The following is a 56,755-nucleotide window of genomic DNA, read 5'->3' on the forward strand; positions in this document are numbered from 1 at the left end:
AAGCCTCCCTGCCAGGGCCGTGGCCAATCGGGTGGCCTCTTGCGTCGTCACCGCCTGCATCGGTGGGCTTTGCAGGATGGCGCGCCGGAACAATCCTTCGGTTCGAGGCGAGGCCAGCAGGATGCCGACGCTCTCAGCGCCTGCCGACTGGCCGAACAGCGTGACATTCGCGGGATCGCCCCCGAACGCCGCGATATTATCGCGCACCCATTCGAGCGCGGCGATCTGGTCGAGGATGCCACGATTCGCCGGCGCGCCCTCGATGGCCATGAACCCATCGACCCCGACCCGGTAATTCACCGTCACGCAGACGAATGCCGTCCGCCGCGAACCGGGTGCCGTCATAGGCGGCTTCGCCCGCGTCGGCGCGGATGAAGGCGCCACCCGGAAGCCAGACCATGACCGGCAGCCCGCTCGCCTCGGGATCGGGGGTCCAGATGTTGAGCGTGAGGTCGTCCGGGCCGCCGAACAACGTCGGCGGCGTGTCACGGCCGGGCTGGGGAGGCGGGAGGCCGAACCCGGTCGCGTCACGAACCCCGGTCCATGCCATGACGGGCTGTGGCGCCCTGAACCGGGTCTGTGCCGTGAAAGGATTGGCCGCATACGGCACGCGCTTGAACGACACGACACCGGGCAGGCGCGAGCCGCGAAGCTTCCCCGCGGGGAGCTTGACCACCGGCCCGTCTTCCGCCGCCAAGATGGGCAGCGTCGGCGCCGTCATTGCGAGCAGCGCTCCCACGCCACCATGGCAGAAGGCGCGACGGGATGCGAGACAGACCCTTTCGACCTCTTTCCGATGGTCACGTAGCATCTCACTGCCTGTCTGCACCGGCTAACGCTTCGGCTTTGAGAAGGTTCTGAACGCATCAGCAAGGCTGGAGCCTTTAGCAGCGCATCGCTCTGCGTGACCCCAACTCACCGATGCTCTCGCAGTTCGTCCGGCCACAATCACCTCGCGCTGAGCTTCATCCAAATCCGTCCGCAAGGCGTAGTGCCTGGCGCTTTCGCAACCTGATCCTCATGGGGCAAACGAGCACTGTCTGGGAAACCGACGCGAGTCCCAAGTTGGCGCAGCTGACAGAGGGTACCGGCGCGGGATATCGCAGTGCGAGCCGCCCTTCAGGTTGGTGCGGGGATCGACGCGTCACTCCCGAGCGGCGATCTCCTGGCGGGCGGCCATAAGCGAATAGTGGATGGGCTCCCCTCCTTGAAGCCTCCGCGCGAGGCGGGCTCCAGCTTCACCGCGACGTGGTAGGTCTCAATCCAATCGACCGTGTTCACGAGCGAGCAGGGCCGCACGAGAGACGGCCCGAGCCGCAGGTCGACATGCGTGCCAGGCCGGAACGGCTCGAAGCTCGTTCCGGCGCATCCTCCCGCTGCACACCTCGCTCCGATTTCCGGGCGAACCCGACCACAGGTCTCGCCGCGCCACACGCCCGACACAGGCCCATGCCACGGGCCGCGCTCCCCCTGAATTTTGCTCATGCCGCGCTGACGATTGCTCGTTTGCCGAACTTTGGCGTCCGCGACATTGCTCGCCGCAGATCCGGTCAGAGGACAGGAATGCCCGAGCTATTCGTTGCAAGATCCGAAGATCTTCCAGAAGGCGCACGAGCCTTCGTTACGGCAAATGGAAGTCAGATCGGCGTCATCCGCGCCAAAGGTCAGCTTCACGCCTACCTGAATATGTGCCCGCACCAGGGTGGTCCGGTCTGCGAAGGGCTGATGGTCCATCGCGTCGAGGAGATCATCGCGGAAGATAAGACCTACCAGGGAATGCGCTTCTGCGAGGACGACCTTCATATCGTCTGCCCCTGGCACGGCTGGGAATTCAACATCGAGACGGGGCGCTGCGCCGGCGACGGCAAGCACGGCCTCAAGCGCTTTCAGACCGTCGAGAGGGAGGATGGGATCTATGTCGTTGTCTGAGGTCGTCGGCTCCGGACAGGCGCCCCTCCCCCTCCCTTCTCCCGACGACGTCGCGTCACGCGCTTCCGATCTCGCCCGCGACCTCCAGGCGCTCGCGGCGAGCGGCCTGGCCGTCGACCTCCCGGATGGCACGATCCAGGACCTGATGGCCGCGCTCGTCGCTACCTACGGCGCCCGTTTCGACGCGGGCCTCCGCCAGCCGCCGATCGAGGAGAACCCGACGATGGGCGCGACGGCCGTCCTCGTCACCGCCTCCGCCCTCCTGAAGGCCGCCAATCTCGAGATATTCGAACTCGGCATGTGGCAGTCCTGGTCCGGCACCCGCTGATTTTCTGAGGTTCCTTCTGATGCTGTACCGTTCCAGCACGCCCGCCTTCGACATGAACATCGAAGGCTTCCATACCGGCCAGCACCTCGCCAATGCGCGCAAGCAGGCAGATCTGCGCGGGCTGGACGACGTCCTTGTCGTGGACGTGGATTGCCACCATTACGAGACCGACAACTTCGCCGAGATCCTCGAATACATCGAGGACCCGTCGCTGAAGCAGGTCGCGATCAACACCTACGCCTACAAGGGCCCGAGCGCGGTTCTCTACGACCAGCCCGGCTACCAGGACCTCGGCGGGCGCGTGACGCGCTATCTCGAGCGCAAGCATGAGAAGATCCCGCAGGACGGGCGCCCGCGCGAGGTCGCCCAGACGCTGCGCTGGATGGATGCGCTCAGCGTCGACTATGCCTGCCTGTTCCCGACCCCGATGCTCTTCCTCGGGCTGCACCCGCAGCCGGAGGTCGAGGTCAACATGGCCCGCGCCTACAACCGCTGGATCACGGACAACATCCTGCCGGCGAACAAGCGCCTGCGCTCGATGCTGTACCTCCCGTTCAACGATCCCGACGCGACCTACAAGATGGTCCAGGAATACGGGAAGAAGGACGGCGTCATCGGCTTCATGGTGGTGTCGACCCGCTACAAGCCGGTCTACGACAACGCCTACATGAAGACCTACGCGCTGCTGGAGGAGATGGGCCTGCCGCTCTCCTTCCACGCGTCCTATCACTGGAACGACCAGCTCGTTTCGCTGACGAACCGCTTCATCACCGCCCATGCGGTCGGCTTCACCTTCTTCAATGCCGTCCATTGCGCGAACTGGGTAGTGAACGGCCTGCCGGAACGCTTTCCGGAGCTCAAGGTGATCTGGATCGAATCCGGCCTCGCCTGGATTCCCTGGCTGATGCAGCGGCTCGACAACGACTACCGCATGCGCACCTCGGAAGCGCCGGCGCTGAAGAAGCTGCCGAGCGAGTACATGCGCGACATGTACTACACGACCCAGCCCATGGAGATGGTGAACAACCACAAGGCGCTCGAACTCACCTTCGAGATGATCAATGCGGACACCCAGCTCCTCTACTCGTCCGACTACCCGCACTGGGACATGGACCTGCCCTCCACGATCTGGGATCTGCCGTTCCTGAGCGAGCAGTCGAAGCGGAACATCCTCGGCCTCAACGCGAAGCGCATCTTCGGGCTCGACGTCTCCGATCGCTTTCCCGACGGCAAGGGCGACCTGGCCGCGCCGCGTGCCGACACCTGGAAGCAGGAGGTGGTGACGGCCAAGTAGGCCGACACCACGCCCCACCAGCACCCATCAAGACAAGGGGAGACGCCGATGCCCGACGCTGCCGCCGGTCCGGACACGCTCGAACGCTATGCCATGTTCATCGACGGCCAGGAGGTGCAGGACGCCGCCGGCCGCACCATCGAGAGCCTCAATCCCTATAACGGGCAGCCCTGGGCCGTCGTGCCCGACGGCTCCGAAGCGGATGTCGACCGGGCAGTAGCGGCCGCAAGGCACGCGTTCGACAAGGGCCCGTGGGGCCAGATGACCGCGACGCAGCGCGGCGCGTTGCTGCGCAAGCTCGGCGACATCATCGCCCGCGACGCCGAGGAACTCGCCAGGATCGAGTCCCGCGACAACGGCAAGCTGTACCGGGAGATGCTCGGGCAGTGGAAGTACATCCCGGAATGGTACTACTACTACGCGGGTATGGCCGATAAGCTGCAGGGCGACACGATCCCCTCCGACCGGCCGAACTTCTTCATCTATACGCGGCGCGAGCCGATCGGCGTCGTGGGTGCGATCACGCCGTGGAACAGCCCGATGCTGCTCCTGACCTTCAAGCTTGCGCCCGGTCTGGCGGCGGGCTGCACCTTCGTGGTGAAGCCGTCCGAGCACACGCCGGTGTCGACGCTGGAACTCGCCAAGCGGATGGAGGAGGCGGGCTTTCCGAAAGGTGTCTTCAACGTGGTCACCGGCATGGGGCGCATCGGCGCCGCGCTCGTGAACCATCCCGGCGTCGACAAGATCGCCTTCACGGGCGCGACGGAGACCGGCAAGGTCATCGCGGCGGCTGCGGCCAAGAACCTGACGCGCGTCTCGCTCGAACTCGGCGGCAAGTCTCCGAACATCGTCTTCGACGACGCCGACATCGACGTCGCGGCGAACGGCGCCATTGCGGGCATCTTCGGCGCGACGGGTCAGACCTGCATGGCGGGCTCGCGGCTCCTCGTGCAGGAGAGCATTCACGATCGCCTCCTCGAGAAGATCGTCGCCAGGACGAAGGAGATCCGTCTCGGCGATCCGATGCACGAGGAGACCGAGATGGGGCCGGTCTCGAACGAGCCACAGCTGCGCAAGGTGCTCGAGTACATCGACGTCGCACGCCAGGACGGCGCGACCTGCGCCTGTGGCGGCGGGGTCGATCCGACCCTCGGCGGCTACTTCGTCCAGCCGACGATCTTCTCGGGCGTCACCAACGACATGCGCATCGCGCAGGAGGAGGTGTTCGGCCCGATCCTCAGCGTCATCAAGTTCAAGGACGAGGACGAGGCGGTCGAGATCGCGAACGACACCCGGTTCGGCCTCGCGGCCGCCGTCTGGACCCAGAATGTGCACCGCGCCCATCGCGTCGCCCATCGCCTGCGTGCCGGCACGGTTTGGATCAACGCCTACCGGGTCGTCTCCTTCGCGACTCCCTTCGGCGGCTTCAAGGAGAGCGGTCTCGGGCGGGAAAACGGCGTCGACTCGATCCGCGAGTTCACGGAAACGAAGTCGGTCTATGTCGAACTGACCGGGGCGCCACGAGACCCGTTCAAGCTCGGCTGAACCTGCCGGGACTTGCCACCGGGCGCCGGCCTCAGGCGCGAGCCTTTGCGCGCGGCTGCCGGGCTGGCGCCTCCAAAGCCTCCACCGAACCCAGTTGCTCCAGCAGCCAGCTTCGGAAGAGCTGCGCCTTGCGGAGCTTGGCGGCGCGGAGGGGTGTGACGAGATAGTAGCCGAAATTGGAGCGGGCGCGGATCGAGAAGGGCTCGATAAGGCGCCCGCTTGCCAGATCCGGGCCCACGACGCCGGAGCGCCCGAGCACGACACCGAGCCCGTCCACGGCCGCCTGCATCGACGTTATGAGATAGTCACAGGTGAGCTCCGAGGCCGCCCTCAGGTCTCGCATTCCGGCCGTTTCCAGCCAGAAGGGCCACTCATCGCGCAGGATCAGCGAGGCCGTGCGGATCATCGTGTGATGCGTCAGGTCCGGCAGGCTGTTGAGGGGTCCACGTTCGGCGATGAGCCTCGGCGAGCACACGGGAAAGACCTCCTCCTCGCCAAGCCTGTCCACGGTCACGCCGGGCCATTCGCCGGACCCGTGCCACACCGCCAAGTCGAAATCGTGCGGCATGTTGCTCTCGAAGGATTGCACGGTGCGCAGCCTCAGCGAGATCGAGGGGTAGCGCGTCTGAAAGAGATGCAGCACGGGAACGAGGCGCTTGATGGCGAAGGTGCCGAGGCATTGCAGCGTGAGCACGTTCTCGTCGTTGCGGTCGGCCGCGCGGTCTGTTGCGACGGAAATCTCCACCAGGGCGGCGCGAACCGACTGTAGGTAGCCGTTCGCGACCTCTGTCAGCGTGACTGCGTTGCCGTTCCGCACGAACAGCTTGGTGCCGAGCAACTCCTCGAGATTTCTGATCTGATGGCTGATCGCCGTCTGAGTGAGGTTCAACTCAGTTGCGGCGCGCGTGAAGCTCAAATGCCGGGCGGCAGCCTCGAAAGCCCGCAAGCTCGTCATCGAGGGAAGACGGGTTCGCATCGTTCATCGTTTATGGAGGCCTTCGGATTGATGCAATTCCAATCTGATGCCTCGGCTCCGATGTCCTGCGACAGAGAATTTCATGTTTCCATGCAGAATTGTCATTGGCGAAGGTTGCGGGGACCGGAGATCAACGCAGCAGCAGAACGCGATAACCTACGGAAGGCACAGATGCTGCAATGCGGCTCCCTGCGCTAACGCTGCTCCTGGGCATCGTCATTGGCCAAGGGAAAAGCCGAGCGGCGTTTCTGAGGAGGTGGTGAAGGTCCGCGTTCTCGGGCGCGGGCCGATCAAGATCGTGTCAGCCGACCATCAGAAGAAGCCCGACGTCCCGAGAGCATTGCACGGGAATGGCGGCGGCGAATCGTGTCCGGCAACCCAACGCGGCGACTATCGTGATCGCCGAGAAGGCTTCCGACATACTCGCGGAGCGGCGCAGATCGATCCAGTAGGCCGCTCGGCGGAGCCCTGATCTCCCGTTCCCCCGGGGAATTAGCGTCCTTGATGACCGGATGAGTGGATTTTGCTTGTCTGGTTCCCTGTCCCCACTAGTTTGCCCCCGAAGCTCTCAATCTGGGCGCTGCCCAGAGCGAAGCGGTTCGCCCGGTCCTCACGCCTGGGCGGGTGCGCAAAAAACCTAATGAGGGGACACCCGATGAGAAGCCTGGCCGCGCTTGCCTGCGCCGCGCTGATGACACTGACCCTGCCGGCCGCAGCGCAGGATTATCCGACCAAGCCGATACGCGTTCTGGTTCCATTCGCGCCCGGCGGGGTCGTCGACGTGACGGCACGGCTCCTCACGCAGAAGATGACCGAGCGCCTGGGCTGGTCGTTCGTTGTCGAGAATCGCCCCGGCGGAAACGGCTTCATCGCCGTCACGGCGGCCGCCAAGGCCGCGCCCGACGGCTACACGCTTCTCATGGCGCATACGGGGGAGTTCGCGGGCAACCCGGCCGTGTTCCCGGACGCACCCTACGAGCTCGAGCGCGACTTCAAGCCGATCACGATGGTCAGCGACACGCCCATGCTGCTCGTCGCCAGCAAGGACGCGCCATTCAACACCTTCGCCGAGGTCCTTGCCGCCGCGAAGGCGAAGCCGGGTACCGTCGCATTCTCGTCGCCCGGCAACGGGAGCATCAACCACCTGGCCGGGGAGTGGCTGGCGCTGCAGGGCAACGTCAAGCTCCTCCACATTCCCTACAAGGGTGGAGCGCCGGCGGCCGCCGCCGTCGCGTCGGGCGAGGTGCCGCTCGGCGTGGTCGCGGTTCCGGCCGTGCAGACCCACCTGCGCACCGGACGCATGAAGGTGATCGGTCTCACGACCGCTGCCCGCACCCCCTACGACAAGAGCTGGGTCACGGCTGCCGAGGGCGGAATCCCGGGCGTCGACAGCTCCAACTGGGTCGGTCTCTTCGCCCCGAAGGGCGTCCCGGACGCGATCGTGCAGAAGCTCTACGACGAGGTGAAGACGACGCTCGACACCCCCGAAGTGCGCGAGCGCTTCGCCCAGGCCGGCGCCGTCACGGGCGGCATGCCTCCTGCCGAGTTCCTGGCCCGCATCAAGACCGATGCGGCCCGCTACAAGGAAGTCGTCCAGAAGGCCGCGGTGAAGCCGGAATAGGCTCGAACCGGATCTCTTATCGCCGTGCCAGTTCTTTCTCGCGACGTCCTCGCCGGCCTCCTGTTTGCGGGGGCCGGCCTCGGATTCGTCCTTGTTTCCCGCAACTACACCTTTGGTGCCGGCACCCGCATGGGACCCGGCATGTTCCCGACCTTCGTCGGCTCGATCCTGGCGGTTCTCGGCATCGTCATCGCCGTGTTCGGCCTGCGGAAGGGTGCCGGTACCCCGGACCGCTTCCACCTGCGGCCGTTCTGCCTCGTGCTCATCGCCCTCGCCGTTTTCGCGCTCGGGGTTGAGCCGCTGGGGCTGTTCGCAAGCGTCATCCTCTCGGTCCTGGTCGCCGGAATGGCCGACAAGGAGCTCTCCTGGCTCGCGACCGCCACCACCGCCATCGTGCTCGCGATCGGATCCTGCGTCGTGTTCGTGACCCTGCTGGGCCTCCAGATGGAGATCTGGCCCTCGTTCTTCAGGTAAGGCCGGATGGAGCTTTTCTCGGATTTCGGTCTCGGGCTCGCAACGGCCCTGACCTGGCAGAACCTTCTCTACTGCTTCATCGGCGTATTCCTCGGAACACTGGTCGGCGTGCTGCCCGGGCTGGGGCCGGTGGCCACGATCGCGATGCTGCTGCCCGTGACGTTCACGCTCGGGCCGGCACCCGCCATGATCATGCTGGCCGGGATCTACTACGGCGCGCAGTACGGCGGCTCGACCACGGCGATCCTGGTGAACCTGCCGGGGGAATCGTCGTCCGTCGTCACAGCGCTCGACGGGTACCAGATGGCCCGCCAGGGCCGCGCCGGGCCGGCGCTCGGAATGGCGGCGATCGGGTCGTTCCTCGCTGGCTGCGTCGCCACGCTGATCCTCGCGCTCTTCGCCCCGCCGCTCGCCGAACTGGCCCTCAAGTTCGGCCCGGCGGAATACTTCTCCATGATGGCGCTGGGCCTCGTCGCGGCCGTCGTCCTTGCCAGCGGCTCGGTCCTGAAGGCCGTCGCGATGGTGCTGCTGGGCATCCTGCTCGGCCTCGTCGGAACGGACGTCAATTCCGGGCAGCAGCGCTTCACCTTCGGCGTCGCGGGCCTGTCGGACGGCATCAGCTTCGTCGCCCTCGCGATGGGCCTGTTCGGGCTCGCCGACGTGATCCTCAACCTCGAGCAGAGCGAGAAGCGCGGCGTCTTCGGCCGGATCGGCAGCCTTCTGCCGAGCATGGCGGACCTGCGCCTTTGCGCCGGTTCGATCACGCGCGGGACGGTACTCGGCTCGATCCTGGGCATCCTGCCGGGAGGCGGTGCGCTGCTCGCTTCCTTTGCGGCCTATACGCTCGAGAAGCGGGTGGCCAAGCCGCCGCGCAACTTCGGCCAGGGGGACATCCGGGGCGTCGCGGCGCCGGAATCGGCAAACAATGCGGGCGCACAGACCTCCTTCATCCCGCTGCTCACGCTCGGCATTCCGTCCAACCCCACGATGGCGCTGCTGATCGGCGCGCTGATGATCCAGGGGATCCAGCCCGGCCCGCAGGTGATGACGGAGCGGCCCGAACTGTTCTGGGGCCTGATCGCCAGCATGCTGATCGGCAACCTGATGCTGCTGGTGCTGAACCTGCCGCTGATCGGGCTGTGGGTGCGGCTCCTCACGATTCCCTACAAGTACCTGTTCAACGCCATCCTGATCTTCTGCGCGATCGGCACCTACTCGGTGAACAACACCGCCATGGACATCTGGCTGCTCATGGCCTTCACGGCGATCGGCTATGTGTTCATCAAGCTGCATTGCGAGCCCGCGCCGCTCATTCTCGGCTTCATCCTGGGGCCGATGATGGAGGAGAACCTGCGGCGCGCCCTGCGCATCTCGCTGGGTGATCCGAGCGTGCTCGTCACGCGGCCGCTCAGCGCGGCGTTCCTCGTGCTCTCCGTCCTGCTTCTGATCATGATGATCGCGCCGTCGGTCCGGGCGAAGCGCGAGGTCGCCCTTCAGGAATAGGGCAGGACGCGTAACAGCATCCGCACGTCCCCCCTCCCCTGATACCGGCGAAAGCCGGTGCCGTGAGGGGGCTGGATCCCGGCTTCCGCCGGGATGGGCGGGTGGCGAGCACGCGCCGTCCTTCCCCGGCCCGGGGTCTGGTGCATCGGCACTGTCAAAGAGCTGGCCCGAATTCCTCGAGGGGAGCGGGATGCCGGTTCTCCGGCCTAAATTTGTATAGCGCTTGGATTGGGGTGGGTGCTCAGGTCCCTCCCGGCGAACCCGGCCGTTGCCGCCTTCGGCAACATTCCGGATCCGCAAGCCGGGTTACTCCGACCTGCATCCCGCGACGGTCTTTTCGGCCCCATGGGCAAACGCCCGGTCAGCCGCCCGGACGCCCCGGCTACCGAACCGAGACCCCGGGACCCGTCCTCCCCTCCGCCAGACGTGACCGGTGCGCACGCGGCTCCCTCGCGAGAGGGGAGTGCGGAGGATATAGGAATAAATGCTAGGTTTGTCAACTCGGCATTCCGCTCACACCGGCGAAAGCCGGTGCCCAGGGACTAGACCCCGGCCTGCGCCGGGGTGAGCGGGGACGAGGCGGAAGCTCTGGATTGCTTCGCTGCGCTTCAAACCGGGCGATCGATCCGGCTGACCCCCCGCCCTCACCCGGTCGGCTGCCGCCGACTCGACCTCTCCCACGAGGGAGAGGTGCTGCGGAGACGCGGCCCTTCGAACCCTCAGGCCGCCGCGGCGGTCGTCATCCGGGCGGCCGCGCTTTTCACGGCCCGGACGATTTCCGGGTAGGCGGCGCACCGGCAGAGATTTCCTGCCAGGTAGTCCTTGATCTCGTCGTCGCTCGGATTGGGGTTCTGGTCGAGCAGCTGGTGCGTCATCATCACGAAACCGGGCGTGCAGAAGCCGCACTGGAACGCCCCCGCCTCGATGAAGGCCTGCTGGACCACGCTCAGGGTGCCGCTCTCGTCGAGGCTCTCGACGGTCGTCACGGATTTTCCGTCGACGAGTTGAGCAAGGGTGAGGCAGCCGGACACGGCGACGCCGTCGACGAGCACCGTGCAGCAGCCGCACAATCCCTGCCCGCAGCTCTCGCGCGCACCGAACAGATCGAAGCTGCGCAGCAGGTCCACGAGATCGAGATGGCTCTCGACGCGGGCCGAGACCGGCCGGCCGTTGAGCGTGAACCGGATCAGGCGGGACGTGTCGTCCATCTCAATCATCCCTGCTGGGCGCGGATCGCGCGGAAGACGGCTTCCGGCGTGAGCGGCATCTCGGTCAGGCGCACGCCGACCGCATCGTGGATCGCGCTGGCGATCGCGGGCGAGACCCCGAAGGTCGCGCTTTCCCCGACGCCCTTGGCGCCGTAGGGGCCGGAGACCTGCTCCGCCTCGACGATGTCGTTCTCCATGCGGAGCGGCACGTCGTGGATGCCCGGAATCTTGTAATCGGCGAAGGACGCGTTCGTGACCTGGCCGTTGTCGTATTCCATGTTCTCGAAGAGCGTGAAGCCGAGCTGCATCAGGGCCGCTCCCGAGAGCTGCGTCTCCACGACCCTGGGATTCAGCGGGCGGCCGCAATCAACCGCGTTGATCATGCGGAGAATCCGGATGTGGCCGGTCTCGCTGTCGACCTCGATCTCCACGCCGGTGCCGCCGATCATCCAGAACGGCGTGACGTTCTCCGACAAGCCGGTCGCCGGATCGGGCGACTTGTATTCGGGGATGTAGGTGCCCACGCCGACGATATTGCCGGCCTGCATGCCGTACTTCTTCTTGAACAGATCCTTCGGGCCGTAATTCGTGCCCGGCGGCAGACCGAGACTTTCCGAGAGGGCGGAGAGCTGGTCCCGCGCGTGCTGCGCGGCGAGCTTCACCGCGTGACCCATGTGAAACGTGGACCGCGAGCCGAGGGTCGCCATGTCGTAGGGCGTGACGTCGGTATCCGGGTGGATGACCTTGACGTTCTCCGTATCGATCCCGAGCGTTTCCGCCACGATCTGCGCCATGGCCGTGTCCGAGCCCTGGCCCATGTCGACGGTCGATAGGTACAGGCTGCACGAACCGTCGCCATAGACGTTGACGATGGCGACCGATGTCGTCGGCGAGATGGAGGCCTTGAAGCCGATCGCGATCCCGCGTCCGCGCTTCACCGGCCCGGTGCCGCGGTCGAACGGCTTCGACCACTCCATCTTGGCCGCGATGTCTTCCAGCACGGCCTCGATCGCCGCGTCCTTCATGGCGGTCCCGGTCGCCTGCTCGCGCCCTTCCCGCAGGATGTTGTTGCGGCGGAACTCGACGGGATCGATCCCGAGCTCCCGTGCGATCAGGTCCGTGTGGCCCTCGTAGGCCCAGACGAGCTGCGGGATGCCGAAGCCGCGCAGCGCGCCCGCGGGCGGACGGTTGGTATAGAGCGCGTAGGAATCGATCGAGACGTTCTCGATGTCGTACGGGCCCGGCGCCGTGAAGCCGGATTTCTGCGTCACGCGCGGCCCGATATCCGCGTAGGCCCCGCCGTTCCAGAACACCTCGCAGCGCCGGCCGGTGACCTTGCCGTCCTTGACCGAGCTCTTGATGCGGAACGTGCTGGCGTGTTTCGAGATCGTGTAGAACTGCTCCTCCATGGTGAGGGACAGCTTCACGGGCCGGCGCACCATGAGGGCCAGGCAGGCAACGAGTGCCTCCAGCTTGATGTAGAGCTTCGCGCCGAAGCCACCCCCGAGATGGGGCACCACGACCCGCACGCGGTTCTCCGGCCAGCCGAGCAGCCGCGCGATCTCGATCCGGACGAAGGACGGGCTCTGCGAGGCCGTGTGGATGGTCAGCGACTCATGGCCGGGGATCGCGAGCGACACCATCGGCTCGAGCGGCGTGTGCATCGTCTGCTGCGTGCGGAACTCGTGCTCGAACACGCGGTCCGCCTCGGCGAAGGCCGCATCCACGTCGCCGCGACGAAGCTGGTAGTCGAGCGCGACGTTGGTGTCGCGGCGGCCGACGAGGTGCTTCAGGTCCGGGAAGGTTCCGGCGGGCCGCAGCACGTCGTGCACGACGGCCTTGGAGGTGACCGCCTCGACCTCGTCGAAGACGGGCTCCAGTTCCTCGTACTCCGCAGTGATCAGCTGGACGGCCTCGGCGGCGATGTAGGGATCCTCTGCAAGGACGACCGCGACCGGCTCGCCGACGTAGCGGACCTTCTCCAGCGCCAGCACGGGCTGATCGTGGAAGGCGGGCCCGTAATAGGGTTCGGAAACGAGCGTCTTCACGTCCTCGCCGGTGATGACGCGGAACACGCCATCCACGGCCTCGGCCGCCGAGGTGTCGATCGACAGGATCCGCCCATGCGGCACCGTCGAGCGGAACACTTTCACGTGCAGCATGCCCGGGACGGTGAGGTTGTGGACGTATTCGGCCCGCCCGGTGACTTTCTGGCGTGCCTCGAGGCGCGGCACGGAGCGGCCCACCTGGCCGCCCGGCATTGGTCTCATGACGTTCATTGGACTGCCCCGTTCCGGACGGCCTGCGCGAGCGCCCGCCTGACATGGACGCGCAAGAGCTCGGTCTTGTATTCGGCCGAGCCGCGCGCATCGTCGATCGTCTCGGCCTCCTCGGCCGCGGCATCTGCCGCCTGCGCGAAAGCGCGCTCCCCGGCCTCCGCGCCCTGCAATGCGCTCTCGGCCGTGGCGAGCCGCGTCAGCTTCTCGGTCGCGGCCGAAACCATCACCCGCGACTGGGCGATGACGCCGCCTTCGACCTTCAGCGAGACCGCGACGCCGAGCGCCGGCCAGTCGTCGGCCGAGCGTGTCGTGCATTTGAGGTAGGCCGATGCCCAACCGCGCTGCGACGGCAGCGCGACCTGGGTGATCAGCTCGCCCTGGGTCAGGACGGTCTCGTAGTAGCCGGAAAACAGGCTCTCGATCGCGACCCGCCGCACGCCGGCCGGTCCGGTGATCACCACCTCGCCGCCGAGCGCGGAGAGAACCGGCGGCAGGTCCATGTGGGGATCGCCATGGGCAAGATTGCCTCCCACGCGCGCCACGTTGCGGACCCGGACATTCGCCAGGCGCTTCATGGCCCGCGGGATCACAGGCGCGATCCTGATGACCTCCGCGGAATGCTCGACCTTCGACAGCGTCGCGAGCGCACCGATCGCAAGGCCGCCATCGGCCGTGGCCGCGATCTCCGCATGCTCTGCCTCGACGCCCGCGAGCGTGACGAGGCGGGTCGGTTGGAACACCCCGGTCTTCATCATCAGCATGAGGGCCGTGCCGCCGGAGAACGGCCGCACGGTCGGATCATCCGTATCAAGAAGTTTGATGGCCTCGCCGAGCGAGGTCGGATGCACGAGTTCGAAGCCTCTCATGCCCTCGCCTCCGAGCCGGCGTTTTCGAACGCCGCGTTGATGTTCCGCACGAACGAGCGCTCCATCTCCTTCGCCTTCGACTTGAGCACGGGCTGGCCGATGCTGCCGAGCTTGCCCGCCAAGGCCACGTCCATGTCGTAGGCGACGACGGTCCTGTCGGCGCCGTCCTCCCGCAGGGTGGCGGACGCCATGGAGGTCAGGCGCCCGACGACCCCGAGCGGCGTGCCTTCCGCCTTGGCGACGATCTTCTCCGGCGCGACCTTCTCGACGAACTCGACCGCGACCGCGAACTTGAACTTGATGTAGGCGATGCGGGTCTCGAGCGTGGCCGTGTAGCGCGTCTCGTCGACCTGGGTCAGCTCGCCGACCCCCTCGAGGCAGGACGCGAAGAACGGCGCGTCGTTGAGGCGCTCGTAGACGACGTCGCGCGGCGCCGCGACGGTGAATTCACCGGTGAACTTCATCGGGCAGCCTCGATGAGCTGGCTCAGCTCCGCGGCGATCACGTCCGGCACTTCGAGCGGCGTGAGGTGGCGTCCGCCGGGGATGATCTTCAGTGTCGAGCCGCCGATCGCGGCATGCAGCGCCTCCGCCATGGCGGGCGGCGTCGCGTAATCCTCTTCTCCGACGGCGATCCGGGTCGGGACCTTGATGCCGCCGAGCACGGAGCGGAGATCGGCCGCACCGAGCATGCGGCAGCTTTCCGCGTAGGCCGCGACGTCGTTGTTCAGGAAGACGTCGACGCTCTCCTTCACGACCTCCGGATTGGCGGCCCGGAAGGCGTCGCCGAACCAGCGGGTCTGCTGGAACCCGACGAGCGCCTTCAGGCCCTCCTGGACGCCCTTGTCGGCGCGCTCCGCCCATTGCTGCGGCGCCTCCGGGCCGTACCAGGCGGTCGTGTCGAAGAGGCCGAGGCCCTGCACCTTCTCGGCATGCCTCCCGGCGAAGGCCAGGGTGACGCAGCCGCCCATGGACGCCCCGCCCACGATGGCCTTCGTCCAGCCGAGATCCGCGAAGATCGCCGCTAGATCGTCGGCGAAGAGCTCGACCGTGTAGGGACCGGCCGGTTTGTCGGATGCACCATGCCCCCGGCAATCCCACGCCAGCACGGTCGCCACCTCGGCGAGCCGTGCCGCGACCGGGCTCCAGAACGAGCCGTCCATGGCGAGCGAATGGGTGAGCGCGACCCGCGCGGGCCCCGATCCGATCAGGCGATAGTGGAGGCGCGTGCCATCACTGGCAGCGGCTTGTCCGGTTCGCGATGAGTGCACGAGTCCTCCCTGCCGAATGCCCGCCCGGCCCGGAACGCGGCCGGACGCGGCGGTTCGCATAGGCGCCGCAGCGCGGCGGTGTTCAGTTTGGAAGCGTTCTCGTCACCGGAGGCTCGCAGTTCAAACGAAAGCTTTTCAGATAGGGATTAGTTTTTGTAATTGAGTCGGCGCGCTGGCGGAGAGAGCAGGTGAGACGCTTACCTTCCATGTCGGGACTGCGCGCCTTCGAGGCGACGGCACGCCATCTGAGCTTCACCCGGGCAGCGACCGAGCTGAACCTGACGCAAGGCGCCGTGAGCCATCAGATCAAGAATCTGGAGGACCTGCTCGGCCTCAAGCTGTTCATCCGCGACGGGAACACGATCCGGCTCACAGAGGCCGGGTTCGAGTATCTGGCCTCCGCCCGCGCGGCCCTGACCGAGGTGCTGGTCGCGACGGACCGGGCGATCGATCGCCAGCGGGGGGACGTGCTCACGATCGCATGCCTCGGCACGTTCTCGATCAAGTGCCTCCTGCCGAATCTCGGCGATTTCACGAAGCGCCACCCGAGCATCGGGCTCCGGATACGCACCCTTGTCCCGTCCACCCACATGGCCCCGCAGGACTACGACGTCTCGATACAATACGGGTCCAGCGAGGATTGGCCGGACATGGTCGCCCGGAAGATCATGCGCGAGGAGCTGTTCCCGGTCTGCTCCCCTGCGCTCCTGCAGGCCGACGGCGGCCTGCGGGTGCCGCGCGACCTGACCCACCATACGATCATCCGGACGGCTTCGCCGTTCATCCTGCGGGACGACTGGCCGCTCTGGCTGGAACGGGCGGGCACGCCCGGGATCACGTTTGCCGGCGAGATCAGCTGCGACCTCCTCTATCCCTCCTACCAGGCCGCCATGGAGGGCCTCGGCGTCGCGATGGGCCGCAGCGCCGTCGTCGCCGCGGACATCAGGGCCGGGCGGCTGGTCGAGCCCTTCTCCGTCCGGCTCCCGTCCTCGCTCGGCTATCACCTGGTCGCGGGAACCGAGCGCGCGAAGCTTGCGAAGGTGCAGCTCTTCTGCGACTGGGCGCTGGAGCGCCTCGGCGCGGCCGCCCCCCTGGCGGCGCCTTCCAGCCGACAGAATCCCCGGACAGACGCAGCATGAACTTCATCACGACGGCCGATGCACCTCCCGCCGGCGGACATTACAGCCAGGCGGTCGCGGCGAACGGCTTCCTGTTCGTGGCGGGCCAGCTGCCGATCCGGCTCGAGGGCGGCATCCCGGACGGGATCGAGGCCCAGACCCGGCAGGCGCTCGCCAATGCCGAGGCCATCCTGAAAGCCGCCGGCTCGGGCCTCGACAAGGTCGTCAGCGCCACGGTCTACGTCAGCAACATCGAGCTCTGGCCCGACGTGAACCGGGTCTATGCCGAGATCTTCGGCACGCATCGCCCTGCCCGCACCGTCGCGGTCTCGCCGCAACTGCACTACGGCGCCCTTGTCGAGGTGCAGGTGATCGCGCTGGCGTAGCGGCTCCGCGGCGCGCCGCCCGGAGGGCCCGGGCGGCGGGACCGCGGCGCTCGCCCTATTGGGGCTCGATGCCGGCGTCCTTGATCGCCGTCGTCCACTTCACGAGTTCGTCGGCGACATAGGCCTTGAACTCCGTCGGAGGCAGGTAGAACGCCTCGATCCCGTTTGCCTCGAGCTTCGCGCGATTTTCCGGATTGGCGACGAAGTTCTTGACCTCTCTCGAGAGGGTTTGCACCACGTCCGGCGGCAGACCCGCCGGCCCGAACAGCCCCGCCCAGGCAATCAGGTCGAAATCCGGCGTGACCGTTTCGTGCAGCGTGACGATGTCCGGCACGATCGCGCTTCGGGACTTCGTGAGCACCGCCAGCGCCCGCACCTTCCCGTCCCGCACCTGCGGCAGGGCCGTCGTGAAATCAGCCACCATCGCGGAGACCCGGCCGGTGGCGACGTCCAGGACGGCGGGCGGATTGCTCCGATACGGCACCCGGACCATGTCGATCCCGGCGCGCCGCTTCAGCGTTTCCCCCGCGACCTGCCCGGTGCTGTTGCCGTGCGCGTACTCGACCTTGCCCGGGTTCGCCTTCGCGTAGGTGACCAGTTCCTGGATCGTCTTGAACGGCGCGTTCGGGTTCGCGATCACCATCGAGGGAAAGCTGCCGACCCGCGAGACTGCCGTGAAGTCCTTCAGCGGGTCGTAGGAGACGTTCTTGAAGAGCGCCTGCGCGGCGGAATGGGTCGTGTTCGTCGTCAGGATGAGCGTGTAGCCGTCGGGCTCCGCGCGGGCGACGAAGCTCGCGGCCAGCGTGCCTCCGGCGCCCGCCTTGTTCTCGACCACGAAGCGCTGGTTCAGGGCCGCATCGAGATGGGCCGCGAGCAGACGCGCCGCGGAGTCGGTCGCGCTGCCCGCGGTGAACGGCACCACGATCGTCACAGGCCGGCTTGGATAGGTCTGCCCCAACACCGGCCCTGCACAAGCGCAAGCCATCGCGCCCGCAAGCACGAGCGCAAGTTTGCCAACCTTCAAGACGTGATCTCCCCAGACCTTTACCGTTCAACCCTCACGGGGCTGGTGCAATCAATCGGAGCCGGGGAGATTTTTGAAACGGAAGTTTCGATGGCACCATGACGAAGGTTCATGAGTCCTTAGGAGGTTCGCGGGTCACCGGGCCTGCCCCAAGGCCGGTACCCGGTCGGCGCGCCATCGGCCATGCTCAGCCGTGATCGTGGCGCGCGCGTGTGCGGCTTGCCCCCCTCAATGAGCGTCCGAGTCGAAGCGGATTCCGAAGGGCGCTGCCAACTCGCCTCAAGATCCGGAACGACTGACCGGGCAACGGGCGAACCCTGACCGACGCGAAGGACGCTCCTTTCCAGGGAAGCTCACCCTCCCGCAGGACGTCGCCCCCCCCCCCCGACCTGACCGTTCGACGCCGCAACCTCGTCGAAGCCGCGGCCGGTTTGCCCATCGCCTCATCGGGAGACCAAGGAAGGGGCCGCCGCTGCCCCAACTTTGTCCGCCCGGACGCTCGGGGCCGCTTCACACATGGAAATTTCTGTGCTTTTTTTTCACTTATGGAAACCGTCTCGCCGGTGACGCTGTCTCTGAACGGTATCGAGGCCGGCTACGTGGCCGACGTTCCCGTTCTCTCGGGCGTCGGAATCGAGGTGCGCCAGGGCGAGGTCGTCACGCTTCTCGGCCGGAATGGCGCCGGCAAGTCGACCTTGATCCGGGTGATCTGCGGCCTCCTCAAGCCCTCGGCCGGGCAGGTCAGGCTGTACGGGGACAGGATCGACGCGCTCGAGCCCGCGGCGATCGTTCAGCGCGGGGTCGCGGTCGTGCCCGAAGGACGTCGCGTCTTCGGCACGCTGACTGTCGAGGAGAACCTCCGGATGGGGGGCTTCACCCACCGCAGCGGCCTCGTTCCGAAGCTCGACCTGGAGCCGATCTACGCCACGTTCCCGCGTCTCGTGGAGCGCAGAAAACAGCTCGCCGGGACCCTCTCGGGCGGCGAACAGCAGATGGTCGCCATGGGGCGCGCCCTCATGGCGAAGCCCAGGATCCTCCTCCTCGACGAACCGTCGATGGGCCTTGCCCCAATGCTGATCGACGCCGTCTTCGAGATGATCAGCGACCTGGCCCGGCAGGGACTGACGATCCTGCTGGTCGAGCAGAATGCCAGCGAGGCGCTCGATGTCGCCGACCGCGCCTACGTCCTGGAACGTGGTCGGATCAGACGTGAGGGGGAGGCTGGCCATCTCCTCTCAGATCCCGAGATCCGCTCCAGCTATCTCGGCGTCGGCTGAGGCTGCCGCTTCAAACTTTCAGAGAGGGGAACGCCATGTTTCGAGGAACGAAGGCACGACGCGCGGTCTTTGCATTGCCCCTCTCTCTGGCGGCCGCGGCGACGTTCGCCACTGCGCCGGTCGCAGCGAAGGAAATAAAGATCGGGTTCTTCTGCCCGCTCTCCGGAGCCGTCGCAGTCTACGGCAACGATTCGCTGGAAGCCGCGAAGGTCGCCCTCGACGAGATCGCCAAGTCGAAGATGTTGGGGCCCCACACGATCAAGCTCGTGACCGCCGATACCGGCGGCAATCCCGGCCAATCCGCACAGGCCGTGCAGCGGATGATCGACGCGGACGAGGTGTCGGCGATCTTCGGCGGCTGCACTAGCCCCGAGACGGCGGCCGCCCTCGAAATCACCGAGGCCGCGAAGGTCCCTCTCCTGTCTCACCTCGCCCAGGACACTTCGCTGACCCAGAAGGGCAACAAGTACTTCGCCCGCATCGCCCAGACGGCCAAGACCTTCTCCTCGAGCGCGGCCCAGTGGGTGCTGGAGAGCCGCAAGGCGAAGTCAGTCTATATTCTCGCCCGGAACGACAATTACGGCCAGTCGCTGGCCGACGCTTTCGAAGCCAAGTCGAAGGAGCTCGGTGTCACCGTCGCGGGCCGCGTCGCCTACGAGCCGAACGGCCGCGAGTTCAAGCCGATCCTGGCGAAGATGGCGGAGGCGAAGCCCGACTTCGTCTCCATCCTCGGCTTCTACACCGATACCGGCCTGATCATGAAGCAGATGGGCGAGCTCCAGATCGCGATCCCGACCTTCGCGAACACCTCGCCGGCCATCAAGCAGTTCCGCGAAATCGCAGGCCCGGCGGCGAACGGCGCCTACGGCGCGCTCTACTACTTCGCAGGCTCGATCGACACGGCTCGCGGCAAGGATTTCGTGGCGAACTGGGAAGCCAAGTACAAGCGGCAACCGACGCAGTACGAAGGCATGGGCTACGACGGCATCTACGTCCTCGCCGACGCAATCAAGCGCGCTTCCGAAGGCGGGAAGCTCACATCGGACGGGATCCGCGACGCCCTCCTCACGACCAAGGACTTTCCCGGCGCGACCGGCATGATCACCATCCAGCCGAACGGCGACGTCGTGCGGCCGATGCCCTTCGTGCAGCTGACGGGGGACGACCTGAAACTCGACTTCCTGGTGAAATGACGCGGGCGTGAGCGTGACCAAGCGGCGGGCGGCAGCGTGACTTTCGTCATCCAACTCATGAGCGGCCTCGCCGTCGGCTGTATCTACGGACTCGTGGCGATCGGCTTCAGTATGATCTTCCGGGCGATGGGCCTCGTGAACTTCGCCCAGGCCGACATCATGATGATCGGCGCCTTCATGGGCTACGCGATCCTCGTCGCGGCGCCCGGGATCCCGTTCTGGCTCGCGATCCTCGGTGCCATGATGGGCGCGGCGCTGCTCGGTCTCGTCATCGAGCGGGTCGCGATCCGGCCGAGCGTGGCCCGCCGGGCCGACCAGGTCTACCTCGTGCTCCTCACGCTCGGGGTCGGCATCGTCCTGTCGAACGGGGCGCGGCTGATCTGGGGCGCCGATCCCGTCGTGTACCCGACGGCGCTCACGCACCAGACGCTGGTCTTCGCCGGCTACCCGCTGCCTGCGGTCTACCTGTACATCGCGGTCGTCATGCCGGCGCTGCTGGTGGGCCTCCACCTCTTCTTCACGCGGACGTGGCTCGGTCTCGCCCTGCGGGCCGCCGCGGACGATCCCGATACCGCCGCCACGATGGGGGTGCGCCCCGCCCTCGCGACCTCGCTGTCCTTCGCGCTCGCGTCCGCGATCGGGGCGGCTGCGGGCGTCCTGTACGCTCCGATCTCCTACGTCTCGTTCGACATGGGCGTCGTCGGCGTCAAAGCCTTCGCGGCGGCCGTCGTCGGAACGCTCGGCAGCATCCCCGGCGCCGTGCTCGGCGGCTTCATCATAGGGCTCGGCGAGACCTTCGGTGCTCAGCTCATCGCGACGGAGTACCAGGACAGCATCGCCTTCGCGATCATGATCGCGATCCTGCTCCTCAAGCCCAAGGGCCTTCTCGCAGGATCGCACCGGTGAGCGCCGTTCCGGAGAACCCGGCCCTCGTGGCTCAATCCCCCGCCCTGCCGGGCCGGCACGGGCGGGTGCACCGCGACTGGATCGTGTTCACGGTCCTGATGGCGACCGCCTGGCTGCTTCCGATCTGGCTCGGCGGCTTCGCCCTTTATCTCGGCTGCATCGTCGCCTTCCACGCCATCGCGGCGCTCGGCCTGCAGGTCATGGTGGGGCTGGCGGGCCAGCTTTCGCTGGGCCACGCCGCCTTCCTGGGCATTGGCGCCTACACGACCGTGCTGCTCGAGAAGAATCTCGGTCTGTCCTTTCCGGCGGCGGGCGTGGGAGCAGTCCTCGCCTCGGCGCTCGCCGGTCTCCTCATGGCGCAGCTCGTCCGGCTGTCGGGGATCTACTTCAAGATCGCGACGTTCGGCTTCGGCATCATCGTGCACCAGATCATCTCGAACTGGGTCTCGCTGACGGGCGGGACGGCCGGCATCAAGGGCGTGCCGCCGATCGGGTTCCTGGGTTGGACGGCATCGAGTCGGCTCGATCTCTTCGTGACCGAGATGGTGGTGCTGACGGTGGTCTACGCGCTCCTGATCCGCCTCACGCACGGGCGCATCGGCCGGGCCTTCCGGGCGATCGGCCAGAACGAAGTCGCAGCCCGAAGCGTCGGCGTTCCGACCCACCGCTACCAGATCGTCGCAATCACGCTCGGCTGCGCGATCGCGGGGCTCGGGGGAGCCTTCGTCCCCCACGTCTTCCGGTTCGTCAGCCCGGAGACCTTCACCTGGCACGAATCGCTCCTGATCCTGATCATGATCACGGTCGGTGGGCTCGGCAGCCTTGCGGGCGCGGTGATCGGCGCCGCGCTTCTCGTGGTGCTGCCCGAGTACCTGCGCGACTTCGCGCAGTACAAGATGCTTGCGTACGGGGTCTTCCTGATCCTGGCGCTCGTCTTCATGCCGCGCGGGATCGCGGGTGCCGCCTCCAACCTGGCCGGGCGGTTCGGGCGCGGGCCGCGCGCATGATGGCTCCGATCCTATCCCTCCGCGGGGTGACCCGCCGGTTCGGCGGCCTCGTCGCCGTGCGCGAGCTCGATCTCGACGTGGCTCCCGGCACGATCCACGGATTGATCGGGCCGAACGGCGCAGGCAAGAGCACCGCCTTCGATCTCGTGTCGGGCGTCACGCCGGTGAGTGCCGGCACCATACGGTTCGACGGCCGGGACGTGACGAATCTCGCGGTCGACCGACGCGTCGCGGCCGGGATCTGCCGGACATTCCAGACACCGCGCCTATTCGAGGCCATGACAGTCCTCGAAACGGTCATGACCGGTCGGCACCGGCATGCGAGGAGCGGCTTCCTGGGCAGCGTGTTCTCCATCAGCGCGAAGGCGCGGGACGAGGCGGCGCAGACCGAGGTCGCGATGCGGCTGCTCCGACTGGTCGGACTGGAGGCCGATGCGGACAGGGCGGTGTCCGGCCTGTCCTACGGCGCTCGCCGGATGCTCGAGATCGCGCGTGCCCTCGCGACCGAGCCTCGGATCCTCCTGCTCGACGAAGTCGCGTCCGGTCTCAATCCGGTCGAGACGGAGTTCGTAGCGGGACTGGTGCGCCGGCTCGTCCGGGACGGTTTGACGATCGTGCTCGTCGAGCACGACATGCGCTTCATCATGGGGCTTTGCGAGCGGGTCACCGTCCTAAACTTCGGAGCGAAGATCGCGGACGGGACGCCCGCCGACGTCACGACGAACGAAGCAGTGATCGAGGCCTATCTCGGACGGCCTCGGGCCGATGCGACGCCGAGGCGCGAGGTGAGACGACGCGCCGTCTGAGGAGGAGCTGACCCATGGGGACCGTGCAGCCGTTTCAAACGACGCGGTGGGAGCTCGTGCCGGACCGCACGACGCTCCTCGTGATCGACCAGCAGAACGACTTCCTCCATCCCGAAGGCGGCTACGCGAGGTCCGGCGTCGACGTGAGCCACATGCAAGCCACGATCGGCCCGACCCGCGATCTCGTCGCGGCCGCCCGCACCCGCCGGATTCCCGTGATCTGGACCCGGCACGGCTTCCGGGATGCGCGGGACGCCGGCGTCTTCCTCACGCTTCGCCCCTTCTTGGCGAATGCGGGACTCCGGATCGGAACTTGGGGCTACGAGGTTCTCGACGGCCTCGGGGCGCAGCAGGATGATTGGTATGTCGAGAAGCAGCGGCTGAGCGCCTTCTTCAACACGAACCTCGAGTTGCTTCTGCGCTCGTTGAATACCGAGACGGTCCTGATCTGCGGCGTCCTGACGAACCAATGCGTCGCGGCGACGTCCAAGGACGCGAGCTTCCGCGACTTCAAGCCGGTCGTCGTGGCGGAGGCTGTCGGCACGACGATGCCGCATCTCCACGATCCCGCGCTCGAGATGATCCGCGTCGGCTGGGGAGAGGTGCGCTCGCTGGGCGACACCCTGGCCGACATCGCCGCGCTTCCGGCCGGATAGGGGCTACCGGCACTCAGGGCGTCCCGTAGCCTCCCCCTCCGCCAGTCCGCACCACCAACAGGTCTCCCGTCCTCAGGACGTCCGATCCCATCGACCGATAGGGAATGCGCTCGTTGCCGCGGAGAACCTCGCAGCTTGCCCGGCTGCCGTCTCCGCCGCCCTGGAGACCGGCCGCGGGCTTGTCGAAGCGGTCGGCGTAGATCGAGAACCGCACGCCGTCCTTGAGGATGCGGAAGGCCCGCATGGTCCCGTGGCCGCCGCGATGCCGACCTGTCCCGCCGGAGCCCGGGATGAGGCTGTAGTTCTCGACCCGGAAGTAGTCGTAGCCCATGTCGGTCATCTCGACCGGGACGTTGGTGCAGTTGGAGAGAGGCTGCGCCACCCCGTCCGCCCCGTCCGCGGAGGCTGATGCACCCCAACCGCCGCCATGGACCTCGATGAAGACCTGATAGCCTCGCTCCTCCAGGATGCTCAGCGAAGTGAGGTAGGTGCTGTCGTAGCCACAGGCGATCACACGATCCGGTATGGCCTGTCCGAGCGCCATCAGAACGCTGTCGAAGGCGCGGTAGATCGGCTCCATCCGGGCGGCAACCGGCGCGGGATGGCGCGGGTTGAGCAAGCTGCCCAGGGGCGCCTTGATGGTGATCGGCCGGAACGTTCCCTCGTTGTAGGGCACGTCGCTGCCCGTGACGATGTCCTTGATGGCCGTCAGGGTCGCCGAGACCGTCGAGGCGAAGGGCGAGTTGAGACCAGACTTGGCCTGTTTCGCCGTGCCGTCGTAATCGATCTCCATCGTGTCGCCGGCGACCGTGACGGCGACGCGGACTGTCAGCGGGTGGCCGGTGATGCCGTCGTCGTCGAGCGTGTCCTCCGCCCGATAGGTGCCGTCCGGGATGGCCGCGATCGCGGAGCGGACGCGGCGCTCCGAGTAGTCGAGCATCTCATCCATCACCCTCAGGACCTTGGCTGTCCCGTATTTCGCGCAGAGGTCCCGAACGCGGCCCACTCCGGTCTGGCAGGCCGCAAACTGTGAATTGATGTCGCCGATCGTCTGTTCGGGCACGCGGATGTTCGCCGCGATGAGTCTCTCGAGCGGGCCGCCGTTCCAGTCGCGCTCGACGTTGTAGCGCGCCGCCGGGATTGTGAGTCCCTCCTGGAAGACGTCGCTCGCCACGTTGCTGAGCGTCGTGGAGCCGCCGACGTCGAGTTGGTGCGCGACGGACGCGCTGAAGCCGAGAAGCTGCCCTTCCACGAAGATCGGCACGAAGACGAAGACGTCGTTCAGGTGGTGACCGCCCTCGTACGGATTGTTGGTGATGTAGAAGTCGCCCTCGGCCAGCTTCTCGATCGGGCAGGCTGCCGCGCAGTGGCGGAACGCGATGGAGAGGGAGCCGACCAGGATCGGGATCAACTCGTCGCTCTGGGCCACGGCCTCGCCGCGAGCGTTCAGGATGCCGGTCGAAGCGTCCTTTGCCTCCCGCACGATGGAGGAATAGGCCGCCCGGCAGAGCTTGGCCCCCATCTCTCTCGCGGCGGACAGGAAGGCTTGGCTGATGACCGCGTAGTCGACGGGGCTGATCGTGCTCATGCCTGTGCCCTCATGATCAGGTTCGCGTGCGCGTCGACCTCGCCGCTCCAGCCCTTCGGGATCCAGATCGTGGCCGTCGTGTCTTCGAGCACGGCCGGTCCGCGGACGACCTCACCCGGCCTGAGGCTCCCGCGCCGGAGAAGGCGCGCCGACAATCGTTCGCCGCGGTCGAAAACCTCGCAGTCCGCTTCGTCCGAAGGGTCTTCCAGGTCCCCAGCCATGCTCAGCCAGTCCAGTTGCGGAACGTGCAGACCGACGCGGTACGACACCACCTCCACCGCGTTCCGGCCTACACCGCCGCCATGGCTGTAGATCGCCTCGTGCTCCCGGGCGAACAGGTCGAGGAGGCGTTGGCGTGTCAGCCCGGCGACGTCAGTCGGTGACAGCGGCACGGTGATCTCGAAGGCCTGTCCCTTGAACCGCATATCGAGCGACGCTTCGAAAAGCCGGTCCCCGGGGAGGCCGAGGTCGTCGACACGCTTGGCGAGTTCCGCGCCGAGGTCGTCCAGCGTCGCCCGAACCTTCCCGGGCGCATGGTCGTCGACCGGAATCGGGCGCGTCAGGCTCTCGTAGAGGGAGTGGTCGGAGACGAGCAGCCCATAGGCGGAGATGACGCCGGCATTCGGCGGGATCAGGACGGTCGAGATATGGAGGGCCTCCGCGACGCCCGCGGCATGAAGCGGTCCCGCGCCCCCGAATGGCACGAGCGCGAAGTCGCGCGTGTCGCGGCCTCGCTCTGTCGAGACCTGCCGGATCGCCGCCACGACGTTTGCGATCGCGATCTGGACCGCACTGTCCGCGGCAACGGCCGGCTCCAGCCCGAAGCGCTCCGCGAGCGGCGCGAAGGCCCGCCGCGACGCCTCCACGTCGAGTTGCATGGAGCCGGCGAGCCGTGCTTCCGGCCGCAACCTCCCGCAGAGCACGTGCGCGTCGGTCAGCGTCGGCAACTCGCCGCCCCGACCATAGCAGGCCGGTCCGGGATGGGCGCCGGCGCTTTGGGGTCCGACCCGCATCATGCCCCCGTCATCGGCCCAAACGAGGCTTCCGCCGCCGGCGCCGACCGTCGCGATGTCGACCATTGGTGTCCGGATCGGCAGGCCGTCGATCTTCGCCTCGTGCGAAAGCTGCGGCTTACCGTCGACCACGAGGCACACATCCGCGCTTGTGCCGCCGATATCGAGCGTGACGAGGTTGTGCACACCGGACAGGCCCGCTTGCCGGACCGCGCCTGTGACGCCGGCGGCTGGCCCCGATAGAAGCGCCGTGACCGGGTTGCGCCGCATGGCTGTCGCGGGCATTCGCGCGCCGTTCGACTGCATGATGCTGAGATTGCCCGCGAAGCCGCGGGTCGCGAGCACGGCTTCCATGCGCGCCAGATAGGCGGCGATCACGGGTTGAACATAGGCCGCCATCGTGGTCGTCGTCGCGCGCTCGTATTCCCGGTACTCGCGCGAAATGTCGTAGGAGCAGGTGACCTCGAGCGTCGGGTCGATGCTGCAGACAAGTTCGGCCGTCCGCCGCTCGTGATCCGGATTGGCGAACGAGTTCAGGAGACAGATGGCGACCGAGCGATACTCTCCGGCGGCAAGGAACGCCGCCAGGGAGTCCCGGATCCGGTCCGTGTCCAGAGGACGCTCGATCGCCCCGTCGAACAGCGTTCGCTCGGGGATTTCCAGGGTGTCCTCGCGCGAGACCAGCGGCACCGGCTTCCGGTACTGGAGGTCGAAGATTCGGCGGCGTTCCAGACGTTGGATCAGGAGAACATCGCCAAAGCCTTCCGTGACGAGGAAGGCCAGTCGCGCTCCCTTCCGCTCCAGCACGGCGTTGGTTGCCACCGTGGAGCCATGGGCGAGTTCCTTCACGTCGCCGCAGGCAACCGCCGCGCGGTCGAGCGCCGCGAAGACGCCCTCGTCCGGTCGCGCCGGAACGCTCGGAACCTTCACGATCGTCAGGCCGCTCGGACCCGCGGCAACGAGGTCCGTGAACGTACCGCCGATCTCGACGCCTACCCGCATCAGCCCCACCTTTCGCTCACGCCGCGCAAGTTATGGACCATAATTTCTTCCGCGTGAACAAACCGCCGGCTTTTTCACATTTCTTTGCGCGGATCCGGGTGGGCAAGGATCGGCTGAGGGAACGCGATATGCCACGATCTTCCCTTTAAGGGCGGCCATCGCTTCGATCTCTTTCCGGGACAGTCGAGCGGATCAAGGTCACGCTCGCGACCGCTCTCGGCAGCAATGATGTCGGGATCAGTCCGACCGCCGGCAGCCGCCGGCGGGCATCGCCGGCGGAGAGAGCTTTTCGTCGACTCCAACCCCAACGCTCACGGCAGGCTTCAAGTCGGCCAGCATCGCGCGGGTCACCAGCTTCGGAGCTTCCGCACTGGGAGCGAGCACTCGAGCAAATCCAAAGGGCCCGCCCGCCTTCGCGGAGGAGATGAGTCGGGCCGGCTCCCCGGAGAATGCGCTTCACAGGCGTGAAAATCTGAGCAACAATTACATGAACAGCCGATGGGGATGCGTCATGACGAATGTGCCGAGTCGAGCCCAGGTCGTCATCGTGGGTGGCGGGATCGTGGGATGCAGTGTCGCTTACCACCTCACCCTGCGCGGCTGCACCGACGTGGTCGTCCTCGAACGCAAGAAGCTGACCAGCGGAACTACCTGGCATGCAGCCGGGCTCGTGGGGCAGCTTCGCGCCACCCACAACCTGACCCGGCTCGCCCAGTACACGACCGAACTCTACACGACGCTCGAGCAGGAGACCGGCCAGCCCACCGGCTTCCAGCAGATCGGCTCCCTGGCCGTCGCGACGAACGACGCCCGGATGGAGGAGCTGAAGCGCGGCGCCTCCATGGCCCGCTGCTTCGGCCTTGAGGTCGACGTGCTCAGCGCCGAGCGGGCCCGCGAACTCTGGCCGTTGCTCAACATCGAAGATCTCGTCGGAGCCGTGCACCTTCCCAAGGATGGCCAGACGAACCCGATCGACACCACCCAGGCGCTGGCCAAAGGCGCCCGCAGCCGCGGTGCGCGCATCCTGGAGGATATCAAGGTCGAGCAGATCGTGGTGGAGAACGGACGCGCGGTCGGCGTCCGCACCGCCGGGGGAGACATTCGCGCCGATGTCGTCGTGAACTGCGCCGGCATGTGGGCGCGCGAACTCGGCGCGCGAGCAGGAACGGCCGTTCCTCTCCATGCCGCCGAACACTTCTACATCGTGACCGAGCCGATGGCCGGACTCGGGCGCCACCTTCCGGTTTTGCGGGACGCAGACGGGTGCACGTACTTCAAGGAAGACGCCGGAAAGCTGCTCGTCGGCTGGTTCGAGCCGGTCGCCAAGCCGTGGGGGATGGACGGTATCCCGGACAGCTTCTCGTTCGACACGCTTCCGGACGACCTCGAGCACATCGAGCCACTTCTCAATGCCGCGATCCGTCGTGTTCCCGCGCTCGGCGATGCGGGCATCCAATTGTTCTTCAACGGCCCGGAGAGCTTCACGCCGGACGATCGCTACCTGCTCGGGGAAACGGCAGAGGTGCAGGGCCTCTTCGTGGCAGCCGGCTTCAACTCGATCGGGATCCAGTCGGCCGGAGGCGCCGGCAAGGTGCTGTCCGACTGGATCGTCGACGGACATCCCCCCATGGACCTGTGGGACGTCGACATTCGCCGGATGATGCCCTTCCAGCGCAACAAGACCTACCTGCGCGACCGAACGGTGGAGGGCCTCGGCCTCCTTTACGCGATGCACTGGCCCTTTCGTCAGCCCGAGACTGCCCGTGGCGTGCGCCGCTCCAGCTTGCATGATCGGCTGAAGGCCGCGGGCGCCTGTTTCGGCGAGGTGGCCGGCTGGGAGCGGCCGAACTGGTACGCTCCGAAGGGCGAGGCGGCCGAATACCGCTACAGCTACGGTCGGCAGAACTGGTTCGAGTACTCGGCGGCGGAGCATCGCACCGTGCGCGAAGCTGTCGGCCTGTTCGACCAGTCCTCCTTCGCCAAGTACGTCGTCGAGGGGCCGGACGCAGAAAAGGTGCTGAACCGCATCTGCGCGAACGACGTCGCCGTACCGGTCGGCAAAATCGTTTACACGCAGTGGCTGAACGAGCGCGGCGGCATCGAGGCGGACCTTACCGTCACACGCGAGGCGGACGACCGCTACCTCGTCGTGACCGCGGCGGCGACCCAGACGCGCGACCTCGCTTGGCTGAAGCGGAACATCCCCGCCGAGGCCCGCGTCGTCGCCTACGACGTGACATCCGCCCATGCGGTGCTCGGCGTCATGGGACCGCGTGCCCGAGACCTCCTTGGACCCCTCACGGATGCCGACCTGTCCAACGAGGCCTTCCCCTTCGCCACCTCGCAGATCATCGACCTAGGCTACGCCCGCATCCGCGCGAGCCGCATCACCTATGTGGGGGAACTCGGCTGGGAGCTCTACATCCCGACCGAGTTCGCCCAGGGGGTCTACGACCGCATCGCGTCGGCCGGCGAGGCGCATGGCCTCAAACTGGCCGGCTACCACGCGATGAACTCGCTCCGCATGGAGAAAGGCTACAGGCATTGGGGGCATGACATCACGGACGAGGACACGCCCCTCGAGGCTGGGCTCGGCTTCGCCGTCGCCATGAACAAGCCGGGAGAGTTCATCGGCCGCGAAGCTCTGCTTCGTCAAAAGGAACGCGGCCTGACCCGGCGCCTCGTCCAGTTCTCGCTCGATGATCCGGAGCCGCTACTCTACCATAACGAGCCGATCCTCCGGGACGGGACAATCGTGGGACGGGTGACCTCCGGCATGTTCGGTCATACGATCGGACGCTCGATCGGCCTCGGCTATGTCGAGAATCGCGGCGAGGTCGTCACGGCCGACTTCATCAACGGCGGCGGCTTCGAGATCGAGGTCGCCGGCTCTCGGTTCAAGGCGACTGCCTCGCTCAAGCCGTTCTACGATCCAGGGAATCTCCGGGTGAAGGACGTGCGATAGGCGGGGATAGGCCGCCTCCATCGCCTCAAGTCCTCGCCGGCTAAGCGGGCGGCGCACGGTCGTCTTCCGCTAGCCGCAAAGGCCGTCCTCGGCCGAGCGAAGACGCTGCCGGTCCGAACCCACCGGCCGGCCGTCTCTGGGGAGCGAGAGGGCACAACGACCCTGCGCGTCATGCGTGTGCGCATCCGCCGTCCGCGCTTGCCTTCTTCGCGGAGCGCGTGAGATGGATCATTCCGGACGGCCATGAGTTTTACATCCGACTGCCGAGGGTCGTGTGGACGAGTTGATTCTGCATGATGGCGAAGGGCTGGGAGCCGATGAGGAGTTCATCGGGTCACAGATCCGGGCCCTGCGGCGGATCAAGGGCCTGACCCTCCAGCAGGTCGCGGCGCAGGCGCGCATCTCGGTCGGATATCTGAGCCAGATCGAGCGCAACCGGTCGAAGCTGCCGATCGGCGTCCTCAAGCGGATCTCGAACGTGCTCGGCGTCCAGATGAGCTGGTTCTTCCAGCCGGAGACGATCGGCCCTCCCGAGGAGCGCGATCTGATCGTGCGGGCGGAACGGCGGCGGAAGATGAGCTTCACCGGCACCGGCATCAAGGAGGAGTTGCTGTCGCCCAATCTGGACGGCCCCCTGGAGCTCCTGCTGAGCATCATCGACCCCGGGGCGGACAGCGATTTCTACAGCCACGACAGCTTCGAGGCCGGCTTCGTGCTGGAGGGAGTTCTCGACCTTTGGATCGGCGACAAGTCGTTTCGTCTCGAAGCCGGCGACAGCTTCTCGTTCAACAGCAACGACCAGCATCGCTGCGCCAACCCTGGCACCGTCGCGACCAAGGTCGTCTGGGTGATTACCCCGCCCCATTACTGACGAAGGTCGCTTAGCCGGTTACGCGAGTTCGGAGCGAAGGCTTCTACGGCCTGAACCTGTGGATGTCGTCACTGCTCAACGCCTAGCTTCGAGAGGATCCCCGCAGCCGGTCTGATCGCAGGCCTTCCGTAGGCGCTGCATAGTCTCGCGGTGGTGGGTCACGCCCTTGTTGACGACCATGAGCAGGAGACGGCCCCGAGATCGGTGATGGGGGTGAAATCCCTGAGGGGATCGTTCGTCACGCTCCGTCAGTCCAGCTCGGCCATTCGCGCCCAGAGGAGCGCGGCCTAACCGAAGGGGGAGGCTGTCCGTCTTAGGTCGAGTGCGAAGCCGGTTGTGCCACGCTCCACAGCAACGTACTTCTAAGTAACCTCGCAAAAGACGAGTAGCGGCAGCGGTCAATGGGGAACGCCTTTGAGCTACGCCGGGGAGCCGGTATCGCTCGCGTGCGAGCACGCGGACGCCGTCCCACCGCTCGATCGATGGCGGGCTCTCAACGCCATCGCGTCTGAAACAGCGACGGCCTTCGCGACAATCCGACAGCTCGATCGGGAGCGCGACGCCTTCCTGGTCAGGACCCGCAAGGCAGATTTCAGGGAAGGCGCTCCGGCGGTTCTGGCGAAGCGCGCGCCGCGATTTCAAGGTTGCTGACATGAGGGTCGCCGCCGCCGGTGCGATCCTGCAGGCCGAGGGCGTCAGCCTGAGCTTCGGCGGACTACGCGCATTGTCGGAGGTCTCGTTCGAGGTGCCGGAAGGCTCGATCACGGCCGTGATCGGTCCAAACGGCGCGGGCAAGACCTCGCTGTTCAACACCATTTCAGGCTTCTACCGCCCGCAATCGGGCACGATCCGATTCGCCGGCGAAAGCCTCGACGGAGTCCCGGCCCCGCAGCGCGCAGCTCTCGGCCTCGCCAGGACATTCCAGAACATCGCCCTTTTCCGGGGCATGACGGTCCTCGACAACATCAAGCTCGGCCGCCACGCGCATCTCAAGACCAGCCTTCTGGACGCGCTCCTCTATTGGGGACGCGCACAGCGCGAGGAGATGGAGCTGCGCGCCGAGGTCGAGGAGCGCATCATCGATTTCCTCGAGATTCAGCACATCCGCCACGCATCCGTCGGTACGCTCTCCTACGGCCTGCAGAAGCGCGTCGAACTCGCGCGCGCCCTCGCCATGCGTCCGCGGATCCTGATGCTCGACGAGCCGGTCGCAGGCATGAACCGCGAGGAGACCGAGGACATGGCCCGGTTCATCCTCGACGTGAAGGAGGAGTGGGGCGTCACCATCCTCATGGTCGAGCACGACATGGGGATGGTGATGGACATCTCCGACCACGTCGTCGTGCTGAATTTCGGCCAGGTCATCGCGTCCGGGGAGCCGCGGGCCGTGCAGCGCGACGACGCCGTGATCGCGGCCTATCTCGGCTCGGGCGATGTCGGCCAGCTCGCCCGCCGCATCAGGGCCGAGGCGGCCTGATGGATGCCCTCTTCCTCGCCGAGGTCGTCCTTGCCGGTATCGGGTCTGGAGCTCTCTATGCGCTGACCGGCGTTGCCTTCGTGCTGATCTACAAGGCGACCCGGGTGGTCAATCTCGCGATCGGCGAAATCCTGATGCTCGGCGGCTACGCATTTCTCGGCTTCGCGGCCGGGCTCGGCCTGCCGCCTCTCGTCGCCCTCGCGCTCGCCGTGGCCGCGGGTGCTCTCTTCGGCTGGGTGGTCGAACGCACGCTGATCCGCCCGATGCTGGGCGAAAGTCCGATTTCCGTCTTCATGGTCACCATCGGGCTCGGCTCGATCCTGGTCGGCGCCGTGCAACTCGGATGGGGCGCCGACCCCCTCCGTCTGCCGGAATTCATGCCGGCGACGCCGGTCTTCATCGGAGAGGCCTATCTGGCTCCCAAGGTCGCCATCGGTTTCGCCGCGGCGGCGGTGGTAATCGGGACCTTCCTGGCGCTGTTCCGGTATTCGCGCAGTGGCGTCGCCCTGAAGGCGACGGCCGGCGATCAGGGCGCGGCCTATTCGGTCGGGATCGACGTGCCGCGGGTGTTCTCGGTCGCCTGGGTCCTCGCCTGTGCCACGGCGGCCGGTGCCGGCGTGCTTGTCGGAGCTATCGGCGGCATCTCGCCGACCATGGGCGTCTTCGGGCTTTCCGTCCTGGTGGTGGTGATCATCGGCGGGCTCGATTCGGTGGCGGGCGCGCTCGTCGGCGGGTTGCTGATCGGGCTGCTCGAAGCTCTCGCCGGCGCCTTTCTGGGCGGCGAGTACAAGCTCGTCGTCACCTTCGCGCTCCTGCTCGTGCTGCTGATGGTCCGTCCGTACGGGCTATTCGGCACGCATGAGATCGAGAGACTGTGACGCCATGCGCATCGGCACGCTGAAGACGAGCTACGCGGCGGACGAGGCCTTGTTCGACACGCGGCTGCAGCGCACGCTCCTCGTCGCGCTCGGGACGGTGGCCTTCCTGTTTCCGTTTGTGGCCAGTCCCTATTGGCTGTTCCTGGCCTGCCTGTGCGCGATCAACGTGGCCAGCGCCACCGGGCTGAACCTGCTCACCGGCTATACCGGGCTGGTCAGCCTCGGGCAGGCGGCGTTCATGAGCGTCGGCGCCTACACGGTCGCGGTGCTCGAGATCCACCTGGGCACGCCCTTTCTCATCAACCTGCTGGTCGGGGCGTTCCTCGCGGCCGCGATCGGCGTCCTTGTCGGGGTGCCGAGCCTCCGGGTGAAAGGCCTCTACCTCGCCATCGCCACGATCGCCGCCTCGGTGATCCTGCACTTCCTGTTCTCGCACTGGACGCTGACGGGCGAGGCGCGCGGATTGTCTATGCCGCCGGCCCGCCTGTTCGGCCTCGCCATCGACCAGCCCTTCAGCCTCTACTGGCTCATCATGCCGGTCACCTGCCTGATGGTGCTCGGCGCCGCGAACCTCTTGCGGACGCGGATCGGGCGAGCCTTCATCGCCATCCGCGATCGGGACATCTCGGCCGAGGTTCTGGGCATCCCGCTCCTCCGCTACAAGCTGATGAGCTTCGCCATCTCGTCTTTCTATGCCGGGCTCGCCGGAGGGCTTTGGGCCTATTTCTTCCGGGTCGTGACCCCGGAGAGCTTTCCGCTGGTCAACTCGATCTTCTATCTCGCGGCCATCATCGTCGGCGGCATGGGGACGATCCTCGGCGGGATCCTCGGCGCCGTCTTCATGACGCTGGTACCGGAACTGCTGAAGTTCGGAGCCAATTGGCTCACTCCGATCTACCCTGATGCGCTCGCCGTCCTGGCCCCGGTCCGGACCGTCGTCTTCGGCGCGCTCATCGTCGGCTTTCTGATCTTCGAGCCGCGCGGACTCGTAGAGGTCTGGGCGCGGATCAGGCGCTTCTTCCATCTCTGGCCATTCCGGACCTGAGGCACGCAGACGAACCGCAAAATCGAAGGCCGCCGGAGAGGGGCCGTAGCGAGAGGGAGGAGAAAAATGACCACGTCCAGACTGAATCGACGCGAGATGATGGCCGGGTCCGCGGCGCTCGCCGGACTGGGACTGGCCGGAAGCCAGGTCGTCGCCCAGGACGGCAACCAGATCGTCCTCGGCGCCTCCGTCCCGTTGACAGGCGTCTTCGCGTTCGCGGGCGTCGGCATCCATGCGGGCATCCAAGACTATCTCAAGATCCTCAACGACAGTGGCGGGATCAAGGGCCGGACGATCAAGTACGTGGCGGAGGATACCGGCTATAAGGTGGACGCCTCGGTCGCAGCCTTCAACAAGATCACGAGCCAGGAGAAGGTGGCGCTCTACTACGCTGACTCCACGGGCTTCGCGAAGACGATCAACCCCGAACTCGACCGGCGCGGCAGCATGATGATGGGCGGCGCCTCGTTCGCCACCGAGCTGAACGATCCAAAAAAGTACCCGCTCCAGTTCATCGCGGGCCCTGATTACACTGAAATGTTCGGCATTCTTCTGCGTTACATCGTCAAGGAGAGACCGGGCGCACGTGTCGCCTTTGTCTATTCCGACACGGAATTCGGGCGTGATCCGATCGCGCAGGGAGAAGCCATCGCAAAGGATCTCAAGCTTTCCGTCGTCGAGAAGATCGTCACGCCTCCGGGCAGCGTCGACGTCTCGACCGAGGTCCTGAAGCTGCGCCGCGCCAATCCGGACTTCACCATCTTTCACGGCTATGTGCTGGCCCCGATCCCGGAGTTCATCACGCATGCCAAGCAGATGGGCATGCGCTCGAACTTCATGGGCACGTTCTGGACCATGGACAACTCGACCGTGCAGCGCATGGGCGAGGCTGCCGACGGATTCCTCGGCGTCATGCCGTACCGGTACTACTACGACAAGGAAGGGTCCGCCCCGCTGCTGGAGAAGATCCGGCAGATACGGCCGGAGTACCAATCCACCGGCTACCTGCAGGGCTTCGTGACAGCCATGCTCATGGCAGAAGCGATCAAGCGCACGGTTGAGGCCGGAAAGGAACTGACCGGCGCCAATATCAAGGCTGGGCTGAACAGCATCAAGGATTTCGACACGGGCGGGTTGTTCGGCGTGCCCATCTCGATCCCCGGCAACTCGGTGCCCGTCGGGCGCATCTATCGCTTCGATGCCAAAGCCAAGCAGATGCTGCCGGCTTCGGACTGGATAAAGCTCTGACGCCGGCCAGCTCAGCGGGGGCTCGCATGGCGGCTGCAGCGGTGCTCGACGTGAACAACGTCGAGGTCGTCTACAACAGGACGGTGCAGGTGCTGCGCGGGCTCTCGCTGCAGGTGCCGCAGGGTCAGATCGTGGCCCTGCTCGGGTCGAACGGCGCGGGCAAGTCGACGCTGCTCAAGGCCGTGTCCAACCTGCTCGCGCTCGAGGACGGAGCCGTCACGGCCGGCGCGATCAGCTTCCAGGGTGAGGACGTCGCGAGCCTCGCCCCGCATAGTCTGGTTCGGCGCGGCCTCTTCCACGTCATGGAGGGGCGCCGGATCTTCGAGGATTTGACCGTCGAGGAGAACCTGACGGCTGCGACCTTCGCGCTGTCGGGCAGGCCCGCCAGCACGCCCGATTTCGAGATGGTCTACGACTACTTCCCTCGGTTGCGGGACCAGCGGAAGGGCCTCGCCGGCTATCTGTCGGGCGGCGAGCAGCAGATGCTGGCGATCGGGCGCGCGCTGATCGCAAAACCCTCCCTCATTCTGCTCGACGAGCCGTCGCTCGGGCTCGCACCCATGCTCGTGGAGGAGATCTTCGCGATCATCGCCCGCATCAATGCCGAGCAGAAGGTGTCGATGCTGCTGGTCGAGCAGAATGCGGCCGTAGCCTTCGCGGTCTCGCATTACGGCTACATCCTGGAGACGGGGAAGGTCGTGATCGACGGGCCGGTCGAGCGCTTGGTGCGCGACCAGGACGTGCGCGAGTTCTATCTCGGCGTAGGCGGGACCGGGAGCGCGCGGAGCTACCGCGACGTCAAGCACTACAAGCGCCGCAAGCGCTGGCTGTCGTGAGCGGGCGGGCCATGATCTCCCTCCCGGACCTCACCCTGCCGCAGATGCTCCGCCAGAACGCCAGGACCATGCCCGACAGGCTGGCCTTGCGGCAGAAGGATTTCGGGCTTTGGCAGCCCGTCACCTGGGCCGAATACGACGAACGCGCCCGCCATTTCGGCCTCGGGCTTCTGGCGATCGGCCTTTCCGAGCGGGGCCATGTCGGTATCTTGTCGGAAAACCGCGTCGAATGGGTCGTAGCGCAGCTCGGCGCCTCCATGGTCCGTGGCGTCGCCATCGGAGTGTACCCGACGAGCCCCGCGAACGAGGTGGCCTATGTTCTCGGGCACGGCGAGGCGCAGATCGTCGTCTGCGAGGATCAGGAACAGACCGACAAGGTGCTGGAGCGGATCGACGAACTGCCGCGGCTGAAGCGGATCGTCGTCATCGACCCCAAGGGCCTCAGACACTACCAGAGCCCGCTTCTGGTCTCCTTCGCGGAGGTGATGTCCCTCGGGGCCACGAAGGAGAGAGAGTGCCACGACCTGATCGAGACCTGCCTCGCCGGGCAGAGCCAGGCCGATATCGGCCTGATGGTCTACACCTCCGGATCCACGGGCAAGCCCAAGGGCGCGATGGTGAGCTACCGCAACATGCGGGCGCAGGCCGCGGGCGGCATCGACCGGCTCGGCATCGACCCCGCCAGCACGAACCTCTCCTACCTGCCGCTCTGCCACGTCGCCGAGCAGATGCTGACGACGATGGCTCCGATCTACGCGGGATCCTGCGTCTCCTTCGGCGAGTCCCTCCGAACGGTGCAGGAGGATCTCCGCGAGGTCGCCCCGACTCTGTTTCTCGGCGTGCCGCGAATCTGGGAAAAGCTGTACGCCGCCATTCACATCAAGCTGATGGAGGCCGGCGGCTGGCGCCGGCGGCTGTTCGAAGCGGGTCTTGCGGCCTGCAGCGGTTTCGCCTGCAAGCCTCATGCGCAACGTAGCCTGCGCGAGAAGGCGATCTTCGCATTCTACTACCTTGTCGTCTTCCGCGCATTGCAGAACTTCATCGGCCTGCGGAGGACAAAAGTCGCGCTCACCGGGGCCGCCCCGATCCCGCCGCGGATCGTCAGCTTCTTTCGTACCATCGGCGTGCCCCTGATCGAGGTATACGGGCTGACGGAATCCTCCGGCATGGCAACAGCGCAGCGCGTGGACGCGATGCTGCCCGGCGCGGTCGGCGAGCCGATCGCCGGAGCCGAAGTAAGGCTGGCAGACGACGGCGAGTTGCTCGTGCGGGGCGACATCGTGTTCGAGGGCTATTTCAACAACCCCGAGGCGACGAGCGCCGTCCTGCGCGACGGCTGGCTGCATACCGGCGATGTTGCTGTACTGCAGGAGGGGCAGGTCAAGATCGTCGACCGGCTGAAGGACATCATGATCACGGCCGGGGGCAAGAACCTCAGCCCCTCCGAAATCGAAAACACGGTCAAGGGCAGCGCCTTCATCAAGGAGTGCATCGTCGTGGCGGACGGCCGGAAATACGCCTCCGCCCTCATTCAGATCGATGCCGAGACCGTCGGGAAATGGGCCGAGGAGAACCGCATCGCGTTCACCCACTTTCGGAGCCTCGCTGAGCATCCGCGGGTCAGGGAACTCGTCGCGACCGAGATAGACCAGGCCAATGCCCAGCTCGCGCCGGTCGCCCAATTGAAGCGGTTTCACCTGCTGCAGAAAGAGCTCGACCACGACGACGACGAGGTCACCGCGACCATGAAGGTTCGCCGCGCGAACATCGCCAAGAAATACGCGACCGAGATCGAGGCGCTCTACAGCACGGAACGCCAGGGCGAGCCAGCCTGAGAGCCAGCCTATCGACGGCGCTTGGTCGGGGAGGATCCGCTACCCCCACAGTCGCCCCAGGGAGTTGCGCACCCTCGAGCGGTGCACCGACAAGCGCTTCCGCGCCCTTGTGGAAGTCGGGATCGCGGACGCTTCGGTCCGAGCGCGCGATCCCGGGATGCCGGCCTTCGGGGCCGTACGTGCGCTGGGTCGGATCGCGCGCTGGTACAACCCAGAAGGCCGCTCTCCTAGAGAGCCTCAGGGCTTGGGTGCGGTCTTGCAGCGGCTCTCGGCGAGAGTGGGATACGCCTCGTTCCCGTCCACCTTCCGGACGAGCTTGAGAATGTCCCATTTGCTCTTCGACTCGGCTGGCGACTTCACCTCCATGAGGAACATGTCGTGCACCATGGCTCCGTCTTCGCGAAGACGGCCGTTCTGCGTGAAGGCGTCCTTCACCGGGTTGGCGCGCATCCAGGCGAAGACCTGGTCGGGGGCGGTCGAACCCGTCGCTTCGATGGCCTTCAGGTAGTGCCGGACGGCCGAGTACACGCCGGCGTGGATCATGTTCGGCATGGCGTTCCGGCGCTCGAAGAAGCGCTTCGAGAATGCGCGCGTGTCGTCGTTCAGATCCCAGTAGAAGGCCGTTGTCAGGTTGAGGCCCTTCGCGGTCTCCAGGCCCATCGAAACGACGTCGCTGTCGAACATGAGAAGCGCGGCGACCTTCTGGCCCCCGGCCAGTAGGCCGAACTCGCCGGCGCCCTTCACCGCGTTGCGCAGGTCCGGGCCGACATTCGCAAGCCCGAGCACCTGCGCCTTGCTGGATTGCGCCTGGACCAGGAACGCCGAGAGGTCGCTGGCATTCATCGGATGCCGGACGGCGCCCGAAACCTGCCCGCCGGTGCTTTTCACGACCCGCGCAGCGGCCTCCTCGAGCGAATGGCCGAAGGCGTAGTCGGACGTGAGGAAGAACCAGTTCTTGCCGCCCCCTGCCACCACGGCGCTCGCCGTTCCGCGCGCGAGCGTATTCGTATCGTAGCTCCATTGCGCGCTGTAGGGTGCGCAATCCTCGTTGCTGAGCCGGTCCGTACCGGGGCCCGAGAACAGGACCACCTTGTTACGTTCCCGGGCGATGCTCTGCACCGCCAGCGCGATGGAGGAGACCGGCACGTCCGCGATGGCATCGACGCCGTCGAGGTCGTACCAGCGCCGTGCGATCTGCGAGCCGATATCCGGCTTGTTCTGGTGGTCGCCCACCAGGATCTCGACCGGACGTCCGCCAACGGTGCCGCCGGCATCCTCGAGAGCGAGCCTGGCCGCCTCGACGGACCCGGCACCAACGATATCCGAGAACGGGCCGGACATGTCGGTGAGCACGCCGATCTTCAGCGGCGGAGATGCGGACTGCGCAAGGGCTCCCGTCATCAGCCCCAGGATGACCGGCATGGCCAGCAGGGCGCTTGTCCCACTCTTCCTCACGTAACCCTCCCTTTGTGCTGCTTGTTGTCAGATCCCGCCGGCCACCAATTCGCGCCCGATAAGCATCTTGCGGATCTCCGTGGTGCCCGCGCCGATCTCGTACAGCTTGGCATCCCGCAGCAGCCGGCCCGTCGGGTAGTCATTGATGTAGCCGTTGCCCCCGAGGAGCTGGATCGCATCGAGCGCGACCCGCGTTCCGCTTTCGGCCGCGAAAAGGATCGCGCTGGCCGCCTCCTTGCGGACGGGCCGGCCCCGTTCGGCTGCGCGCGCGACCGAATGCAGGTAGGCCCTGCTCGCGTTTAGCAGCGTCATCATCTCGGCAAGCTTTGCTTGAACAAGCTGGAACTCACCTATGGCGCGGCCGAACTGCTTGCGCTCCCGCGCATAGGCGAGGCCGATATCGAGCGCCGCTTGCATCAAGCCTATCGGCGCGCTCGCGGCGACGATGCGCTCGTAGTCGAGTCCCTTCATCAGCACGCGCACGCCGCCGTTCAGCGCGCCGAGCACGTTTTCGGCCGGAACTTCGCAATCCTCGAAGACGAGTTCGCACGTCCCGGACCCGCGCATGCCGAGCTTGTCGAGCGGCTGCGCCTGGCTGAAACCGGGCGTGCCACGCTCGACGAGGAACGCCGTGATGCCCTTCTTGCCGGCATCGGGATCCGTCTTAGCGTAGACCACATAGACGTCCGCGAAGGCGCCGTTCGTCGTCCACATCTTGGTGCCGTTCAGGACGTAGCGGTCACCGCGGCGCGTTGCACCGAGGCGCAGGCTGACGACGTCCGACCCTGCGCCGCTCTCGCTCATGGCGAGTGCCCCGACCTTGGCGCCCGCGATCAGGGCCGGCAGAAAACGACGCTTCTGCTCGGCCGTCCCGTTCAACCGGATCTGGTTCACGCAGAGGTTCGAGTGGGCGATGTAGGAGATGCCGACTGAGCCCGAGCGCCGCGAAATCTCCTCGGATACGACCGCATGAGCGAGATAGCCGAGCCCGGCGCCGCCGAATTCCTCCTCGACCGTGATCCCGAACAGCCCGAGCTCACCCATCTCGGGCCAGAGCTCGCGCGGGAAGCGGTCGGCCCGGTCCACCTCGGCCGCGATGGGCGCGATCCGCCGCTCCGCATAGGAGGAGGCCAGCTCGCGCAGGGAGCGAAGATCGTCGTCGAGCTCGTCGAGCACCATCGTCAACGTCCCTGGAAAACGGGCGCGCGCTTCCCGACGAAGGCCGCGATGCCCTCGTATGCATCCGCAGAGTTGACGAGCGAGCGGAAGCCCTCCCGCTCCAGGTCCAACGCTTCGCCGAGATGGAGCGAGCGCGACATCCGGGCGAGCTTGAGCGTCCGCTCCACGGCGAGCGGCGCGTTGCGCACGATCCGCGCCGCGATGCGACGCGCGGTGTCGAGGAGTTCCGCCCCGGGCACGACCCGGCTGACGAGCCCGACGCGGAGGGCCGTCTCGGCGTCGATCGGGTCTCCGGTCAGCAGCATCTCGCTCGCGAGCGCCGGCGAGATGAAGCGCGGCAGCCTGCTCACGCCCCCTCCCCCGGCCAGGACCCCGAGTTGCACCTCCGGCAGGCCTAGACGGGCATTCTCGCTCGCGATGCGGATATCGCAGGCGAGCGCTATCTCGAGCCCGCCGCCGAAGGCGAAGCCATTGACGGCCGCGATGATCGGCTTTCGGGTCGGCGGAACCCGGGTCATGCCGCAGAACGTTCCGTCGTCGCGGTTCGCGAGCGCCTGATCACGCAGGGCCGGCAGCATCGTGCCGATCTCGGCGCCGACGCAGAATGCCCGCTCTCCCGCCCCGGTCAGAATCGCGCAGCGGATCCCCTCGTCGCGCTCCACCTCGGCCCAGGCGGCCCGGAGCGCGTCATTCGTCTCCGGATCGATCGCATTGAGACGATCCGGCCGGTTGATCCGGACAACGGCGATCCCGTCCTGCCCGCGCTCCAGATCGACGCTCACGCGCTCTCTCCGGAATGGATCTGGGTACGCAGCTCACGCTTCAGGATCTTGCCCAGATAGTTCTTGGGCAGCTCGTCATAGGACATGAAGCGCACGGCTTTCGGGGTCTGGTACCCGCCAAGGCTCGTCCGGGCGAAGGAGATCAGGTCCTCCGCGCTCGCCTGCCTACCATCGTGGAGCGTGACCACGGCCGTGACCATCTCGCCCCAATGGTCGTCGGGAAGGCCGATCACGGCGACCTCCCGGACGGCCGGGTGCTTCGCCATGACGTACTCGACTTCCTGCGAGTAGACGTTCAGGCCGCCGGTCTTGATCATGTCCTTGGAGCGGTCGTGGAAGGTCACGAAGCCGCGCTCGTCCATGACGCCGAGATCTCCCGTCAGCAGCCAGCCGTCGTGGAAGACCTTTCGGGTCTCCTCCGGGCGATTGTAATAGCCGCTCATCACGGCAGGGCCGCGCACGGCGAGTTCGCCGAGTTCGCCGGGCGCCGCGTCCGTCCGGTCCTCGCGCAGGATGCGCAATTCGCAATTGCGCACTGCCCGGCCGATCGAGCCGGGCGCACGGTCGTAATCCTCTGGCTGCAGGCAGGTGACGATCGGCCCGGCCTCCGTGAGCCCGTACTCGTAGTAGATGCCGAGGCCGGGGCTCAGTGCCTCCATCTCCTCCCGCTCGTGGCGCGGCAGGATCCCGGCGCCGGAATACCACCGCTTGAAGCTCGACCAGTCGGCCCGATGCGCGCCCGGATGCTTCACGATCTGGCGCGCCATCGTGGGCGGCGTGAAGCTGTTGGTGGCGCGCTCCCGCTGCATGGCCTCGATCCAAGCGCCGGCGGAGAATTCGCGAAGGATGACCGAGGTCGCGCCCAAGTAGAGGTGCGGCAGAAACCAGGTATTCAGCGCTGCCGAATGGTGAAGGGCCGTCGCGAGCAGGGTCGTGTCCCACTCCGTCATCCGGGTGTCGATGATCTCGTTGACGGCGTTCCAGAAGAGGTTCGCGTGCGACAGGAGCACACCCTTGGAGACGCCCGTCGTGCCGCCGGTGAACAGGATGACGCCGCCCCGGTCGGGCGAAACGCTGCGATCCGCCTTCCGCCCCCGGAAGGGGTGCGCCAGCTCGTCCTGAGACTCGCGCTCGAGCGAAAGGATCTCGGGCAGTCCCGATTCCGAGCTCATCAATGCGCGGCCGGCCTCGTCCGCAAAGAGCAGCGACACGCCGACATCCCGCATCATCGCACCGAGCCGGTCGGGCGTTTCGCGGTAGTTGAGGGCGCTCGCGAGCGCTCCCGCCTTCGCGATCGCGAGAAAGGCCTTCGCCCACTCGGCGGATGCCCCGGCCAGGATGCCCACCCGATCGCCCGGCTGCACGCCACGCGCCACGAGGGCGGCCGCCAACGCGTCGGTCTCGGCGTCCAACTCCGCGTAGGTCAAGCGGATCCCGCCGTCCACGAGGGCAAGCTTTTGCGGGAAACGCCGTGCGTTATGCGTGACGAACGCACCAACCGCTTGCATTCCACCCTCCCAATTAATCGGACAGCTGACCGTTTTTTTCTGGTTATCCGGGTTCAAGCCCGTCGGCAAGCCGTCTATGGATCGACAGACCTCAACGGCGGCCCGAGCGCAGGACCGCTCCGGACACGAAACATCACGGGAGAGACATGGTCACCCAGGAAGCCGTCCCGGCGAGCGCCGGCACATCGAACTGCGTGTCTGTCCAGACGGATTGTCGTGGCGTTGCCACGGTGACGTTGAACCGTCCGGAAGTGCGCAACGCCTGGAACCCCGCCCTGATAGCGGAGCTGACCGCCACCTTCCTCCGGCTCGCAGAGGATGATTCAGTCCGCGTCGCCGTGATCACGGGAGCTGGGACGGCCTTCAGCGCAGGCGGAGACCTTGGCTGGATGCGAGGTCTTCTTGAGGCATCGGAAGACGAGCGCCGACGCGACGCGGACAAGGTCGCGGCCCTCCTCGATGCGCTGGACCTGTTTCCGAAGCCGCTCGTCGCCCGGGTGAATGGCGCCGCCTTTGGCGGCGGGTTGGGGCTCGTCTGCACGGCAGACGTTGCAATCGCGAGCGAGCCTGCCCGGTTCGGCCTGACGGAGGTCCGGGTCGGCATCATCCCGGCCGTGATCTCGCCTTTCGTCGTTCGCCGACTGGGCCTTGGCACGGTCCGCGGCCATCTGCTCGGCGGCGCGGCGATCTCGGCCGAGACGGCCCGCGCTATCGGGCTCGTTCGAGAGGTCGTACCCGCCGCCGTCCTCGATGAAGCCGTTCTGGCGGTTGTCGACGAATTTCTTTCGTCCGGGCCCGAAGCCCTCCGCCGCACCAAGGCCCTGCTCCGGGAAGTAAGCGCCTGTGGTCCGGAACAGGCAAAAGCGCTGGCGATCGAGGCCCTGATGGACGTCTGGCGAGGCGACGAAGCCCGCGACGGCCTGACGGCCTTTCTGGAGAAGCGCCGCGCTCCATGGGTCCAGGCCTGACCCGTTTCACGACGGGAGCTTGCGGCTTGGCGTGCCGAGTTGTCTAGGATTCCGCGAGCCTCCCGAAGAGACCACAGCCAGTTCGATGACGAGAACGACCGGATCCAGCGGAGCGAAGACGCTCGAGGCAATCAAGCGCGCAGGCGTGAAGCGCATCTACGAGCACGGCTTCGAGGCCATGAAGCTGCGCGATCTTGCAGCCGATGTCGGGATCCAGCCGGGGTCGCTCTACAATTACATCACGCAGAAGGAGGAGTTCCTCTTCACCCTAATCCGGGAGATCATGGAAGAACTCCACGCCGGCTTGCGGGCGACACTCGAGGGCGCGCACGGACCCCTCGATGCGCTCGAACGCTTCGTCGACTTCCATATTCGGTGGCACACTGCCCGGAGGCGAGAGGTCTTCATCGGCAACATGGAACTGCGGAGCCTTTCGCAGCCGCATTACCGGGAGATCGTGGAGCTCCGGCAGCTCTACGAGGGCGAGCTTCGCAGCATCCTGGAGGACGGAAACCGGCGCGGCGTCTGGAGCGTCGACGAGCCCCAGATTACCACCTTCGCGATCATCGCCATGCTGACGGGCGTCTGCACCTGGTACCGCCCGCGCGGGCGGCTTTCGCAGGACCAACTGGTGGCGCATTATCGGAGCCTCGTCCTGAGCACCGTCGCCCTCCGACCCGCCTGAAGCAGCTCCGCCGACACCTTCCGATCCGCAATTAAACGGACGGTCGACCGCTTGTTTATCGCGGCCGTTGTCGGTACAGGAAGAGCCTGCTCGACGCACTCGGGCAGGCGGTTTCGAGAGTGGCCACGCGCCATGGCGCCCAGGCCACCAGCCCCGTCGGGAGGAGAAGGATGCTGTTCCGGAAGCCATTGGCCTTCAGCAACGCGGTCGCGACGACTTTCAGCGGCATCGAGACTGCACCACTGGGCGAGATCAGGCTGCTGCAAGAGGCGCGGCTCCGGCGCCAGATGGACTACCTTGCCGAGCGCTCGGTCTTCTACCGCAGGCGCTTCGCCGAATGGGGCATCTCGCCTGGATCCATCAGGTCCGTCGAAGACCTTGCGACCATCCCCTTCACCTACAAGCAGGACCTGCGCGACAGCTTGGCTGCAGCGCCGCCGCTGGGTGAGCATCTTGCGGCGCCGATCGAAGACGTCGTGCAGATCCAGGCCTCGTCCGGCACGACGGGCAGCCCTTCCTATGTCGGCCTGACCGAGAACGACGTCCTGGCTTGGCAGGAGATGACCGCGCGGGCCCTCTTCGCGTGCGGCATGCGCCCGGGCGATACGGTCCTGCACGGCTTCTCGATGAGCAAGGGCTTCGTCGGCGGCATCCCGATCTTCCAGGCGATCCAATACCTGGGAGCGCGTGACGTCCCGATCGGGGCGGATGGTGGGGTCGACCGGCTCCTGATCGCGGCGCGCGACCTGCGCCCGCGCTGCATCGTCGGCACACCCAACTTCCTGCTCTTCCTGGCCGAAGCCGCTCCAGACATCATCGGCATGGAGGCCGCGGAGCTCGGCGTCGAGCGCCTGATCGTCGGCGGTGAGCCGGGCGGCGGCATCCCGGCCATCCGGGAGGCGATCGAGGCGCGTTGGAACGCGACCTGCTGCGAGCTCATGGGCGGCACCGACCTCGGCTGCACGTACTGGGCCGAGACGGATTCGCATCTCGGCATGTACATGGTGGGGCCCGAGCACATCCTGGTAGAGCTGATCGATCCGGAGAACGGGGCCGTGCTCCGCTGGGAGGAAGGCCAGACGGGCGAGCTCGTCTACACGGCGCTTGGCCGTGAGGCGTCGCCGGTCCTCCGCTTCCGCAGCGGCGACCACGTGAGGGTGACGGCGACGACCTCGCCCGACGGCCGGACCGCGCCGGCCATCCGCTGCTTCGGCCGCACGGACGACATGCTGATCGTCCGAGGCGTGAACCTCTTCCCCTCGGCCATCCAGCACATCGTCGCCTCCATGCCGGAGACGAACGGCGTGATGCGGATCGTCGCCGATTTCGCGGGCCACACCACGCAGGAGAACCTCAAGGTGCTGGTCGAGCGCAGCGGAGGCCGGCCGGCGGAGCAGGACGGCGAGCTGAAGCGCGAGGTCGAGACCCGCATCCGCAACGCGCTCGCCGTGAAGGCGGATGTCAGGATCGTTCCCGCCGACTTCTTCGAGAAGCCGGGCGCCCGGAAGGTCTCACTCACCTTGCGCGAGATGCCGGCCATCCCGAACCCTTCCGCGAGCCGCTGAGCCGACCATGCAGACACAGGAACCGGCCGCTCCCTTGAGCGATGCCGAGCGCAACCGGCGGGACTATCTCGAACTCGTCGAGGAGCTCTACGCGAAGCGCCGCTCCGCGCGCATCGGCGGCCCGGAGAGAGCGCGCAAGAAGCATGTCGGGCGCAGCAAGCTGCTCGTCCGCGAGCGGATCGATGCGCTGATCGATCCGGGCTCGCCCTTTCTCGAGCTCGCCGACCTCGCAGGCGACGGCCTGTACGAGGGCGTGGCGCCGGGCGCCGGGCTGGTCACGGGGGTCGGCACGATCCAGGGCCGCCCCTGCATGATCATCGCAAACGACGCGACCGTGAAGGGCGGCACCTATTTCGGCATGACCTGCCGGAAGCATGTCAGGGCCCAGCGCTTCGCCTGGGAGAACGAGCTCCCCTGCATCACGCTCGTCGACAGCGGCGGGGCCTTCCTGCCTGACCAGGCCAACATCTTCCCGGACGAGGGCCTGTTCGGCTCGATCTTCCACAACCAGGTCGGCATGTCGGCAGACGGCATCCCGCAGATCGCCGTTGTGCTCGGGGCCTGCACGGCGGGTGGCGCCTATATCCCGGCGCTTTGCGACGAGATCGTCATCGTGCGCGGCCAGGGCTTCATGTATCTCGGCGGCCCGCAGCTCGTCCAGGCCGCGACCGGCGAGCAGACCGGAGCCGAGGAGCTCGGCGGCGCCGCGATGCACAGCCGCACGAGCGGCGTCACGGACCACCTTGCCGAGAACGACGCACACGCGCTCGCCATCACCCGGCGCCTGGTCGGCGAGCTGCCGGGCCGCCCCGCCTCGCGCTGGACGCGCTCGCGGCCGCAGGGGCCAGAGCGCGATCCCGCCAGCATCTACGAGCTGATCAGCCGCGATCCGCGCAAGCCGACCGATACCCGGGCCGTTCTCCAGGCGCTCGTGGACGAAGGCAGCCTGCAAGAGTTCAAGGCCGAATACGGCACCACGCTGATCACGGCCTTCGCCAGGATCGGCGGCTTCCAGGTCGGACTCCTGGCGAATGCCGGTGTGCTGTTCACCGACTCCGCCCTCAAGGCGACCCACTTCATCGACCTGTGCTGCAAGCGCGACGTGCCGCTCCTCTTCCTGGCTGACGTGTCGGGCTTCATGGTCGGCCGGGAGGCGGAGGTCTCTGGCATCGCCAAGGCCGGCGCGAAGTTCATCACGGCGATGAGCTCGGCCTCCGTGCCGAAATACACGATCATCACCGGCGGCTCCTACGGGGCGGGCTACCTGGCGATGTGCGGGAGGGCATTCAAGCCGACCGCGATGTTCATGTGGCCGAACGGCCGCGCGGCCATCATGGGACCGGAGCAGGCCGCCACGACCCTTGCGATGGTGAAGCGCCAGAACGTCGAGGCGCGGGGCGGCTCCTGGTCTGCCGAGGAGGAAGAGGCGTTCAAGGCGCCGATCCGCGGCGAATACGAGCGCTTCGCCGATGCCTACAACTTCGCGCGCAACCTCTGGGTCGATGGCGTCATCGAACCCGGCGAGACGCGCCAGGTGATGACGCTTCTCCTCGACCTCGCCGCCCGCACGGAAAAGCGGCCTACGCGCTTCGGCGTGTTCCGGATGTGAGCCCGAGCCGACGCATGCCCTTCAAGAAGATCCTCATCGCCAACCGTGGCGAGATCGCCTGCCGGATCGCCCGCACCTGCCGCAGACTCGGCATCGGTGTTGCCGGCGTCCATTCGGAGGCGGACCGGAACGCGCTGCATGTCCGCGAGATCGGCGAGTCGATCGAGATCGGACCCGCGCCGGCCTCGGCGAGCTACCTGCAGATCGAGCGGATCGTCGAGGCTGCGCGGCGCGTCGGCGCCGATGCGGTTCATCCCGGATACGGCTTCCTGGCGGAGAACGCTGCGCTCGCATCTGCGCTGGCGGAAGCGGGCATCGCCTTTATCGGCCCCCGGCCCGAGGTGCTGCGCCAGTTCGGTGACAAGGCCGCCGCCAAGGCCGTCGCGCGCGGGGCCGGCGTGCCGGTCGTGCCCGGGACGATCCAGCCAAGCCGTGACCCGAGCGAGATCCTGTCAGCCCTTCGCGGGATGCAGCTTCCGGTCCTGCTGAAGGCCGCCGCGGGCGGCGGCGGCAAAGGCATGCGGGTCGTCTCCAGCCTGGAGGATGCCGCGCAGGAGATCCAGGCCGCGATGCGGGAGGGGCAGAGCTCCTTCGGCAACCCGGAGCTGATCGTCGAGGAATTCCTGCCGCGGGCGCGACACATCGAGGTCCAGATCCTCGGTGACGGCCGGGGGCGCGTGATCCACCTCTTCGACCGCGAATGCTCGCTGCAGCGCCGGCACCAGAAGGTCATCGAGGAGGCCCCGGTCCTGAGCCTTCCTGTCGGCTTGCGCGAGGAGATCCTGGGCCATGCCGTCCGGCTCGGCGAAGCAGTCCGATATGGCGGGCTCGGAACGGTCGAGTTCATTGTCCAGGGCCGGCGCGCATTCTTCCTCGAGGTGAATCCACGCATCCAGGTCGAGCACCCGGTCACCGAGGAGGTGACGGGCCTCGACCTCGTGGAACTGCAACTCCGGGCCGTCGGCGAAGCCGCCCTCCCCCGACAGGACGAGATCAGGGTCACGGGCTGCGCGATCGAGGCGCGCCTCTATGCGGAGGACACTGCGCGCGGCTTCCTTCCATCGACAGGGACGGTCGAAAGGTTGCGGCTGCCGGGCGGCATCCGGGTGGATGCCGGCGTCGACGAGGGCGCGGAGGTCACGCCTTTCTACGATCCCATGATCGCCAAGCTGATCGCGACGGGGCCGGACCGGGCCGGCGCCTACGCTGCGCTGCGGTCGAACCTGGCCGAGACCGGCGTGCTCGGGCTGGAGACGAACCGCGACTTCCTGCTCCGCCTCGCGACGGACCCGGACGTGCTCCGGAACGAGGTGCATACGGGCTCGATCGACGCGCTGCTGCAAACCGAGACAGCCAGGGCCGGCGGTAGCGCAACCACGGAGGATGCCGCGCTCGCGGCCGCACTCTGGCTGCGCAAGCATCGCGCCGAGAGCGCAGACCCGTGGTCCGGCTGGTCGGACCTGACTGGTTGGCGCCTCGGTGACGGCAGCGCGACCATGGCCTTCTCGCCCTCGCTTCGCCTCCTCGCCGGCGAGGAGTCCTTCGAGGCAACCTTCGGTCAACGCGAGGCGAACGGCTCGCTCGGCGTGCGGATCGGCGAGGAGCGCTTCACCGTGACACCCGGCGAGGCGGCAGGCCGGCAGGTGAGCGTGCTGGACGGACGAAGCTGCGCCCTTCGGTCCTCGGTCGCGGACGAGAGCGTCGGCTTCGTGGCTCCGGACGGTCGAAGCGTCCGATTCCGCGTCGAGCCGCACCTCTCGGGGAACCTGCTCGCGTCCGAGGCCTCAGGTGACGGCCGCATCCGAGCCCCCATGATGGGCCGCATCGTGGCAGTCGAGGTCGAGGCCGGCACGCCCGTGACAGGCGGGCAGCGGCTGGCGACGATGGAATCGATGAAGATGGAGCTCCCGATCCAGGCGCCCTGGGCGGGAGTCGTCAGTGCCGTGCATTGCCGGCAGGACGCGAATGTCGAACGCGATCAGGTCGTGTTCGTCCTCTCCCGTGTCGAGGATGCGGCCGCGTGAGTGATCTTCCCGGCCGCATCGACATCCACGAGGAGGGCCCGCGCGAGGGCTTCCAGTTCGAGAAGACGATCTACCCGATCGAGCAGCGGGTTGCGCTGGTGGATGCCCTCACCGAGACCGGTCTGAAGGACATCCAGGTCGCATCCTTCGTCAATCCGAAGCTCGTCCCGCAGATGGCGGACGCGGCCGAACTCTTCGGGCGCATCCGCAAGAAGCCGGGCGTGCGCCACACGGCGTTGTGGCTGAACGAGCGCGGCTTCGAGCAGGCCATAGCGGCACCGGGGGTCGACCTTGCCGGCAAGCTCCTCTTCTACGCATCCGACCCCTTCAGCCGGCAGAACAACGGCTGCTCGCGCGAGGAGATGCGCCATCGTCAGGCCGGATGGCTGCCCCGCTATGAAGCGGCCGGTATTGCGGTCGAGGCCGCCTATGTGATGACCGCCTTCGGCTGCAACCTGCAGGGTGAGGTGCCGGTCTCCGCCGTGCGCGAAGAGGTCCGGTGGGTCGCCGAGCTGTGCCGGGAAGCCGGAGCCCCCCTGCCGGCGATCTACCTCGCAGACACGGTGGGCTGGGCTACGCCGCTCTCCATCGAGCGCAGGATCGGGGCGGTTCGAGAGCTGCTGCCGGATGCCCGTATCGGGCTGCATCTCCATGATACGCGTGGCACCGCACCGGCCAGCTTCTATGCCGCGCTTCGGATGGGCGTGACGCTCTTCGACGGCTCGCTTGCCGGGCTCGGCGGCTGCCCCTTCGCCGGCCACGGCCAGGGGGCGGCGGCGGGCAACATCTGCACGGAAGACATGGTCTTCATGGCGCACGAAATGGGCATCGAGACAGGGATCGATCTCGAGCGTCTGATCGAGGCGGCGCGCATGGCCGAGCGCATCATCGGGCGGCCGCTTGCCGGACGCGTGATGCATAGCGAGTCGCTCCCGCGACGCTGAGAAAGCAGCCGCCACCCGCCGGCCTATCGCCGGGAGCCATCATCTACCGAGGACCAGCGCCAGCGGAACTCTTCTATCCATCTTGGTCTCAGGCCCAGATCCAAGCGAGGGACCTTAAGGCTGGCTTAAGCTGTGGGAGTTGAGTGGCCCCCGCCTGCGACTTCGCAAGGCTCCCTCGGGTGATCGGATGTCAGCCTCCTCCAGGATTCGTGCGGCGATCCTGTTCGCCTCCTGCCTCGCCCTGAACGTCGGTGGCGTCGAGGCTCAGATGGCGGATCTGGCGGCCGTGAGGGTCGCGTCGGTAGCGCGACTGGAGGACGTCCTCCGAAAGGCCCGCGCGCGGCGCGAGCCGGTCCTCGCCTATGTCACGGCCGAATGGTGTCCGAGTTGCAGGGCGATGGATCGCACGGTCTTCGCTGACCCGGTGGTGAAGAAGCGGCTCGGACAGCTCACCCTGGTCGTCGTCGATGTCACGCGCGATGGCGACGGGGAGCGCGCGATGCTCGCGCGGCTGAAAGCGGAGGGGCCACCGACCCTTATCGCCCTCAACGGCCCGAGCAGGATTGCGGCGGACGCCCGCATCGTCGGCATGCCGAGCAAGAACGCGCTGCTGGACCTGCTGAACTCCGCGGGAATGTAGGCGCGAGCGCACAAGGCGCCGCGCGGTAACACGACTTTAACCCTGGTCCTGGAGCTTCGATGACGATCTCTCGCCGAGCCATTCTGGCCGGAACATCTGCGCTTTCGTCAAGGCTCTTGGACGGTGCGGAAAGATTGTCTGCGGCTAAGGCTCCAGCACCATGAAGATGAAGGTCGTCCTGAGCGGCGCTGCCGCGCTCCTCCTCGCCGGTTGCGTGACGATGGGCCAGCACAAGGGGGAGACACCGATCCCGCCTGGCCTGCTCGCCAAGATGAATGGGAACGGCATGACGGCCGCGGACCCCATTCTCATTCGCGTGTTCAAGAAAGAGAACGAGCTGGAGGTCTGGAAGCGGACCACAGGTGGCGAGTATGCCCGGCTGAAGACCTACCCGATCTGCCGCTGGTCCGGCCAGCTCGGCCCCAAGATCCGCGAGGGTGACCGGCAGACGCCCGAGGGCTTCTACACCGTCGGGCTCGACCAGCTGAACCCGAACTCGGCCTTCCACCTGTCGTTCGACCTCGGCTTCCCGAACGAGCTCGACAGGGCGCTCGGGCGAACCGGCTCCGCGCTCATGATCCACGGCGCCTGCTCCTCCTCCGGCTGCTACGCCATGACGGACGACGGCGCGGCCGAGCTCTACGCCCTGGCGCGGGAGGCGCTCCGGGGAGGACAGGACGGCATCCAGGTCCAGGCGCTGCCCTTCCGGTTCACGCCCGAGAACCTCGCCGAGCAACGCTCGAACCGGCACGTCGCCTTCTGGCGGAACCTGAAGGAGGGCTCGGACCATTTCGAGGTGACGCGGCGCCCGCCGCGCGTCGCGAGCTGCGGAGGGCGCTACGTCTTTGCCGCGAACTCGGCCGAGCCCTTCGTGGCGAGCGAACCCTGCCCGGCCCATGAGACCGATCCCGCGGTGGCGAGCCTCGTGCGAGCGAAGGCAGAGCGCGACGACCTCGCCGCCGCCCGGCTCGTGGAGGGCGGACGAAAGCCCGTCACCTACACGTTCGCCGATGGATCGATGCACCCGAGCTTCAAGGCGATCCTCCGGACCTCGGGCCCGGAGCGGCTTCAGAAGCTCACCTCCGGGCCGGTCGAGATCGGCTCGACCTTGGCGGCGCTGGCGGAGCCGTCCGTCTCCGTCGGAGACGGCGAGGCCCGGTAATCGGGCGGGCCGCGTCCGCCCTAGCTGCCGAGCACCACCACCTTCGCGCCGACCGGCACCCGACGGTGAAGGTCGATCACGTCCTGGTTCATCATGCGGATGCACCCGGACGAGACCGCCTCGCCGATGGTCCAGGGCTCGTTCGTGCCGTGGATCCGGTACAGCGTGTCCTTCCCGCCCTTGAACAGGTAGAGCGCCCGCGCCCCGAGCGGGTTGCTGTCGCCGCCCTCCATGCCGCCTGCCCACTTGGCGTAGCGTTCTGGCTCGCGCCTGATCATGTTCGGGGTGGGCGTCCAGCGCGGCCACGCCGCCTTGCGGGCGACGGTGGCCTCGCCCTTGAATTCCAGGCCTTCCTTGCCGACCCCGACGCCGTAGCGCAGGGCCTTGCCGCCCTCCATCACGAGATACAGGAAGCGGCGGTGGGGATCGACGACGACGGTCCCGGGCGGCTGGTCCGTCGGGTAGTCGACGAGTTGGCGGACGTTCCGGGCCTTGAGATCCGCAGGATCGACCGCCGGGATCGGAAACCTCTCCGAGGTGACAGCCGCGTAGCGTTGACGGATAGGTAGCGGGATCGCCGGTTCCCCCGGGAGTGCGGCGGCTCCCACCGACGGACGAGGTTGGGCCGCCACGCACCCGCCCAGCAGCAGCGCGAGTCCCGTCAGGAGGGACGCCCTCCGGGTCTGAGCCTGCAGCGCGAGCGGACCCCGCGCCTCCTCCCCGACGCGCAGCGTCATGATTTCTGCTGCGCCCGGGCCTGTGCCACCGCATCCTTGAACCCGGCGTAATCCAGGGCCTGCGCGATCTTGAACGGTCCGACGAGGAAAGCAGGCGTTCCCTGAAGCCCCATCGCGTCGGCTTGCGCCATGTTGCGCCGGATCAGCGCCGTGATCGCGGCCGAATGGACCTTGAAGTCCTCCTCGAGGCGCTTGATGTCGATGCTGGTCGAGGCGAGCGCCTCCAGCATCTTGTCCTTGGGGATCCGTCGTCCCGGGATGGCAAGGAGGGCATCGTGCGCCTCCTGGTACTTGCCCTGCTGCTTCGCCGCGAGCGCCATGCGGGCGCCGTACATCGAGGCATCGGTCAGGATCGGCCAATCCTTGTAGATCAGCCTGATCTTCCCGTCCGTCGTGACGAGCTTCTTGAGGTGAGGCTCCGATTGCTTGCAGAAGGGGCAGTTATAGTCGAAGTAGCTGACGATCGTGACGTCACCCTTCGGGTTTCCTGCCTCCGGCGCCTCCGGATCGTGAAGCACGGCCTTGACGTCCACGCCCTGGGCCCAGGAGGAGCCGGGCCGGACGAGGGAAAGGAGCGTGGGTGCGGCGAGTGCGGCCGAGGCAGCGCCGAGCAGCCATCTGCGGTTCATCATGAGAGGTCTCCAGGGTTGGGCCGGGCGGCCCGGGGATGCCAGCCTCAGGCGCCGGCGAGCGAAAGCTTCCGAAGGAAGTCCTCGGCAGGAACGGCGCCCGTAGTGCGAGCAGCCGGGATCTCCGTCCCATCCTGCGGACGGAGGAAAAGGAGCGTCGGCGGGCCGACGACGCCGAAGCGTTCCATCAGCTGCTGCGTGTCGGCGTTGGTCCGCGTCACGTCGGCCTTGATGACCGTGACGTCGGCGAGCCGCGCCTGAACGGCCGGAGCCCCAAGCACCTCCCGCTCGATGTCCTTGCAGGCCGTGCACCAATCGGCGGAGAACTCGACGAGGATCGGCTTGCCGGCCCCGCGGGACTCGCCGAGGGCGCGCTCGAACGACGCGACCGACGTGACGATGGTGTGCTCCGCCGAAGCCTCCGACGCGGGGCTCCCGATGAGAGCCGTGATGGGGTGGAGCGGATCTCCTCGTCCCGAGATCGCGCCGACCAGCAGGAGCAGCCCGTACGCCGTCACGACCCGTCCGGCGATACGGGACAGGTTGGGCGCAGAGTTGTTGGCCCGCGGCCAGCGGAGCGCGCCCATCCAGATCCCCACGGCGATCGCGAGGCCAGCCCAGAGGGCGAGCGAAGAGGCCGGAGACAGGATGCGCGACAGCATCCAGGCTGCCATCCCGAGGAAGGCGACGCCGAACACCTTGTTGACCGCCGCGAGCCAGGGCCCGGATTTCGGCAGCACACGCGCGCCGAACGTCCCGAACGCGACCAGCGGCAGGCCCATCCCGAGCCCGAGGGCGAACAGCGCCGCGGCGCCTCGCGCGACATCTCCGGAATTCGCGACATAGAGGAGCGCGGCGGCGAGCGGTGGCGTCACGCAGGGGCCGACGATCAGGGCGGAGCCGAAGCCGAGCGCAGCGGCGCCGGCCATCGGGCCCAGCCTGGACTTCCCTCCAGCACTCCCCGCGAGCACCGGGGGCACCCGCAGCTCGAACACCCCGAAGGAGGACAGCGCCAGGGCGACCAGCACGGCGCTCATCGTGACGATCGCGACGGGCGTCTGGAGCAGGATCTGCAGGTTCCCGCCAATCCAGCCGGCGAATATCCCGAGCGTCGCGTAGGCAGCCGCCATGGCCAGCCCGTAGACGGCCGACAGCCTGAATCCGCCCCAGCGGCTCGCGCCCCCGGCGGACCGCGCCAGCAGGCCGGACAGGATCGGGATCATCGGGAACACGCAAGGCGTGAAGGACAGCAGCAATCCGATGCCGAGAAAGGCCGCCAGCATCGGGAGGAGCGCGCCGGACAGGAGCGGCGTTTCGGGCGCGCCCGAGGACCTGCCCGGGTTCTCCCCGGCTGCCGACAGATCCGGCGCGGGCGCGGCCCGCAGGGGCGGCGAGATCGCCAGCGTGGCGAGATCGATCTCCCGCGTCACCGGCGGGAAGCAGATGCCCTGCTCCGAGCAGCCCTGGTACACGACCCTGACGACCGGGAAAGGCCGCGCATCTGCCGCGGCCAGGGCAGCTTCGGCCCGGCCGTAATGGACCTCCACGGGTCCGAAATTCGGATCGTCCTTGATCTCACCCGGCGCTGTGGACAGCGGAAGGGGGGCGCCGGCCTCCGTCGTGGCGGCGATCTTCTCCCGGTACAGGTAGTTGCCGGGCGCGATCGACCATCGGAGGCGCAGCCCCCCATCCGCCTCCCGTGCGACGCGGAGGTCGAACGCCGGGCGCGGACCATTCGCGGCCTCGGCGGCGCCCGGACCTGCGAACAGAACCGCGGCAACGGCCGCCATCGCGGCACAGACGAGCTTTCGATAATCAGCGAGCATCCAACCCGAAGCCCTCTTCTCTTCGGGGCGCTCCTCCGAACCGCAGCTTAAGCCAGCCTTAAGCCTGGGACGGGAACCGGGCGATCGAACCTGAGCGGATGACGATGCGCGTGCTTGTGGTCGAGGACGATCCCATCCTGGCGGATGGACTGCAGGCGGGGCTTGGCCTCGGCGGCTGGACGGTGGACCGCGTCGAAACCTGCGAGGACGCGCGCTCCGCCCTGGCCGCCGGCTCCTATTCCGCCGTCGTCCTCGACGTCATGCTCCCAGACGGTTCGGGGATCGATCTGCTGCGGAAGCTGCGGTCGGAAGGCGAGCGCACGCCCGTGATCGTGCTGACCGCGCTCGACAGCGTTCCGCACCGGATTTCCGGCCTCGATGGCGGGGCGGACGACTATCTCGGCAAGCCGTTCGATCTCGACGAGCTCGGGGCGCGCCTCCGTGCCATCGCTCGGCGCTCCTCCGGACGCGCCGAGGCGGCCCTGACGCACGGCGCGATCCGCCTCGATCCGGCGACGATGACCGTCACGGTCGATGGCGAGGAGATGCGGCTGTCGCGACGCGAACTCGCGGTGCTGACGAGCCTGATGGAGCGCCCCAGGGTGATCCGATCGAAGG

Annotated in this window: 50 protein-coding genes and 1 pseudogene (2 of these 51 cut by a window edge); 33 read left to right on the forward strand and 18 right to left on the reverse strand. The window is 67.1% G+C overall.

Features of this window, described 5'->3' with window-relative positions; all coding sequences use genetic code 11:
* Positions 1-270, reverse strand: partial view of a carboxylesterase family protein gene (locus ACO2SS_RS12410; protein WP_423277966.1) — the 5' portion only. The gene continues 774 nt to the left of window position 1, outside the view; the window shows 270 of its 1,044 coding nt (coding positions 1-270); the start codon lies at positions 268-270; its stop codon lies off the left edge, out of view.
* Positions 197-721, reverse strand: a complete 525-nt coding sequence (locus ACO2SS_RS12415) for a carboxylesterase family protein (protein ID WP_423277967.1) — start codon at positions 719-721, stop codon at positions 197-199. The genes ACO2SS_RS12410 and ACO2SS_RS12415 overlap by 74 nt, the downstream gene beginning before the upstream one ends.
* Positions 722-1,449: 728 nt before the next feature.
* On the opposite strand from ACO2SS_RS12415, the gene ACO2SS_RS12420 reads away from it, so the two are divergent.
* The 4 genes from ACO2SS_RS12420 to ACO2SS_RS12435 are packed head-to-tail and all read left to right on the forward strand — an operon-like array spanning position 1,450 to position 5,096.
* The gene (locus ACO2SS_RS12420; RefSeq protein WP_423277968.1) at positions 1,450-1,929 is read left to right on the forward strand and encodes a Rieske (2Fe-2S) protein; all 480 of its coding nucleotides are present in this window, start codon (positions 1,450-1,452) and stop codon (positions 1,927-1,929) included.
* Positions 1,916-2,257 carry a hypothetical protein gene (locus ACO2SS_RS12425; RefSeq protein ID WP_423277969.1) on the forward strand — a complete coding sequence of 114 codons (342 nt, stop codon included), beginning with the start codon at positions 1,916-1,918 and terminating at the stop codon, positions 2,255-2,257. Before ACO2SS_RS12420 ends, ACO2SS_RS12425 begins: the two co-directional genes overlap by 14 nt.
* A gap of 19 nt (positions 2,258-2,276) precedes the next feature.
* Positions 2,277-3,551 carry an amidohydrolase family protein gene (locus ACO2SS_RS12430; RefSeq protein WP_423277970.1) on the forward strand — a complete coding sequence of 425 codons (1,275 nt, stop codon included), beginning with the start codon at positions 2,277-2,279 and terminating at the stop codon, positions 3,549-3,551.
* A 48-nt stretch (positions 3,552-3,599) separates the two neighbouring features.
* Entirely contained in the window at positions 3,600-5,096 is a 1,497-nt protein-coding gene (locus tag ACO2SS_RS12435; RefSeq protein ID WP_423277971.1) for an aldehyde dehydrogenase, read from the forward strand.
* Between the two features lie 31 nt (positions 5,097-5,127).
* Here ACO2SS_RS12435 and gcvA (ACO2SS_RS12440) read toward each other — a convergent pair whose 3' ends face one another.
* Entirely contained in the window at positions 5,128-6,072 is a 945-nt protein-coding gene (gene gcvA, locus ACO2SS_RS12440; protein WP_423277972.1) for a transcriptional regulator GcvA, read from the reverse strand.
* Positions 6,073-6,727: 655 nt separating this feature from the next.
* Between gcvA (ACO2SS_RS12440) and ACO2SS_RS12445 the strand changes: the two genes are divergently transcribed.
* Genes ACO2SS_RS12445 through ACO2SS_RS12455 form a run of 3 tightly spaced genes read left to right on the forward strand, consistent with a single transcriptional unit; the run spans position 6,728 to position 9,670 of the window.
* A complete protein-coding gene (locus tag ACO2SS_RS12445) occupies positions 6,728-7,693 on the forward strand; it encodes a Bug family tripartite tricarboxylate transporter substrate binding protein (RefSeq protein WP_423277973.1) in 966 nt (321 codons plus the stop codon).
* Between the two features lie 24 nt (positions 7,694-7,717).
* The gene (locus ACO2SS_RS12450) at positions 7,718-8,167 is read left to right on the forward strand and encodes a tripartite tricarboxylate transporter TctB family protein (RefSeq protein ID WP_423277975.1); all 450 of its coding nucleotides are present in this window, start codon (positions 7,718-7,720) and stop codon (positions 8,165-8,167) included.
* A 6-nt stretch (positions 8,168-8,173) separates the two neighbouring features.
* Complete coding sequence (locus tag ACO2SS_RS12455) at positions 8,174-9,670, forward strand: tripartite tricarboxylate transporter permease (RefSeq protein ID WP_423277977.1); 1,497 nt, start codon at positions 8,174-8,176, stop codon at positions 9,668-9,670.
* Between the two features lie 719 nt (positions 9,671-10,389).
* Here ACO2SS_RS12455 and ACO2SS_RS12460 read toward each other — a convergent pair.
* The 5 genes from ACO2SS_RS12460 to ACO2SS_RS12480 are packed head-to-tail and all read right to left on the reverse strand — an operon-like array spanning position 10,390 to position 15,293.
* On the reverse strand, positions 10,390-10,878 hold the full coding sequence (locus ACO2SS_RS12460; protein WP_423277979.1) for a (2Fe-2S)-binding protein: 489 nt from the start codon (positions 10,876-10,878) through the stop codon (positions 10,390-10,392).
* A 5-nt stretch (positions 10,879-10,883) separates the two neighbouring features.
* A complete protein-coding gene (locus ACO2SS_RS12465) occupies positions 10,884-13,157 on the reverse strand; it encodes a xanthine dehydrogenase family protein molybdopterin-binding subunit (RefSeq protein ID WP_423277981.1) in 2,274 nt (757 codons plus the stop codon).
* On the reverse strand, positions 13,154-14,023 hold the full coding sequence (locus ACO2SS_RS12470; protein ID WP_423277983.1) for an FAD binding domain-containing protein: 870 nt from the start codon (positions 14,021-14,023) through the stop codon (positions 13,154-13,156). Before ACO2SS_RS12470 ends, ACO2SS_RS12465 begins: the two co-directional genes overlap by 4 nt.
* Entirely contained in the window at positions 14,020-14,487 is a 468-nt protein-coding gene (locus ACO2SS_RS12475; protein WP_423277985.1) for a CoxG family protein, read from the reverse strand. Before ACO2SS_RS12475 ends, ACO2SS_RS12470 begins: the two co-directional genes overlap by 4 nt.
* Positions 14,484-15,293, reverse strand: coding sequence for an alpha/beta fold hydrolase (locus ACO2SS_RS12480; RefSeq protein ID WP_423277987.1), 810 nt, complete (start codon positions 15,291-15,293; stop codon positions 14,484-14,486). Before ACO2SS_RS12480 ends, ACO2SS_RS12475 begins: the two co-directional genes overlap by 4 nt.
* 188 nt (positions 15,294-15,481) lie before the next feature.
* Here ACO2SS_RS12480 and gcvA (ACO2SS_RS12485) point away from each other — a divergent pair, with 188 nt between their 5' ends.
* Both gcvA (ACO2SS_RS12485) and ACO2SS_RS12490 read left to right on the forward strand, forming a co-directional pair.
* Positions 15,482-16,432 (forward strand): transcriptional regulator GcvA, encoded by a 951-nt coding sequence (gene gcvA / locus ACO2SS_RS12485; protein ID WP_423277989.1) that lies wholly within the window; start codon positions 15,482-15,484, stop codon positions 16,430-16,432.
* Entirely contained in the window at positions 16,429-16,797 is a 369-nt protein-coding gene (locus ACO2SS_RS12490) for a RidA family protein (protein WP_423277991.1), read from the forward strand. The genes gcvA (ACO2SS_RS12485) and ACO2SS_RS12490 overlap by 4 nt, the downstream gene beginning before the upstream one ends.
* Before the next feature lie 55 nt (positions 16,798-16,852).
* On the opposite strand, the gene ACO2SS_RS12495 is transcribed toward ACO2SS_RS12490, so the two are convergent.
* On the reverse strand, positions 16,853-17,821 hold the full coding sequence (locus ACO2SS_RS12495) for a Bug family tripartite tricarboxylate transporter substrate binding protein (RefSeq protein WP_423277992.1): 969 nt from the start codon (positions 17,819-17,821) through the stop codon (positions 16,853-16,855).
* Between the two features lie 569 nt (positions 17,822-18,390).
* Here ACO2SS_RS12495 and ACO2SS_RS12500 point away from each other — a divergent pair.
* Genes ACO2SS_RS12500 through ACO2SS_RS12525 form a run of 6 tightly spaced genes read left to right on the forward strand, consistent with a single transcriptional unit; the run spans position 18,391 to position 23,666 of the window.
* Positions 18,391-19,098 carry an ABC transporter ATP-binding protein gene (locus ACO2SS_RS12500; protein WP_423278091.1) on the forward strand — a complete coding sequence of 236 codons (708 nt, stop codon included), beginning with the start codon at positions 18,391-18,393 and terminating at the stop codon, positions 19,096-19,098.
* 35 nt (positions 19,099-19,133) lie between these two features.
* Complete coding sequence (locus ACO2SS_RS12505) at positions 19,134-20,291, forward strand: ABC transporter substrate-binding protein (protein WP_423277993.1); 1,158 nt, start codon at positions 19,134-19,136, stop codon at positions 20,289-20,291.
* Positions 20,292-20,327: 36 nt separating this feature from the next.
* Positions 20,328-21,197 (forward strand): branched-chain amino acid ABC transporter permease, encoded by an 870-nt coding sequence (locus tag ACO2SS_RS12510; RefSeq protein WP_423277994.1) that lies wholly within the window; start codon positions 20,328-20,330, stop codon positions 21,195-21,197.
* The gene (locus ACO2SS_RS12515) at positions 21,194-22,204 is read left to right on the forward strand and encodes a branched-chain amino acid ABC transporter permease (protein WP_423277995.1); all 1,011 of its coding nucleotides are present in this window, start codon (positions 21,194-21,196) and stop codon (positions 22,202-22,204) included. Before ACO2SS_RS12510 ends, ACO2SS_RS12515 begins: the two co-directional genes overlap by 4 nt.
* Complete coding sequence (locus ACO2SS_RS12520; protein ID WP_423277996.1) at positions 22,201-23,010, forward strand: ABC transporter ATP-binding protein; 810 nt, start codon at positions 22,201-22,203, stop codon at positions 23,008-23,010. The genes ACO2SS_RS12515 and ACO2SS_RS12520 overlap by 4 nt, the downstream gene beginning before the upstream one ends.
* Positions 23,011-23,024: 14 nt before the next feature.
* A complete protein-coding gene (locus ACO2SS_RS12525; protein ID WP_423277997.1) occupies positions 23,025-23,666 on the forward strand; it encodes a cysteine hydrolase family protein in 642 nt (213 codons plus the stop codon).
* Positions 23,667-23,679: 13 nt separating this feature from the next.
* Here ACO2SS_RS12525 and ACO2SS_RS12530 read toward each other — a convergent pair whose 3' ends face one another.
* Together ACO2SS_RS12530 and ACO2SS_RS12535 are read right to left on the reverse strand one after the other, a co-directional pair.
* Positions 23,680-25,254, reverse strand: coding sequence for a hydantoinase B/oxoprolinase family protein (locus ACO2SS_RS12530; protein ID WP_423277998.1), 1,575 nt, complete (start codon positions 25,252-25,254; stop codon positions 23,680-23,682).
* Positions 25,251-27,269 (reverse strand): hydantoinase/oxoprolinase family protein, encoded by a 2,019-nt coding sequence (locus ACO2SS_RS12535; RefSeq protein ID WP_423277999.1) that lies wholly within the window; start codon positions 27,267-27,269, stop codon positions 25,251-25,253. Before ACO2SS_RS12535 ends, ACO2SS_RS12530 begins: the two co-directional genes overlap by 4 nt.
* Positions 27,270-27,780: 511 nt before the next feature.
* Between ACO2SS_RS12535 and ACO2SS_RS12540 the strand changes: the two genes are divergently transcribed.
* The 9 genes and pseudogenes from ACO2SS_RS12540 to ACO2SS_RS12580 form a co-directional block, all read left to right on the forward strand.
* Positions 27,781-30,234 carry a GcvT family protein gene (locus ACO2SS_RS12540; RefSeq protein WP_423278000.1) on the forward strand — a complete coding sequence of 818 codons (2,454 nt, stop codon included), beginning with the start codon at positions 27,781-27,783 and terminating at the stop codon, positions 30,232-30,234.
* Positions 30,235-30,508: 274 nt separating this feature from the next.
* Positions 30,509-31,105: a helix-turn-helix domain-containing protein gene (locus ACO2SS_RS12545; RefSeq protein ID WP_423278001.1), complete on the forward strand. Its 597-nt coding sequence runs from the start codon at positions 30,509-30,511 to the stop codon at positions 31,103-31,105.
* A gap of 652 nt (positions 31,106-31,757) precedes the next feature.
* On the forward strand, positions 31,758-32,582 hold the full coding sequence (locus ACO2SS_RS12550; protein WP_423278002.1) for an ABC transporter ATP-binding protein: 825 nt from the start codon (positions 31,758-31,760) through the stop codon (positions 32,580-32,582).
* Positions 32,582-33,460, forward strand: coding sequence for a branched-chain amino acid ABC transporter permease (locus ACO2SS_RS12555; RefSeq protein WP_423278003.1), 879 nt, complete (start codon positions 32,582-32,584; stop codon positions 33,458-33,460). Before ACO2SS_RS12550 ends, ACO2SS_RS12555 begins: the two co-directional genes overlap by 1 nt.
* 4 nt (positions 33,461-33,464) lie before the next feature.
* On the forward strand, positions 33,465-34,505 hold the full coding sequence (locus ACO2SS_RS12560; protein ID WP_423278004.1) for a branched-chain amino acid ABC transporter permease: 1,041 nt from the start codon (positions 33,465-33,467) through the stop codon (positions 34,503-34,505).
* 66 nt (positions 34,506-34,571) lie between these two features.
* Positions 34,572-35,753 carry an ABC transporter substrate-binding protein gene (locus tag ACO2SS_RS12565; protein ID WP_423278005.1) on the forward strand — a complete coding sequence of 394 codons (1,182 nt, stop codon included), beginning with the start codon at positions 34,572-34,574 and terminating at the stop codon, positions 35,751-35,753.
* A 26-nt stretch (positions 35,754-35,779) separates the two neighbouring features.
* The gene (locus tag ACO2SS_RS12570; RefSeq protein ID WP_423278006.1) at positions 35,780-36,589 is read left to right on the forward strand and encodes an ABC transporter ATP-binding protein; all 810 of its coding nucleotides are present in this window, start codon (positions 35,780-35,782) and stop codon (positions 36,587-36,589) included.
* Between the two features lie 11 nt (positions 36,590-36,600).
* Positions 36,601-38,424, forward strand: a complete 1,824-nt coding sequence (locus tag ACO2SS_RS12575; protein ID WP_423278007.1) for an AMP-dependent synthetase/ligase — start codon at positions 36,601-36,603, stop codon at positions 38,422-38,424.
* A gap of 64 nt (positions 38,425-38,488) precedes the next feature.
* Positions 38,489-38,641: pseudogene (locus ACO2SS_RS12580) on the forward strand (TetR/AcrR family transcriptional regulator); the annotation flags it as partial.
* A gap of 20 nt (positions 38,642-38,661) precedes the next feature.
* Here the strand turns inward: ACO2SS_RS12580 and ACO2SS_RS12585 are convergent.
* The 4 genes from ACO2SS_RS12585 to ACO2SS_RS12600 are packed head-to-tail and all read right to left on the reverse strand — an operon-like array spanning position 38,662 to position 43,348.
* Positions 38,662-39,879 (reverse strand): ABC transporter substrate-binding protein, encoded by a 1,218-nt coding sequence (locus ACO2SS_RS12585; RefSeq protein WP_423278008.1) that lies wholly within the window; start codon positions 39,877-39,879, stop codon positions 38,662-38,664.
* Between the two features lie 27 nt (positions 39,880-39,906).
* Positions 39,907-41,058, reverse strand: coding sequence for an acyl-CoA dehydrogenase family protein (locus tag ACO2SS_RS12590; RefSeq protein ID WP_423278009.1), 1,152 nt, complete (start codon positions 41,056-41,058; stop codon positions 39,907-39,909).
* Between the two features lie 2 nt (positions 41,059-41,060).
* Positions 41,061-41,840, reverse strand: coding sequence for an enoyl-CoA hydratase/isomerase family protein (locus ACO2SS_RS12595; RefSeq protein WP_423278010.1), 780 nt, complete (start codon positions 41,838-41,840; stop codon positions 41,061-41,063).
* Positions 41,837-43,348: a class I adenylate-forming enzyme family protein gene (locus tag ACO2SS_RS12600; protein ID WP_423278011.1), complete on the reverse strand. Its 1,512-nt coding sequence runs from the start codon at positions 43,346-43,348 to the stop codon at positions 41,837-41,839. Before ACO2SS_RS12600 ends, ACO2SS_RS12595 begins: the two co-directional genes overlap by 4 nt.
* Positions 43,349-43,494: 146 nt before the next feature.
* Between ACO2SS_RS12600 and ACO2SS_RS12605 the strand changes: the two genes are divergently transcribed.
* The 8 genes from ACO2SS_RS12605 (at position 43,495) to ACO2SS_RS12640 (ending at position 52,945) form a co-directional block, all read left to right on the forward strand.
* Positions 43,495-44,316, forward strand: coding sequence for an enoyl-CoA hydratase-related protein (locus ACO2SS_RS12605; protein WP_423278012.1), 822 nt, complete (start codon positions 43,495-43,497; stop codon positions 44,314-44,316).
* 85 nt (positions 44,317-44,401) lie between these two features.
* The gene (locus tag ACO2SS_RS12610) at positions 44,402-45,001 is read left to right on the forward strand and encodes a TetR family transcriptional regulator (protein WP_423278013.1); all 600 of its coding nucleotides are present in this window, start codon (positions 44,402-44,404) and stop codon (positions 44,999-45,001) included.
* A 170-nt stretch (positions 45,002-45,171) separates the two neighbouring features.
* Positions 45,172-46,566, forward strand: a complete 1,395-nt coding sequence (locus ACO2SS_RS12615) for a phenylacetate--CoA ligase family protein (protein WP_423278014.1) — start codon at positions 45,172-45,174, stop codon at positions 46,564-46,566.
* Between the two features lie 7 nt (positions 46,567-46,573).
* On the forward strand, positions 46,574-48,175 hold the full coding sequence (locus ACO2SS_RS12620) for an acyl-CoA carboxylase subunit beta (RefSeq protein ID WP_423278015.1): 1,602 nt from the start codon (positions 46,574-46,576) through the stop codon (positions 48,173-48,175).
* Between the two features lie 14 nt (positions 48,176-48,189).
* A complete protein-coding gene (locus tag ACO2SS_RS12625; RefSeq protein WP_423278016.1) occupies positions 48,190-50,199 on the forward strand; it encodes an acetyl/propionyl/methylcrotonyl-CoA carboxylase subunit alpha in 2,010 nt (669 codons plus the stop codon).
* Positions 50,196-51,143 carry a hydroxymethylglutaryl-CoA lyase gene (locus tag ACO2SS_RS12630; protein WP_423278017.1) on the forward strand — a complete coding sequence of 316 codons (948 nt, stop codon included), beginning with the start codon at positions 50,196-50,198 and terminating at the stop codon, positions 51,141-51,143. The genes ACO2SS_RS12625 and ACO2SS_RS12630 overlap by 4 nt, the downstream gene beginning before the upstream one ends.
* 187 nt (positions 51,144-51,330) lie before the next feature.
* Positions 51,331-51,783, forward strand: a complete 453-nt coding sequence (locus tag ACO2SS_RS12635) for a thioredoxin family protein (RefSeq protein WP_423278018.1) — start codon at positions 51,331-51,333, stop codon at positions 51,781-51,783.
* Between the two features lie 160 nt (positions 51,784-51,943).
* The gene (locus ACO2SS_RS12640; protein ID WP_423278019.1) at positions 51,944-52,945 is read left to right on the forward strand and encodes a L,D-transpeptidase family protein; all 1,002 of its coding nucleotides are present in this window, start codon (positions 51,944-51,946) and stop codon (positions 52,943-52,945) included.
* Between the two features lie 20 nt (positions 52,946-52,965).
* On the opposite strand, the gene ACO2SS_RS12645 is transcribed toward ACO2SS_RS12640, so the two are convergent.
* The 3 genes from ACO2SS_RS12645 to dsbD are packed head-to-tail and all read right to left on the reverse strand — an operon-like array spanning position 52,966 to position 56,137.
* Complete coding sequence (locus ACO2SS_RS12645; RefSeq protein ID WP_423278020.1) at positions 52,966-53,682, reverse strand: L,D-transpeptidase; 717 nt, start codon at positions 53,680-53,682, stop codon at positions 52,966-52,968.
* Positions 53,679-54,311, reverse strand: a complete 633-nt coding sequence (locus tag ACO2SS_RS12650; RefSeq protein WP_423278092.1) for a DsbA family protein — start codon at positions 54,309-54,311, stop codon at positions 53,679-53,681. The genes ACO2SS_RS12645 and ACO2SS_RS12650 overlap by 4 nt, the downstream gene beginning before the upstream one ends.
* Positions 54,312-54,358: 47 nt before the next feature.
* A complete protein-coding gene (gene dsbD / locus ACO2SS_RS12655) occupies positions 54,359-56,137 on the reverse strand; it encodes a protein-disulfide reductase DsbD (RefSeq protein ID WP_423278021.1) in 1,779 nt (592 codons plus the stop codon).
* 104 nt (positions 56,138-56,241) lie between these two features.
* Between dsbD and ACO2SS_RS12660 the strand changes: the two genes are divergently transcribed.
* Positions 56,242-56,755, forward strand: the 5' portion of a protein-coding gene (locus tag ACO2SS_RS12660) for a response regulator (protein ID WP_423278022.1). The gene runs 143 nt beyond the window's last position; only the first 514 of its 657 coding nucleotides appear in the window; it begins with the start codon at positions 56,242-56,244; its stop codon lies beyond the right edge, outside the window.

This window comes from Enterovirga sp. CN4-39 (genome assembly GCF_049446235.1).
GTDB lineage: Bacteria > Pseudomonadota > Alphaproteobacteria > Rhizobiales > Beijerinckiaceae > Enterovirga.

What these genes read in the sequence shown, in the direction of transcription:
- ACO2SS_RS12430 (WP_423277970.1), top strand. Translation starts at nt 2,277, where the DNA reads ATGCTGTACCGTTCCAGCACGCCCGCCTTCGACATGAACATCGAAGGC.
- ACO2SS_RS12530 (WP_423277998.1), bottom strand. Translation starts at nt 25,254, where the DNA reads ATGAGCACGATCAGCCCCGTCGACTACGCGGTCATCAGCCAAGCCTTC.
- ACO2SS_RS12435 (WP_423277971.1), top strand. Translation starts at nt 3,600, where the DNA reads ATGCCCGACGCTGCCGCCGGTCCGGACACGCTCGAACGCTATGCCATG.
- ACO2SS_RS12490 (WP_423277991.1), top strand. Translation starts at nt 16,429, where the DNA reads ATGAACTTCATCACGACGGCCGATGCACCTCCCGCCGGCGGACATTAC.
- gcvA (WP_423277972.1), bottom strand. Translation starts at nt 6,072, where the DNA reads ATGCGAACCCGTCTTCCCTCGATGACGAGCTTGCGGGCTTTCGAGGCT.
- ACO2SS_RS12635 (WP_423278018.1), top strand. Translation starts at nt 51,331, where the DNA reads ATGTCAGCCTCCTCCAGGATTCGTGCGGCGATCCTGTTCGCCTCCTGC.
- ACO2SS_RS12605 (WP_423278012.1), top strand. Translation starts at nt 43,495, where the DNA reads ATGGTCACCCAGGAAGCCGTCCCGGCGAGCGCCGGCACATCGAACTGC.
- ACO2SS_RS12550 (WP_423278002.1), top strand. Translation starts at nt 31,758, where the DNA reads ATGAGGGTCGCCGCCGCCGGTGCGATCCTGCAGGCCGAGGGCGTCAGC.
- ACO2SS_RS12505 (WP_423277993.1), top strand. Translation starts at nt 19,134, where the DNA reads ATGTTTCGAGGAACGAAGGCACGACGCGCGGTCTTTGCATTGCCCCTC.
- ACO2SS_RS12650 (WP_423278092.1), bottom strand. Translation starts at nt 54,311, where the DNA reads ATGAACCGCAGATGGCTGCTCGGCGCTGCCTCGGCCGCACTCGCCGCA.
- ACO2SS_RS12575 (WP_423278007.1), top strand. Translation starts at nt 36,601, where the DNA reads ATGATCTCCCTCCCGGACCTCACCCTGCCGCAGATGCTCCGCCAGAAC.
- ACO2SS_RS12535 (WP_423277999.1), bottom strand. Translation starts at nt 27,269, where the DNA reads ATGCGGGTAGGCGTCGAGATCGGCGGTACGTTCACGGACCTCGTTGCC.
- ACO2SS_RS12560 (WP_423278004.1), top strand. Translation starts at nt 33,465, where the DNA reads ATGCGCATCGGCACGCTGAAGACGAGCTACGCGGCGGACGAGGCCTTG.
- ACO2SS_RS12570 (WP_423278006.1), top strand. Translation starts at nt 35,780, where the DNA reads ATGGCGGCTGCAGCGGTGCTCGACGTGAACAACGTCGAGGTCGTCTAC.
- ACO2SS_RS12590 (WP_423278009.1), bottom strand. Translation starts at nt 41,058, where the DNA reads ATGGTGCTCGACGAGCTCGACGACGATCTTCGCTCCCTGCGCGAGCTG.
- ACO2SS_RS12460 (WP_423277979.1), bottom strand. Translation starts at nt 10,878, where the DNA reads ATGGACGACACGTCCCGCCTGATCCGGTTCACGCTCAACGGCCGGCCG.
- ACO2SS_RS12625 (WP_423278016.1), top strand. Translation starts at nt 48,190, where the DNA reads ATGCCCTTCAAGAAGATCCTCATCGCCAACCGTGGCGAGATCGCCTGC.
- ACO2SS_RS12620 (WP_423278015.1), top strand. Translation starts at nt 46,574, where the DNA reads ATGCAGACACAGGAACCGGCCGCTCCCTTGAGCGATGCCGAGCGCAAC.
- ACO2SS_RS12525 (WP_423277997.1), top strand. Translation starts at nt 23,025, where the DNA reads ATGGGGACCGTGCAGCCGTTTCAAACGACGCGGTGGGAGCTCGTGCCG.
- ACO2SS_RS12455 (WP_423277977.1), top strand. Translation starts at nt 8,174, where the DNA reads ATGGAGCTTTTCTCGGATTTCGGTCTCGGGCTCGCAACGGCCCTGACC.
- ACO2SS_RS12445 (WP_423277973.1), top strand. Translation starts at nt 6,728, where the DNA reads ATGAGAAGCCTGGCCGCGCTTGCCTGCGCCGCGCTGATGACACTGACC.
- ACO2SS_RS12645 (WP_423278020.1), bottom strand. Translation starts at nt 53,682, where the DNA reads ATGACGCTGCGCGTCGGGGAGGAGGCGCGGGGTCCGCTCGCGCTGCAG.
- ACO2SS_RS12415 (WP_423277967.1), bottom strand. Translation starts at nt 721, where the DNA reads ATGACGGCGCCGACGCTGCCCATCTTGGCGGCGGAAGACGGGCCGGTG.
- ACO2SS_RS12420 (WP_423277968.1), top strand. Translation starts at nt 1,450, where the DNA reads ATGCCACGGGCCGCGCTCCCCCTGAATTTTGCTCATGCCGCGCTGACG.
- ACO2SS_RS12615 (WP_423278014.1), top strand. Translation starts at nt 45,172, where the DNA reads ATGCTGTTCCGGAAGCCATTGGCCTTCAGCAACGCGGTCGCGACGACT.
- ACO2SS_RS12565 (WP_423278005.1), top strand. Translation starts at nt 34,572, where the DNA reads ATGACCACGTCCAGACTGAATCGACGCGAGATGATGGCCGGGTCCGCG.
- ACO2SS_RS12470 (WP_423277983.1), bottom strand. Translation starts at nt 14,023, where the DNA reads ATGAGAGGCTTCGAACTCGTGCATCCGACCTCGCTCGGCGAGGCCATC.
- ACO2SS_RS12555 (WP_423278003.1), top strand. Translation starts at nt 32,582, where the DNA reads ATGGATGCCCTCTTCCTCGCCGAGGTCGTCCTTGCCGGTATCGGGTCT.
- ACO2SS_RS12540 (WP_423278000.1), top strand. Translation starts at nt 27,781, where the DNA reads ATGACGAATGTGCCGAGTCGAGCCCAGGTCGTCATCGTGGGTGGCGGG.
- ACO2SS_RS12610 (WP_423278013.1), top strand. Translation starts at nt 44,402, where the DNA reads ATGACGAGAACGACCGGATCCAGCGGAGCGAAGACGCTCGAGGCAATC.
- ACO2SS_RS12465 (WP_423277981.1), bottom strand. Translation starts at nt 13,157, where the DNA reads ATGAACGTCATGAGACCAATGCCGGGCGGCCAGGTGGGCCGCTCCGTG.
- ACO2SS_RS12425 (WP_423277969.1), top strand. Translation starts at nt 1,916, where the DNA reads ATGTCGTTGTCTGAGGTCGTCGGCTCCGGACAGGCGCCCCTCCCCCTC.
- ACO2SS_RS12600 (WP_423278011.1), bottom strand. Translation starts at nt 43,348, where the DNA reads ATGCAAGCGGTTGGTGCGTTCGTCACGCATAACGCACGGCGTTTCCCG.
- ACO2SS_RS12520 (WP_423277996.1), top strand. Translation starts at nt 22,201, where the DNA reads ATGATGGCTCCGATCCTATCCCTCCGCGGGGTGACCCGCCGGTTCGGC.
- ACO2SS_RS12475 (WP_423277985.1), bottom strand. Translation starts at nt 14,487, where the DNA reads ATGAAGTTCACCGGTGAATTCACCGTCGCGGCGCCGCGCGACGTCGTC.
- ACO2SS_RS12640 (WP_423278019.1), top strand. Translation starts at nt 51,944, where the DNA reads ATGAAGATGAAGGTCGTCCTGAGCGGCGCTGCCGCGCTCCTCCTCGCC.
- dsbD (WP_423278021.1), bottom strand. Translation starts at nt 56,137, where the DNA reads ATGCTCGCTGATTATCGAAAGCTCGTCTGTGCCGCGATGGCGGCCGTT.